Below are 57,099 nucleotides of genomic sequence, written 5' to 3'. Positions count from 1 at the left end.
GACCCCGCACGTATCATCAATATCGGCTCCATCGGTGGCCTCATGCCACAGAGCAATGGCGCCTATGCCTATGGCTGCAGCAAGGCGGCGTTGCACCAACTCACACGCATGCTGGCCTCCGACCTGCGCGGGCGGCATATCAACGTGAATGCGATTGCACCCGGCTATTTTCCCAGCGACATGACGGCCGGTTTCTTTGACGCGGTGCCCAACCTGGAACAGACCATGCTCGGAAAGATTCCGGCTGGGCGTTTCGGCAGCCAAGAGGACATCGGTGGCATGGTGATCTTTCTTGCATCACGAGCCGGGGCCTACCTGACAGGCAGCATCACTGCGCTGGACGGCGGCTTTCTTGGCGCGGCCTAGCGGTATCTTCCCTTGCGGCACCGGCAAGGCCCCGCGCTTGCCGGCCAGGACCTTTCTTCCATGACCCCTGTAACCACCCTCGCCCTGTTAAGCAAAAAGAACGACCTGTCCGCACGCTTGTTTTTCCGCTACTGGCGTGATGTACACGGCGTTCTCGCGGCGCGCATTCCGGGTTTCGAGACCTACACACAGTTTCACCTGGGCGCGGTGGTGCGCAACCTGGCGCTACCGAACCATGTATCGCGCTCCTGGCCGGTGGCTGCGCGCTTCCATGGCTTAGCCGAAGTTGGCTTCCTCAGCCCCGCGGCACGTGAAGGCCTGATCAATAGCAAGGTCGCCGCGCTGATTCAGGCCGACGAACGCAATCTGTTCAAGACGTCGTTGCTCTACAACCTGGAGCCGGGTGCGAGCCGCAGCTATCACAGCCGCCCGGCAAGCGCGGGCAGCGTGGGCTTTGTCATGCTGCTGGGGTTGCGGACGGGGCATAATCCCAGGGAACTGATTGATACGGTGGAGCGCTGGTTGATACCCGCCTTGAGCGCAGACCCGGTGATCCACGGTTTGCACATGCATGTATTGAGCAGCGGCGACCCGAGCCAGTGGCGCACCGCTGGCGTCGACAACCAGCAGTCCACCGCAACAACCTTCGAGGCGGTGTTACGCATCGAAGGCCTCGACAGCCAATTGACCCTCGACAGCATCAAGGGCGCATGCGCCTTGGGCCATCCGCATGATTATGAGGCGCTGGGCAGACTGCACCTTTACCGCATCGACGATCGCCACGTCATGGTGGAAAATGGCCAGCCAACGCACCTGGGCCTGCGCGGTCTGGACGCGTTGCAAACCATCACGCTCGCCGGTGCAGACCTGCAGTTGCAACGTGCAGTGACACGCACCCTTTACGGCACCAGCCCACCCGCCCGCAAACGCAAAAAAATGGGCGTGTGATCACACGCCCCTTGTCGTCCACCGGTTCAGCCGGGCTTAGATGCGCACCAGAATATCGTCACCGTCGATGCGCACCTCGTAGCGCGCCAGATTGATGCACGGATCATCCTCGCAAACACCGGTCTGCAGATCGAACTGCCAACCGTGCCAGGGACAGGTCAGTAAGTGCCCCTCGACTTCACCTTCATGCAAAGGCCCATCGGCATGGGGACAGATGCCCGCCGTGGCGATCACGCCGTCTTCCACTGCAAAAACCGCCACTGCCTGGCCATCGACGACAGCCGCTACCGGCTCGCCACCGCGCAGCGCAGTGACCGAACCGACCCGCTGGAAATTGCCCGAGCTGGCGATCAACCGGGCATTATCTGGTGTACTCATGAAGCTCTCCTGAGGTTTTATTGTTATATCGAGCAGGCGAGCATCGGCCTGCCCGGTGGGGCGCCTAACGCCGGCCTGGAAACCGTCGCAGGTCCAGTTGATCGAACATGCCGCCATACCCCAGGGACATAGGCATGTCCCATTCCAGCATGTTGTAGGGGTGCCCGGCCTCAAAGGCGCTGGCCTGATCCAGCTCCGCCAGTGTCGCACTGTCCAGAACCTGCTCGGCGGCGTTCAGATTCTCCTGCATCTGCAGGGCGCAGGTTGCGCCGACGATGGGAATGACCCCGCGCGACATGATCCACGCCAGCGCCACCTGCGAGGACGAGATCTGCAAGCGATCGGCCACTCGATCCACCGCCAGGGCGATGCCGCGATTACGCGCGTCCAGTACCTGCAGCTGCATGGAATCCATGCGCTTGGGGCCGTCATGCGCGTGCGGGCGGGTGTACTTGCCACTGAGAATCCCGCCGGCCAGCGGCGACCAGGCCGTCACGCCAATGTCATACGCGGCGGCCAGGGGAAGGTGCTCACGTTCGATGGAGCGCTGCACCAGGCTATATTCCAACTGCATGCAGGCAACCGGGGCCAGGCCGCGCAGTTCATGAAACGCCTGGGCCCGGGACACCACCCAGGCCGGTACATCGGACAAGCCGATGTGCAGGATTTTGCCGGCACCAATGGCGTCGTCCAATGCACGATGTACCTCCTCCACCGGCGTGGTGAAATCCCACCAGTGCACCAGGTACAGGTCGATGTAGTCGAGCCCAAGCCGCCTCAGGCTGGCGTCCAGCGACTGCACAAGGCTTTTGCGGTGCATGCCGGCGGCGTTGGGGTCGCCCCTGCCGGGCACCGCGTTGGCATACTTGGTGGACACCACGAAACGTTCGCGATCATGGGCCACCAAATGGCCGACGATCTTTTCGCTTTCACCACCGGTGTACATGTTGGCGGTGTCGATGAAATTGCCGCCGCCTTGCACATAGGCGTCGAACACCGCACGCGCCTGAGCTTCGGAACGCGACCACTCGGCCCCTGGGCCAAACGTCATGGTGCCCAGGCACATTTGCGACACGCGCAGCCCGCTGCGCCCCAGTATCGAGTAGCGCATGCTCAACTCCTTCTCGGTAACGGTGAGCTTAGTTATTGCGCCAGGCTTCGTCCGGTGGCGGGATCAGCCCGAGCTGGATCGCGAATTCACGGAAATTCCAGTGGGTGCGGCAGCGCACGATCTTGCCGTGACGATAGAACTGGGTGGTGGTGCCCCGGGTCACGGTTGTCTTGCCTTTGGCCGGGATGCCGAAAAAGTCCGCGTTATGCCGGGCCTTCCAGATCCACTGCATGTAACCCCACTCGTCATATTCGAAGTCTGCGCCCAGGCGCATGTTGTCAGTCAAACGGTGGTAATCCTGCTCGCTCCAGCCGGCGGGCGTGCCTTCCTGGCGCAACGTCGCGGTAGAAACCGGTACGGTGTGCCCGTCATAGCTGATCATTTCAAACAGATGCTCGCCGAATTCGGAGTCCGGACCGGAGTTGTTGAACACCACGAAGGCTTTATACAACTCTTCCTTGGTGGTGATGGTCTGGCCGAATTCGATGTCCTCCCAGACAAAATCGTCGGCGTAATAACCCAGTACTTCGTCGGCACCTTTTTCAAAAAACGCCGTGACCCAATCCTGGGCCGTGGTGAAACTCTTGCGGCTATGACCGCCGCCCAAGGCATTGGCACCCTCAACCTCGGCGGCCAGCGTCCCGGACCGCAGGCCACGCATGAATTCTCGCTGATACCGGTTCAGGTGGTCATCGTTGATCTGGTTCGCGTAAAGAATGTGCATACAAGCGTCCTTTTATTGTTCTGGGCTGGAGCATCAAACCGTTTTTATGCTCGACACTTATAACCGCAGCCCCTGCGCCAAGCCGTTGCTATTGATGCCAGCCGCAGGCGCTTTGTGACAATCGTTGAAACGCCTTTGTGCCGGCAGGCCCCTTGGCAAGGCGGTACTGCGATTGGCACAGGCAGAGCACCAATGGCGCGTATTGCCATTGAGCAAGGCAGCAGCTAGGGCATAGCGTGTACAGGCGAACCGGATACCGCATCCGGAACATAAGAATAAAAGTCTCAGCGCCGGAGAAACCCATGAATCAGTCACATGCTGTCCAGGGCGGCGATTTTGCCGCAAAGACTTATGACCCCCTGGACCATGACGTCAAGCAGAACCCCTACCCCTTCTACAACCTGTTGCGCCGCGAGGAGCCGGTGAAATGGCTGGAAGGTATGCAGGCGTTCGCCGTGGCCAGTTACGTAGAGGTCGATGCACTGCTTAAAAACGGCAAGCTCTACAGTTCGGCGCAGTTCTGGCCGGCCCTGCTGGGGGAATTTGACCCGGTGCCGGAAGTGCCGCCGATGATCTCGATGGACCCGCCGAGCCATATCCACCTGCGCAAAATCGCCAACAAGGCCTTCACGCCGAGCAAGATCCAGGCCCTGCAACAGCGTGCCATCGACATTGCCAATGACTTGATCGACGACATCATCGCCAAGCATGGCAACGAAGGGGAATGCGATTGGGTCTGGGATTTCACCGCGCTGTTTCCGGTGACTGTGATCTCGGAAGTGCTGGGGGTGCCGACCGAGCGGCGCGCCGAATTCAAGGTGTGGGTCGACGACACCCTCGCCGCCGCCAACCGCGCCGCCTATAACGCGCCACGCCTGGCGCAGATCAAGCAGAACTCCGACCAATTGCGCGCGTTCATGGAAGACATCATTGCCCTGCGTACCGCTAACCCCGGCAACGACATCATCTCGACCCTGATTCAGGCGGATGTCCAGGGAGAGAAACTCAGCCACGTCCAGGTGCTGTCGATGGCGGTCTTACTGCTGATCGGCGGCGTGGAAACCACCACCAATCTGCTGGGCAGTACCCTGACCCTGCTGCACCGTTACCCCGAGGTAGAACGGCGTGTGCGCAATGATCCGAGCCTGATCCCCGCGTTGCTTGAAGAAGTGCTGCGCTTCGAGCCCCCCGTGCAGATGATCTTTCGCCATACCACCGAAGACGCCGAGCTTGCCGGCGTGGCCATCCCCAAGGGCTCGACCATCATGCCGCTGCTGGCCTCGGCCAACCGCGACGAGAGCATGTTCCCTGACGGCGAAGTGTTCGACATCGACCGCAAGGTCAGTGTGCCCATCATGTCCTTCGGCCAGGGCCCACATTTTTGCCTGGGCAGCTACCTGAGCCGGATGGAAGCGGGCAAGGCACTGGAAGTGGTATTCAAACGCCTGGCCGTGCTTGAGCCGCTGTCTGACGACGTGCATTGGATCGACTCCTACTTTGCCCGCGGTCCCCATGACCTGCCCGTGCGCTACAAGGCCCAGTGAGCCTCATCCTTCAATAAGGGGGTGGGCCTGTGAGCCGACTTGAAGAATGCTTCAACGTGCAGGATTTCGTCGCAGCGGCGCGCAGCCGTTTACCGGCGCCGTTGTTCCACTACATGGAAGGGGGCGCCGAGGATGAGCTGACCCTGCGCGCCAATTCAGGTGCCTTCGCGCGCTACGACCTGGTGCCGCACTATTTGCACGACATCCGCAAGGTCGATATGCGCCGCACTGTGTTCGGCTGTCCGCTGGAATGGCCACTGCTGTTATCGCCCACCGGCCTGACGCGAGTGTTTCACCCGGCGGGTGAACTGGCCGTAGCCGAGGAAGCCGCTCGGGCCGGCATCGGCTACTGCCTGTCGACCATGGCCACCACCAGCATCGAAGCGGTGAGCCAGAGGTGCACGGGACCGAAAATCTATCAGCTGTACCTGCTCAACGACGACGGGCTGAACCTGCACATGATCGACCGCTGCAAGGCGGCCGGTTTCGATGCGATCTGCCTGACGGTCGACACCATCGTCGCCGGCAACCGCGAGCGCGACTTGCGTCATGGCCTCACCGTACCACCGCGTTTGAACAGCAAAAACTTCTGGTCTTTCGCCCAGCGCCCGCGCTGGTGCCTGGATTACCTGGCCGGAGGCGGGTTCAGTTTGCCCAATGTTCCCACGCCCGACGGCGGCGACCTGGGCACGCTGGCCGCATTCTTTGCCGCAAAGATGGAACAGAACATCACTTGGGCCAGGATTGAACGGCTGATGAAACATTGGGGCAAGCCGTTCGTGATCAAGGGCCTGCAATCGATAGCCAACGCCCGTGATGCGGTGGCCGCCGGGGTCAGCGGAATCATCGTCTCCAACCACGGCGGGCGCCAGCTCGACGGTACCGCGGCCACCGTGGACCTGATCGCCGACATCGTCGATGCCGTGGGCGATCAGCTGGAAGTGGTGCTCGACGGCGGCGTACGACGCGGCAGTCACATCGTCAAGGCGCTGGCGATGGGCGCGCGTGCCTGCATGGTTGGCCGTCCCTACCTTTACGGGCTGGCGGGCTTCGGCCAGCCGGGTGTGCAACGCGTGCTTAGCCTGCTGCGTCAGGAAACCGCGCGCACGCTCGCCCTGCTCGGCTGCGCCAATCTCGATGAGATCAGCCGTCAACACATCACGGTGGCGGGCAAGCTGCCGCAATTTCTAACCGCCACTGCCCAGCCAGATGCCTCACATACCCTGCTTCGGAGCGTGAAATGACAATGCCTGAATTTACTTTCCAACATTTTCTCGATGGCCGCTTCGTCGCCGACTCCGGCCAGCGCATCGAGGTCTTCAACCCCTCGACCCAAGGCCTGATCGGTTCGATCCCGGACGGCAATGCGGCGCTGGTCGACGAGGCGGTGTCCGCCGCGCGCAAGGCTCAGGATCGCTGGGCCGCCCTGCCCGCCAATGAACGCGGGCAATACCTGCGGCGCATGGCCAAGCTGATCCGGGAAAACCTGCCACGCCTGGCCCAGGTGATTGCCATCGAGCAAGGCAAGGTGCTGCCACTGGCTGAACTGGAAGTGGCGCTGGCCGCCGAATACCTGGATTACAACGCAGAGTGGGCGCGGCGTATCGAGGGCGAGATCGTCGCCAGCGATCGGCCCAAGGAAAACATCCTGTTGTTTCGCCGCCCAATGGGCGTGGTGGCGGGCATTTTGCCGTGGAACTTCCCGCTGTTCATGGTGGTGCGCAAGGTCGCCCCGGCCTTGCTGACCGGCAATACGGTGGTGATCAAACCCAGCGAGGAAACCCCGTACAGCGCCTATGAATTCGCACGGATCGTCGAACAAGCGCAATTGCCGGCCGGCGTGTTTAACCTGATCGGCGGAGTGGGCGCAGGTGTCGGCCAGGCGTTGGTGGCTCATCCGCTGGTGGATATGATCAGTTTCACCGGCAGTTCAGCCGCAGGTGCTGCAATCATGGCCAACGCTGCGCGCAATATCACCAAGGTCAACCTGGAACTGGGGGGCAAGGCACCGGCCATCATTCTGGACGACGCCAATATTGACCTGGCGGTCGCCGCCATGAAAGCCACCAAGAGCCTTAACAGCGGCCAGGCTTGCAACTGCACGGAGCGGGTCTACGTCCAGCACGGTGTTCAGGCCCAGTTCTGCGAACAACTGGCAGCGGCATTTGCAACCATTCAGTTTGGCGACCCCCTCGGCGGCCAGCCAGTAGAAATGGGCCCGGTGATCAACCGTGCCGCCGTCGAACGCCTTGGCGCGTTGGTCGACGATGCCGTGGCCAAGGGCGCGCAGATCCTCACCGACGGCAAACACCTGGACACCGGTAATGGCTGTTTCTTCAAGCCCACCGTGATCACCGGCACGCGTGCGGGGATGGATATTCTGCAACGGGAGATTTTTGGCCCGGTGGTCATGGTCGACGCCATTGAAGACCTCGACGAGGGCATCGCTCGCGCCAATGACAGCGAATACGGCTTGAGCTCGTCGATTTTCACTACCAGCCTGACCAGTTCGATGCACGCCATCGGCGCGCTGAAGTTTGGCGAGACCTACGTCAATCGCGAGAACTTCGAAGCCTTCCAGGGTTTCCATGCTGGCGTACGTCGCTCCGGCATCGGCGGCACCGATGGCAAGCACGGGCTCTACGAATACACCCACACGCAAGTGGCCTACATACAGGGCTGATCGCCCAAGGGCGCCGGGCAGCGCACGCTGCCCGGCGCCTCACCCTTCAAGTTGCCAGCGCCAGCTCAATCCCGCGAATCGACGTGCCCGTGCTCCAGCCGCCGTCCACCGAGAGGATCTGCCCGGTGATATAGCTGGCGTCGTCGCTGGCCAAAAAATGCACCACGGCTGCCAGCTCCTCGGGTTGCCCGATGCGACCGAGCAAGGCAAACACAGCAGCATTCTTACGCACCATGTCCGGTGCCTCGCTCATGGCCATCGGGGTCTCGATGATGCCGGGGGCAATACAGTTCACGCGAATGCCCCGGGCCCCATATTCAACCGCAGCGGTCTGCGTCAACGCGATGATGGCGCCTTTGGTTGCGGCGTACTCGCCCCATTGGGCAAAACCACGCACGGCGGTAATCGATGAAAAGTTGATGATCGAACCGCCCGCCGTCATCCGCGCTGCAGCCTCCTTGATGCCCATCTGCACGCCCATCTGGTTGATCCGCCAGAAGCGCTCGGAACGCTTAAGGTCGGCATCGGCCAGCAGATGGCCGCTGGAGATCGCTGCATTGTTGACGTAGATGTCCAGATGGCCCGCGTCGTTCTTTACCTCGTCGCACACCTTGATGATATCGGCCGCCTCGGACACATCGACCTTGCGGTAGTGGCAGCCTTCTTCGTCAGCCTGACTGACATCGGCGATCCAGACCCGGGCACCCGCCTTGCGCAGGCGGCGCGCCGTGGCGGCGCCGATACCTGAAGCTCCACCTGTGACGATGGCATTCTTGCCGGTGAGATCGAACATGGTGTTCTCCTGTTGTTGTTTTCGAGGTCGTCGTTGTGTTTCAGAAAAGGATGAAGCTGCCGATCAATAACGCGCTGATCACCAGCAGCCATGTCCCGAACACCATTTGCCAGAGGTGCGGCGCGCCAAGCAGCTCCATGAACCACAGCATGACAAAGGCCATCTTCAGCGCCGCCAGCCCCAGAATCGCCGCCGCAGCCCAGTGCTCACCCGCCGGCAGCCCGGCAAACCAGGCCCCGATACCGGTGGCAAGCATCAGCGCCACCCAGACCGCAACGCGACGATTGAATAAGAGATCCATGGTCATTTGGCCAGGTACAGGAGTGGAAAAAGCATGATCCAGAGCAGGTCGACCATGTGCCAATAGGTGGCCCCGGTTTCAAGGCCGCTGGTCCGGCCGACGCCGTAGGCGCCCTGCCACGTGTTGCGAGCCATGACGGCCAGCACCGCGCAGCCCACCAGTACATGCAGGACGTGAAAGAACGTCAGGCTGAAATACAGCATGAAAAAGCCATTGGTCAGGGGCGTGATACCTCGGGAAAACTCCTCGCTGTACTCAAACGCCTTGATCCCGATGAACGCCACCGCACAGGCTATCGCCGCCAGCAGCAGCCACCCGGCCGCGCGACGCTGGCCCCGACGAGCGCCATGCACTGCCTGCGCGACGAGCCACGAACTGGTCAGCAGCACCAGCATGTTGCACAGCCCGAGGGGTACGTTCAGTTGCGCCTGGGATGCGGTGAATAGCGCCACCTGCCCGGACCTTTCCGTGACATAGGCGAGGAACAGCACGCTGAAGAACGTCATATCCAGCAGAATGAAAATCCAGATTCCCGTCACGCCAGGTAAAACGCGGACCGCCTTCATGTGGGCCACCTCGGACTAAACCCGGCATTCCTGCTCGACTTGGCGGATGGCCGGAAAGAGCAAGATGCTGGTCAGCACCATCCAGGCGAAGAAACTGCTGAGCACCACCCAGTAGGTGATCAGGCCGTGCCAAGCGAACGGGCCGTCTTCGACAAACGGCATGATGTAAGCCGCAATGAAGGTCGCGGCGATGGCAAACGACGCCCAGCCTAGCCACTTGGGCAGCAACGGGCGGGCGCGCCGGTCCATGAAGAGGGCAGCGCCAAATGCACACATCTGGATCGCCGTGACCATGATCGTGGTGTCGAAGATGAACCAGCCGATATCGGTCAGCATCTGGATGTCCTCGGGCGAGCGCAGGGCGGTGCGCACGCTGGCGGTCAACCACATGATCGAAAAGCCCAGGGTGACAAACGCCGTGGCGATCCCGCCGACGAACTCCAGTTGCGCGAGCAACCCGTCCGGCCCCTCGATTTTTTTCATCACAGCGGAAATCACCAGGCTCCATACGTAATACAGCGGTGCGACGAACAAGGTGCCAACCATGCCGACACGGATCTTCAGGTTATTGGCCAGGAAAAACCCGGTGATCTGTTCGGCATTGAAGTACTGCCGTGGCGCTGGCAGGAAACCGGCAAGCAGGCCCCAGAAGGCAACCAACCCCACCAGATAGAGCGGGCCGGCCCACGCACACAGGCGCCAGACCTTGAAGACAGCGGCTTGGTGTTCAGCGGTAGGTTGTTCGGTATTGAGCTGCATGGCGTGGCCTTCCCCTTCTCATTATTGTTTTTGTGACTGGCATGGGCATGGCGCTGCCCTCAACTCGCCCGCGCGGTGGGCGGCTTGCTCGTCGCCAATGTTTGCGCCGGCGGCGAGTTTTCAACCTTGGGATTGAGCGCGCGGGTGTCACGCGCTTGCCCGCCCTGCTGGGTCAGCCGCGACTGCGGCAGCAGGAACGCGGCCAGGCTCGGCACCAATATCAGCGCGCCCAGCATGTTCCACAGGAACATGAACGCGAGCAGGATGCCCATGTCGGCCTGGAACTTGATCGGCGACCAGGCCCAGGTGACCACGCCGGCGGACAGCGTCACGCCGATCAAGGCCACGACCTTGCCGGTGGAGGACAGCGCCGCGAGGTAAGCGTCACGCACCGAGGCGCCTTGGCGCTGGTGGTAGAGGTGGATGGTCAGCAGGTACAACGAATAGTCCACGCCTATCCCGACGCCGAGGGCTGTCACGGGCAAGGTCGCCACTTTCACGCCGATGCCCAGCATGACCATCAGCGCCTCACATAAAATGGTGGTGACCAGCAACGGCACCACGGCGACGATCACCGCCCGCCAGCTGCGGAAGGTGATGAAGCACAGCAGCACCACCGCCGCGTACACGTACAGCAGCATGGTCCGGTTGGCGTGCTCCACCGCGATGTTGGTTGCCGCGTCGATCCCCGAGGTGCCTGCCGCCAGCAGGAATTGCCGCTCTTCGGTGTTATGGGTCTTGGCAAACGCCTCGACCGCCGCGACCACGCGGGTCAGGGTTTCGGCCTTGTGGTCGCTGAGAAAGGCAATGATCGGCGCCACCGAGCGCGCATCGTTAAACATTTCCGGGCTAGTGGCGGACACCAGATTCATCGCGTCCTGCAACACGAACGGGTCGCGGTTGATGCTCTCCCATTTCAACGACCCCTCGAAGCCCACCTTGGTATAGGACCGGGCCAGGGTCGCGGCCGACACGGTGGTCTGCACCCCCGGCAAGTCGCGCAGAATCTGCTCCAGGCGGTCCATTTCCAGCAGGGTTTCGTAATTGATCAGGCCTTGTGGCGGCGTCGCTACGATGACCGCGAACTGATCGCTGGACAGCTGGTAATGGCTGCTGATGTAGGCGTTGTCCTTGTTGTAGGTCGAGTCGGCGCGCAGTTCCGGCGCACCGGGATCAAGGTCGCCGATCTGGATGTTCAGCGCGACCATCCAGCCGCCCGCCGTGAGCGCGATAGTCAGCAGGATCACCCACACGGCACGGCGTTTCTCTGCAAAGCCGCTGAGCCACACCAGCAGGGGATGCGTGCCTTGCAGTCGCCGCTGGCTGCGCGCCGCCGAGGCACTGCTCACGCCGGTGAATGACAGCAGCACAGGCAGCAGAATCAGGTTGGTGAAGATCAATACCGCCACACCAATGCTGGCCGCTGCCGCCAGGCCACGAATCACCGGAATGTCGATCACCGCCAGCACCGCGAACCCTACGGCGTCGGCCAGCAAAGCAGTCATGCCAGCCAGGAAGAGCCGGCGGAAAGTGAAGCGTGCGGCGATGTATTTATGGGTCCCGCGCCCGATGTCCTGCATCACGCCGTTCATTTTTTGCGCGCCGTGGGATACGCCGATGGCAAAGATGAGGAACGGCACCAGGATCGAATACGGGTCAAGTACGAACCCAAACGCCTGCATCAAGCCCATTTGCCAGACCACCGCCACAATCGAGCAACCGGTCACCAGCAGGGTGCTGCGCCAACAGCGGGTATAGAACAGGATAAACAGCGTTGCGGTGATGGCGGCGATGAGGAAATACATCAGCACCTGATTCAGGCCGTCAATCAGGTCACCGATCAGTTGCGCAAAGCCGATCACCTGAATGTCCACACCGCGCTGCGCAAACTCTTTGCGCAATGACTCGATCTGATCGCGGAACGCCTTGTAGTCGAAAGCCTCGCCGCTGACAGCATCCCTGTCGATCAAGGGCAGAAAAATCATCGATGACTTCTGATCGTTACCCACCAGCGACCCGGTGATACCCGAGCGCCGCACATTGAAGCGCAATGCCTCGACGCTGGCCGGCGAGCCGTCGAAGCCGATGGGCATCACCGGTCCACCCTGGAAGCCGTCGGCAGTGATTTCGTTCCAGCGCACCACCGGCATCCACAGCGACTTCACAAACGCGCGGTCAACGCCGGGGTACAGGTACACCTTGTCGTTGATCTCGCGCAGGGTCTGTAAATACGCCGGGTCGTAGATATCACCGTCGCGGTGGGTCACGACGATGCGCACCGAGTTACCCAGGCTGCGCAGGGAGCCGGAATGCTCCAGATAGTTTTTAACGAAGGGCTGGGACTGCGGCATCATGTCTTCGAAGCTGGCCTTGACCTGCAGCTTCGTGGACAAAAAGCCCAGGCTCAGGGTCAGCAGAATACAAATTGCGATCAGCAATCGGCGATGGTTGAAGATCAGGCGTTCGGTGCGGTTCCCGGAAGCCGTGTCGAAATCCTTGAGATCCGACGTGACCGGCATGCCATCGCTTGGACGGGTCGAGTGTGCCATCAGCTGTGCATTCCAAATCGATTCACGTGAAATTACCGTTGCGCCGTCGAGTCAGACGGTGTCTCGGTGCGGATGCCGTCCAGGCTGCTCATCAGGAAACGTCCCTGACCCAGCGCGAGAATGCCGGTGTAGCGCGCGGGTCGTGAGGTCTGCTGCAAGACGACTTTCTGGCCGTTGTCATTGCCCATCAGCAGATCGCCCGATGCGTTTGCCAGCACAAAGCGCTTGCTGTCGGGCAACGCGATACCGGCGGTGATGATCGCCTGGGACGGGCTGTCCAGCGGTGCCCAGGTCCGTCCCTGGTCCTGGGTGCGGTACACCGTGCCGACCAGACCGAAGGCCAGCACCGTGTCACCATCACCGGCCAGGCCGAAGAAGCTGCCGTCGTAACCGGTGGCGATGCTGTCGAAGCGTTGCGTGGCGCGATTGAGCCGATAGATCGTGCCGCTCTCGGCGGCGATGTACAGCTGTCCATTGATGCTGGCGATCGCGTTGAAGTTGAGCACGTCCGGGTTATCGATATGCTCCAGCCAGGGCAGCCAGGTGCGGCCACTGTCGACGGTTTTCATCAGCACACCGAACGAGCCCACCGCGTACCCTTGCTGGGCGTCGTCGAACCACAGATCCAGCAAAGGCAAGGCCGGTCCGACCTTGTAATTGCGCTCGATCAACGCCAGCGCGGCCTGGGCATCGGCATCGCCACCATCGGCCAGGGTTTGGTAGTAGTGGGTGAAGCTGTCCTTGGCCGCGCGACCGTCGAATTGCTTCTCCCAGCTTTGCCCGGCATCCCGGCTATGCAGGATCACGCCATCGTGGCCCACGGCCCAACCGTCGGTGGCCGTCGGGAACTGCACGGCGACCAGATCGTCCTGCACCGGCACGGCGCTTTGTCGCCACGTGGCGCCGTCATCATCGGAAGTAATGATTAACCCGCGCAAACCGACGGCCACCAGGCGCGAACCGGCCTTGGCCAACGCCTGCAAGGGGCGCGACGGCAGGTTGTCCATCTGCCTGGCTGGCAGGTCAAGGGGGTCCTGGAACGCCGCGTTGACCGGTAACGCCAGGGTCGCGCACAACAGGCCTGCGCCAAGCCAACCGGCCTGCCACTTCACTGCATTGAATCTGTTCATCATCAATCACCTTAAGGCGCCCGCAGGGCTGACGGCCCCGCGGGTAGCCGGCCGCTAGCGGGCGCTGGAACTCTGCAGCGCCTTGGGGTTGAGCGGGAGGTTGAGCTTCTCGTCGCTGGGGAAACTTCTGACGAAGTTGCCGGGCTCCGTGCGACCGGCATTGATGATGATGTAGTTGCCTTTACGCAGGTCCTGGAACATCCAGGTGTCACTGTTCATGCCGCCGATGTCCCAGGTCGGAAAGTTAAGGATCTGCGACACGCGCCAGATCTTGCCCCCGTCGTCATAGGATTCGGTGCCCACCAGGCACCAGCAGTCTTCTTCGACATAAAACTTACGCTTGCTGTAGGCGTGCCGTTCTTCCTTCTTGCGGTCAGCCTCCACGACCCACACGTTACGTTTCTCCCAACGCATGTATTGCGGCTTGATGAATTGCTTGCCGAGGATCTCGGTCGATGTGCTCTGGTTGGTCACGCCGAACACGTTGTAGGGCACGATCATTTCCTTCTTGCCGACCAGCTTCATGTTGAAGCGGTCCATGCGTCCGACGAATCCGAAAGGTTCGTCCCAGACGATCACCCCGGCGTAGTTACCCATGGGCGTGTCATAGGTAAATTCCGGCGCACGACGCACGCGGCGCTGTCCCGGGGTGTAGAACCAGACCTTGGACGTATCGGTTGCGTCAGGCAGGTAGTAGTTGAGGAACTGGGTGCCAGCCGAGGTGGGCGGCGAGAACAACGTGGTCCAGAACCCGAACATTGAATCGAAGGTCTTCTTGCGCATTTCCCCGGTCTTCTCCGACCAGGGATGCAGGTAGGCGGCGTCGATCCCCGGCAGCGAGTTCTGGCTGCCGTTGCTGTCCACCAGCCAGTTGCTGGAACGCAGGCGTGAGACCGGCGGTGCGTAGCGGAAGAAGTGGTTCCACATCACTTCGTAGCCGGTTTTCGGCACCGGGTACGGAATGCCCTGGTACGGCAAGCCATCGGCGGCGGCACCTGCGACTTTATCGCCCTCAACCGCTCCGCCTACGGTGGCGGTGGTGGCGTTTTTCACGGTGTTTTCCAGAAACCAGTCCGGGTACGCCATGGTGCGGTGAGTGGGGTACACGTCGATCTTGTAGTCGGGAAACCGCTCCAACAGGGCGAGGGTGCCTGTGCCCAGCAGGTCTTTGTACTGGGCCATGTTGGACTGCTGGATCGAGTACAGCGGCTTCTCGCCGGCGAACGGGTCAGGGTAGTTATTGGCCCCGACTTTGGGCGGATTTTTCAGGCCGCCCTCATAGGCAGGTATCGAACCGTCCTTGCTCGCACCAGCACTGGCGCCGAACTTGGTCAGGCTGGTACCGAGGACCTTGGCTTCGTCGGCCGACACCGCACCATAACCGGTCTGTGCCGCGAGCAACGTAATGGCCAGGGTCAGGCTGGACAGGTAGAGTTTCTTCAGCTTTTTCATTGTTATTCTCCCGAGAATACTTAGAAGGACGTCTTGAGCTGCAGCTCGATCCAGCCCTTGTCATTGAGCCCGATGGCACCGTTACCACCGCTATAGGCCAGGCCACCGCCGAAGTCGGTGTCCTTGTGCTTGGCGTTCCAGTGGTAACCGTTGTATTGCAGCGTGGCCGAATGGGTCTGGCGGTAGGTGCCCCGAATGCCCACTGAATAGATCTGCGTGCCCTCGGCATAGAACGCGCCACCGTTGTAGGCAGGGTTGCCGTTGGCACCATAGGTCAGCGACATCGGCGCGCTCAGGTCAACGCTGGGGAAGACCTGCAACCACTGCGGCTCGAAGGACATCGCCACGCCCAGCGCATTGCGGGTGGCGCAGCCATCACTTTTCGAACCGCCACCGCAACCGGCGTAGCCGACCCCGTTGTAGACGTCCTTGTTGTCGGTGACTTTCACCAGACGCGTATAGGACAGTTCGGCGACCAACGAACCGGTGTCCCACAGCGGGGTTTTGCCCAGGGTGTACACGCCGTTGAGGATAAAGTTGGCGATGTCGCCAGTGGCGCCCTTGCTGTACGGGGTACCGACCTGGCCATTGAGCAGGGCGCTGGACAGACCGGTGTCCTGGCGATAGGAGAGCTCCATCCCGGTGCTCACCGGCCCCAGGTTGACCTCATAGCTAAAGCCATACAGCTTGGCGTTTTCCACGAACTCCTGATGCACCCGGCCGCCGCCACCGGAATACAGGTCGACCAGCGCCACGGGCTGCACTTCATCGAACTGGCGGTAGTAGAAACCAAGGTCGCCATGGGCCCACTCCGGCGACCACGACACCTTCACGCCGAAGTTGTTATTGATGTCCTTGGGCTTGTTTTCGTCCCCGGCGTCAAATGGCCCGCCCAGCGACAGCGCCCGGTTCGGTCCGGCGTAGAGGAAATCGAACGGCCCCAGATACGTGCCACCTTCAGGAAATCGATTGGGGCGGAACTCCAGGAAGTACTGGCCGGTGACCGACAGCTCAGGCGTGAGATCGGCCGTCGCCATCAACTGCGAACGGGGCAGGAACAGTTCCTTGACCTCGGTGCCAGGCGAGGTGAACGACTTCTGGTAATCGATAGGGTGCTGCGAATAACCGATGTTGGAAAAGCCGAAGAAGAACGCATTGCCCCAATACTGGGTAAACCGGCCGGCCTTGAGGTACACCGGGGTCTGGCCCACGTCGGTGTTGTAGAACGTGAATGCGTCGAGCAACTCGGCGCCGCGCATGCTGTATTTCTTGGTGGTGCTGGAATAGCGGCTGCCGCTGTAGCTGGTGATATCGGCAAAGGCCGGGTTGGATTCGACGTGATCGTCATAGGCGAAGTCTTTCCAGGCCGACCCCGAGAGGCGATATCCGAGGTTCTGCTGGTAGACGCCCTGCAGTTCCACCAGGGCATTGAGCCGGTTGGTGACCATGTCGCCTTTATTGAACTTGTAATCGCCTTCGTCATAGGACGGGTTATTGGCGACCCCGGCATTGCGCCCCTGGGTTCGCCACCCCATGGTGTACTGCACGGTGGTGTTGAGGCTGGTGTCCCAGTTTTCGCCGGTGTCGAGGTCCATCGCCTGAACCTGGTGCATCACCCCGATATTGGCCAATACCAGGGTCAAGAGCTTCAGGGACGGCAACGCCCCACGCTTGGTTTTAGTATTCATGACACATCCTTTTGGACTTATTATTTGATGTCATTTCCAGTTTCCGAGCCTGTAGGCACACCCTTCACGACTGCCCACGCGACACGACGCAACACCTGCTGATCCGGTTAACCGTGTTCGTTCAACTGCCCCGGCGCCGACAGCTGCCGCACGGGAATGAATTGGGTCGGCTGGCCTATCGACGGGTTGTGGAACTGCGTCAGCAACTGAGCCTCCAGCCCGCTTACCTTCTCGACATTGGCCTCCTTGACGTGGCCAAAGCCGAGGATCTGCCCCGGCAGCGAGGCAATCTGAATCGCGATGGCATGGTTAAGGGGCGTGAGGTGATCGAGCAGCGCGACCATCTGCTGCTCGTAGTGGGTGATCAGACGTCGCTCCATCTTGCGTTCCTGGGTGTAGCCGAACACGTCCAGCGCAGTGCCACGCAGGCCTTTGAACCGTGCCAGCACGCTGAAAACCGCGCCCATCCACTGGCCGAATTCGCGCTTTTGCAAATGCCCGGTTTGGCCGTCACGCCTGGCGAACAGTGGCGGCGCCAGGTTGTAGCGATAGCGCGCGCCGTCCTCGAAGGCCTCCTTAAGGTGCGCCTTGAACGCCGGGGAATCGTGCAGGCGGGCGACTTCGTACTCGTCCTTGTAGCTCATCAATTTGGCGAAATACCGCGCCACCGCCACGGCCAGCGCGTCACAGCCAGGCAGCACCCGCGCTTCGGCGGCGGCAACGGTATCGACCAGGCTGCGATAACGCTTGGCCCAGGCTTCGTTCTGGTAGTCGGTGAGCAAACGGGTGCGGTGCGCGACGATATCGGCCAACGCCGTCAGCGGCGTAAACGCCAGGGCCGGGCGCTGTTGCGCCAGCGCCGCGTCGATACGCGCCGGATCGCTGGCTTGCAAACGGCCCAGGGCAAACGCCTGCTGGTTGAACTCGACCGACACGCCGTTGATTTCCACCGCACGCTCGATGGCCAGCGGCGAAACCGGCAACAGCCCGCTCTGGCAGGCATACCCGAGCATGAACAGGTTTGCGGCGATGGTATCGCCCATCAATGCCAGGCCCAGACCAGTGGCGTCCACGCCATGCAGGGTCTTGGACAATTGCGCCAGGTGGCCGACGATGCGCTGGCTGTCCAGTTGCAGGTCAGGGTTGCGCTGGAAGGCAGGCGTCGGCGTGACCCGCTGATTGACCACCACATGGGTACGCTGGGCGTTGAGAGTCATGATCGGCTCCTTGGCCAGCCCTGCCACCGCATCGAAAGCCAAGGCCAGATCGGCCTCGCCGACCCCCAGCTTTTGCGCGCCGAGTTGCGCTGCCTCGCGGGCAATCCGTACATGGCTGTACACCGCGCCGTTCTTCTGGCTCAGGCCGGTCATGTCGAACACCGAGCAGGCCTTGCCTTCCAGGTGGGCGGCCATGGCCAACAACGCCCCCACGGTCACCACGCCAGTACCGCCAATCCCGGTGACCATGATGTTGAACGCGCCGCTCAACGCCACCTGTTCAGGCGCAGGCAGGTCTTGAATCAGCTCCCCTACCCGACTGGATTTCTTCGGCTTGCGCGGTTCGGCGTCGAGCACGGTGATAAAACTTGGGCAGAAGCCTTTGACGCAGCTGTAGTCCTTGTTGCAGTTGGATTGGTCAATCTCACGCTTGCGCCCGACCTCAGTCTCCTTGGGCCACACGCTGACGCAATTGGACTGCACCGAGCAATCGCCACAGCCTTCGCAGACGTCCGAATTGATGAACATACGCTTGGCAGGGTTGGGAAACTTGCCACGCTTGCGCCGACGACGCTTCTCGGCGGCGCAGGTCTGTTCATAGACGATCACCGTCACGCCCTTGATCTGGCGCAGCTCTTTTTGCACCGCCTCGTAGGTGTCCCGGTGGTGCACGGTCACGTCAGCACCCAGGCCGCTGCGACCGTCGTAATTGCCTGGGCTGTCGGTTACGACCACGCACCGCACCACACCTTCTGCGAGCACCTGGCGCGTGATATCGCCGGGGGTCAGCGGGCCGTCCACCGGCTGGCCACCGGTCATGGCCACTGCATCGTTGAACAGGATGCGAAAAGTCATGTTGACCTTGGCCGCCACGGCGCCGCGCACCGCCAGCAGACCGGAGTGGTAATAGGTGCCGTCCCCCATGTTCTGGAAGATATGCGGGGTGTCGGAAAAGTGCGCCAGGCTGTACCAGTGGCCGCCCTCGCCCCCCATCTGCGTGTTTGGCATCATCGCCGGGCCGCTGTACATGGCCATGGCATGGCAGCCGATACCACCGGCGGCAATGCTGCCTTCCACCGTGCGGGTACCGGTGTTGTGCGGACAGCCCGAGCAGAAGTACGGCGAGCGGGAGGCCTCGGCCGGGTCCATGGTTTCAACGCGGGCCAGCTCGCGGCTCATGTGGGCGGCGATGGCCGCCAGTCTCTCGTCTGATTGACCCAGGCGGCGCAGGCGCTCGGCGATCACCACCGCCAGTTGCATTGGCTCAAGCTGGATGTCCGACGGGATCATGAACACGCCGTCCTCGTCGACCTTGCCAACGATCAGCGGCGCAGCATCCATGCCGTACAGAATCGCCTTGGCCTGGGCTTCCACCAGCCCGTCCTTTTCCTCGATGAACAGCAACTCGCGGTGCCCGGCGGCGAACTCGGCGAGGCCTTCACGCTCCACCGGAAACATGCAGCCTACCTTGTAGAACGAGATGCCCAGGGCGCCAGCGCCGGCCTCATCCAGCCCGAGCATGTCCAGCGCCTGAACCACATCCTGCACCGCCTTGCCCGTTGAAACGATTCCCAGGCAGCGTTGCGGCGCATCGATGCGCACCTGATCGATGCGGTTGGCACGTACGAATCTTTCCACCAGCGGCCAACGGTAGCGCTTGACCACCACCTCCGATTGCTGACGGTCGATATGCGATGAAACGTTATGGATGCCCTTCGCCGGCAGTTCGCCGTACGGCGGCAGTACAGGCGTGACCACCGCCGCCTGGATGTCCAGCGTCATGGTCTGTTCAAGGGTTTCGTTGCACATTTTGAAGCCGGTATAGAGCCCGGTGTAACGCGACATGGCAAAACCCAGCAAACCCAGGCGTATTACATCCTCGACATTGGATGGGGCGAATACCGGGATGTGGCAATGCATCAGCGCCACTTCGCTCTGGTGCGCCAGGGTCGAGGACTTGCCGGAGTGATCGTCGCCAGCCACTACCAGCACCCCGCCGTTGGGGTGAGTGCCAGACACGTTGCCATGCTTGAGCGGGTCGCCGGAGCGGTCAACGCCGGGGCCTTTGCCGTACCAGATGGCAAACACGCCGTCCTTGTTCGGCAGCGGGGTGGAGCCGAGCATCTGGGTGCCCCACACGGCGGTGGCAGCCAGGTCTTCGTTGACGCCTGGCTGGAACAGAATGTCGTGGCTGTCGAGCAGCTTCTTGACGCGCCACAGCTCCAGATCGAAAGAGCCCAGGGGCGAACCGCGATAGCCGGAAATAAAACCTGCGGTGTTCAGGCCCGCCCGGCGGTCCAGTTCGCGCTGGAGCATCGGCACGCGTACCAGCGCCTGGGTCCCGGTCATCAATACCGTGCCCGTGTCGGCGGTGTATTTGTCCTCAAGCTTCACGTCACGCATTTTTTTTGTCCCATTCAATCGTGGGTGTATCAGGCGGGCCGCTGTTCAGTTGCGGGGGAACGAGGTCGGTAACCCACAGGCTGAAAGCGGTAAGTCGCATTTTTTTCTTTCAGATAAGGCCCGAAAGCGTTCTCGAACATCGCCATCACGGTTTGGCTGCTGTCGCGCTGGGCCATCCGGCCGAACCAGCTTTGCAATCCCAGGTCGGCAAGGATCGAGCGGCAGTAGACAAAGCGGCTGACCCGCTCGGCGATGTCCAGGCAGTAGAAGGCGAACAGGTCGGCGTAGCTCAGGCTGGCGCCCATCAGGAACGGCTCGGGGGCGACCAGGCGGCGCAACGCAGCGGTCGCCCGATCCAGCGTGATGCGTGCCGCCGCGACGCTGATCGGGCTATTGATGCCGCCCATGAATACGCCCGGAAACAACGAACGCACCGGCGCCTCGACATACAGTTGCACCACATTGATGAGCTGGCGCTCGCGGGCGCGCTGCAAAGGCTCGGCGCTGTGCAGCGTCGGCCTGGGCAGGCAATCTTCGATGTAGCCCAGGATCGCCACGGTTTCGCCGATCCAGCCCTCGGGCGTTTGCAGCACAGGAATCTTGCCCATGGGGCTGATCGCGAGAAACTCCGGCTGCTGGCTGGCCCGGGTGGTGACGAGCTCAAAATCCGTTGCGGTCTCGATCAATGCCGCGTGGGCAATGTTGAAATAGTTGCTAACGGCATAGCCGTGCAGGCGCAAGGGTTCGGTGCGGGCCATGGTGCTCACTCGCTCGCCGCCGAGCCAGGCTCGGTGTCGAAAATCTTGCCGGGATTAAGAATGCCATTGGGGTCGAGCAGGTTTTTCAAGTCCTGCATCAAGGCCCGTTCGATGGGGCTGCGGCTGATGGGAAACCAGTGCTTCTTCTCCAGGCCGATGCCATGTTCGGCGGACACCGAGCCTTGGTATTCAACCAGCGGCTCATACACACAGGCTTCCACCTGCTCACGCTCATCGTCGCTGCCGGCGCCCGTGGCGATGTGCAGGTTGCCGTCGCCGACGTGCCCAAGAAAGGCGATCAGGCCCTCGGGCCAGCGCTGCCGCAGGCGTGCAGTGACTTGGCTCATGTAGGCTTCCATGTCGCCCACCGGCAGGGAGATATCGAAGGCATAGAAGGGCTGAAAGTCCTTGACCAGGTGTTCAAGGTCCTCGCGAATCTCCCATATCGACAGCTTTTCTCGCTCGGACCGGGCGATCACTGCGTCGTCGATCAAGCCTTTTTCGATGCCTGCTTCCAAGGCTTTCTCAAACAGTTCTGTGTCCCTTGGCTGGTCAGCGCCCAGGGTTTCGATGATCGCGTAATACGGCTTGTCGCGCGGCAACGGCGGTTGGTGCCGGCCGGGACCGGTGTTCACGCGATAAAAGTTATTGTCGATCATCTCGAAGGCGCTGAGTTGCCCTCCGAGCGCGCCGTCCATGTGCCGCAACAGTTGCGCCAGTTGCTCGAAGCGCGAAGCGCAGACCATTGCCGTGTTGCTGCTGGAGGGCAGCTCGCGCAGGCGCAGCACCAAACGGGTGATTACGCCCAAGGTCCCCTCACTGCCGATAAACAGCTGCTTGAGGTCATAGCCGGTGTTGTTTTTGAGCATGCGGTTGAGCGACGAGACGATACGCCCGTCGGCAAGCACGACTTCCAGGCCCAGGATTTGCTCGCGCATCATCCCGTAGCGAATCACTCGCACGCCGCCGGCGTTGGTCGCGGCGTTTCCGCCCAATTGGCAGGAGCCGCGACCGCCCAGATCGAGGGCGAAGCTCAGGCCCGAAGGCTGGACATGATCCTGCAGGTTTTCCAGGATCACGCCGGCCTGAACCGTAGCGGTGCGGTTTTCCAGGTCGATATGTTCGATGCGGTTCAACCGCTCCAGGGACAGCACCACATCACCCGGACGCGTCTGCGTAGCCCGTACCCAACCGGACATACCACCCTGCACCACCACCGGTTGGCGCGCGGCATTGCACAAGGCGAGGATTTGCGCCACCTGCTCTACCGTTGTGGGACGCACGATGGCATCCGCTTCGATGCGCGCCATGAACACACCGGGATGGCGGGAGCTTACGTCGTCGCCCGTGAGCATGCCGCCCTCACCGACCACCGCATGCAACTGTTGAAGTAACCCGGCAGCCACCACGCCGGCAGTCGCCGCCGGTTTGAATTCGGTGCGGTCGGTGGAGAGTACGTCGCGTGTGCTCATAATTCGTCACTTGCCCATTTTTAGATTTATCGCCATTCGTGGCTGGCCGGCGAATGGGAGGCTGTTGACCAATTGTTGGCCGGTCGGTCGGCCGCCAGCGATGGCAACCTTTGAGCGCACGAAGCATTTCGTGCCAAAAACCGCGACGCGCTGGCTCGAATGAATGGCAAGCAAAAAAAGGCCGATTCAGTGAGGACTGAATCGGCCTGAAGACTCCCGGTTTAAAGAGTCAAAACGAGGGGCGACACCTATTAGCTTTGGGTGTAGACCGCCTGGCGCTTGGCAAAAAACGCCGCAACTCCCTCGCGGAAGTCTGCCGTTTCGGCGCAGGCGCGAAAGGCGCGATGCTCAGCGTCCAGTTGCTCTTCCAACGTATGGCTGGCGGCCTGACGTAGCAAGTGTTTGATCTGGCCGTAGGCGAATGTCGGGCCGCTGGCCAACTTGCGTGCCAGGCATAGCGTGTCCTCATGCAGGGAGCCGACGGGCACTACGTGGGCGATCAGGCCCAGAGCCAAAGCTTCGTTGGCGCTCAGCACGCTATTGCACAACGCTAGTCGCAAGGCCCGCTGCCGCCCGAGCTGGCGCAGTAAGTGCCAGGAGCCTCCGCCATCGAGGCTGGTGGCGATGGCGCTGTAGGCCAGGCAAAAACGCGTGTTACTGGCCGCGACCGTCAGGTCGCAGCCCAACGCCAGGCTCATGCCTGCACCGGACACCGGGCCGTGAACGCTGCCGATGACCACTTGCGGCAACTGCGCCAGGAGTCTGAGCGCGGCATGCAGCGGCTCGATGATCGCAGACGCCACGTGCGCCGGGGCGTCGCTGGCGGCAAATGCCGCTAGATCACCGCCGGCCATGAAGGCCCGCCCCGCTCCCGAAAGGACGATCACGCGCACGTCTTCACGACCCTGCACCTGTTCACACAGTGCCAACAACGTCTGGGCCATCTCGACATTGATCGCGTTGAGTGCCTCGGGACGGTCAAACGTCAGGGTGGCGATACCTCGCGTGATATCCAGGCGTACGGGTGCGTGGCTCATGGGGTCGACTCCGGCAATACGGCTGCCGCGCCAGGCACGGCTTTCAAAGCGATGCCGGGGTCAGCCAGTGCGTCCAGGTCCGGGGTGAAACCCGCCTTGACCAGCGCCTTGCCCTGCACGTAGTCACGAACCAGGTTCACACAGTCCAGGGCCACTACCCGGCCTTGCTTGAGATAGACCACGCTGAAACTGCGAGTCGCGGGATCACCGCGCACTACCGTCTGGTTGTACCCCAGCGAAAGGCCGACGGTTTGCAGCTTCAAGTCGTATTGATCCGACCAGAACCACGGCACCGCGTCATAGGCCAGCGCTTGACCTGTGATAAACCGCGCCACCACCTTGGCCTGGTCGTTGGCGTTTTGTACCGATTCCAGGCGTATCGGCATCTGTGCGGCGCAATAGCGATTGAGGTGTGCGGCGCAGTCGCCGATTGCGAACACATCAGGCAACGACGAACGACAGAACTCGTCCACCAGCACGCCATTGCCATCGGTCAGGCCCGCGTCGAGCAACGGCGCAACCGCCGGCACGATACCGATGCCAACGATGACCATATCGGCTTCCAGCACGCTGCCGCTCGCCAAGGCCACGCCGACGACCTTACCGGCATTGCCCACCAGATGATCGACCACCACGTTGAGGCGGATATCTACCCCGTGGGCACGGTGCGCAGCCTCGTAAAAGCGCGACAGGGTTTCTCCCGCCACCCGGGCCAGCACCCGGTCCTGGGCTTCGAGCACGGTCACCGATTTGCCGAGTTTGCTTAGCACCGCCGCCGCTTCCAGGCCGATATAACCACCGCCGATTACCAGCACCCGCCGGATCGCGGGCAGCTCGCTGATCATGCGGTCCACGTCGGCGCGGTTACGCACTGAATGTACGCCCTGAAGGTCGTGTCCTGCGCAACTCAGGCGTCGGGGCGCTCCGCCAGCGGCCCAGATGAGCTGGCCATATTCGAGCTGTGCGCCACTGTCCAGCGTCAGGCGATGGGCTTGCGCATCCACGGTGACGACCTGTTGGGCGAGACGCAGATCAATGTGCTTTTCATTCCAGAAGCTGGCCGGACGCAGCAACAGATGCTCAAAGCTTTTTTCGCCTGACAGGTATTCCTTGGAAAGCGGTGGTCGCTCGTAGGGCAGTTCATGCTCCTCACCCAACAGAGCGATTGACCCTTCGAAACCCTGCTGACGCAGCAGGCTGGCCGCTTGGGCACCGGCGTGGCCGGCACCGACGATCACGACGTCTTTGTGCATGGTGTGGTCCTCTTGTTGTTCTTCTGGGCGTCGGCGTTAATCGTGAGTCGGCCGTCAGTCTTCCGGGGCTATAGTCACGCGCAGACCGTCCATGTCGTCCTGAAAAATCACCTGGCAGGACAGGCGCGAAGTGGCGGTGCGGTGATCGGAGCTGTCGAGCAGGTCGCTTTCGTCGTCGCCCATGGGCGTCAGCCGGTCGATAAACGCCGGATCGACGATCACGTGACAGGTGGCGCAAGAGCAGGTGCCGCCGCACAGCGCCAGGATGTCGTCAACGCCGCCGGTACGCATGATGTCCATCAGGGACTGGGCGGTCTGCGCCTGCAGGGTCATCTGTTCGCCTGAACGGTTTTCAACGATAACAATGGCCATGTGTTGCCTCGATACAGTGAAATTCAGGAATGGAAACCACGCCTATCGGCAGCCCGCTCATGCAGGCTGCGCGGCACATGAAAACGCTGCGGGAAGCGACTGGCCAGGCGCTCGGCCTGGGCAACGAAGGCCTCCAGGCCTTGAACCTCGATATAGGAGACCGGCCCGCCGCTCCACACCGGGAACCCTGCCGCAAGGGCGCCGCTATCGGCCTCGAGCGGGTCGCGAACCACCTGGTTTTCCAGGCAACGCACGGCGGTCAGTGCCTGGGTGTAGAGCAAACGCAGCTCGAGTTCGGCGACGGCGGCAAAATCCACCTCGTCCGCGCACGGCTGCGCAACCGCAGCCGGACGCTCGACTTCTGCACGTATCGCGTTGCGCCGTGACAGATTGGCGATCAATGCGGGCGGTATGCCCTCCTCCACCATGGCCTGCTGCTCTGTTGCCACGGCATGGCGCAGTTGACTGAGGTAATCACTCAAGTCTTCACGGCTTTCGCGCTTGGCCAGGGCCTGACGCGCGGTGAATTGGCTGCGCGCCATGGCCTTGGCCACGGGCGAGCGAACGGTATTGAAGAAGTAGCGCGACTCAACGCGCAGCCCGGCCTCAATCGGTAGCTGAGCACCTTCATAGACGCACTTGAGAATATTGGCCACTGCGGGGTAGCGCCCCCCGCTGCTACCCACGCGCGCCGCCAAAGCCGGGGCGAAGTACCTGTAGCCCGGGGCCGAATGCACGCCTCCCCCGGGCAGCTGGAAATCGGGCAGGTCCCAGGGCGCTTGCGCCTCGGGATGTTCGAGTACCCAGCGCCGAGCGGCGTCGATCAATTGATCGGCGGGCAGCACGGCGTGCAGCACACCGCTGGCCAGCGCATCGGCCGGGGCAATCGGCGTACCCTCCAGCAAATGGGGCAGCACGGCGCTGATGCCCAGCAGACGGGTCAATCGTTGCGTGCCGCCGGCACCGGGCAACAGGCCAACGCCGACTTCAGGAAACGCCAGGCGCAGCGTGGGATCGTCCACCGCGACCCGGTAATGACAGGCCAGCACCAGTTCCAGACCGCCGCCCAGGGCCAGGCCGGCGATGGCCACCGCGACCGGCTTGCCGCAGGTTTCCAGGGCCCGCAAATGCCGCGACCAGCTCGCGCTCTCGGCCAGTGCATTGCGCAGTTGCACCTGGCTTGTGGCCTCACGCCAGTCGTCAAAACGTCCTGCGATTTCCGGCAGGTCGGCTCCGGCGCAAAAGCCGCTGGTTTTGCCTGACACCCATACTGCTCCGCGGATAGCCGGATTGCTGCGTAGCATCTCGACCACTTCGGCAAACTCGCGCTGCACGTCGAAGCTGATTACGTTCATGCCCTTGCCGGGCACGTCGAAGGTGATCAGGGCGACCCCCTCGGCATCGATGGTGACGGAAAAGTTGTTCATATCGCTCCTCAAACCCGCTCGATAACGGTGGCGGTGCCCATGCCGGCACCCACGCACAGGTTGACCAGGGCGGTTTGCTTGCCGGTGCGTTCCAGTTCATCCAATGCAGTTCCCAGGATCATGGCCCCGGTGGCCCCCAGCGGATGGCCCATGGCAATCGCGCCGCCGTTGACGTTGACCTTGGCCGGGTCCAGGTCGAGCACCTGCAGGTAACGCAGCACCACGGCGGCAAAGGCTTCATTAAGTTCGAAAAGGTCGATGTCGGCGATGGTCATGCCCACGCGCTCAAGCACCTTGCGTGTGGCGATGGCCGGGCCGGTGAGCATGATGGTGGGCTCGGAGCCGACCGAGACCATGCCCTTGATTCGCGCGCGAGGCTTGAGGCCCAGGGCCTGGCCAGCGGCCTTGGAGCCGATCAGCACGGCCGCGGCGCCATCGACCACGCCGGAGGAGTTGCCGCCGTGGTGCACGTGGTTGATCTGATCGACCTGCCGATAGCGCGCGAGCGCGGCGCTGTCATAACCGGATTCGCCCTGCTTGACGAATGCCGGCTTGAGCCCGGCCAGCGACTGCACCGTGGTGTTGGGGCGCATGTGCTCGTCACGCTCAAGCAATACGATGCCACTCTGATTGAGCACCGGCACGATGGACCTGGCAAAGCGCCCCTGCTCCCATGCCCGGGCGGCACGACGCTGGCTTTCAACCGCGTAGCGATCCACGTCCTCGCGGCTATAGCCGTGCAGGGTGGCGATCAGGTCGGCACCGATGCCTTGGGGGGCATAGTAGTGATCGAACGCAAACGTGGGGTCGATCATCATGGCTCCGCCATCGGCACCCAGCGCGACCCGCGACATGGATTCGACGCCACCTGCCAGCACCATGCGGGCCTCACCGCTGGCGACCTTGCCGGCGGCGATGTTGCACGCTTCAAGGCCCGATGCGCAGAAGCGGTTGATGCTCACTCCGGGCACACTCTGCGCGAACCCTGCGACCAGCGCCGCGATACGGGCGATGTCGCTGCCCTGCTCACCCACCGGCATCACGCAGCCCAGGATCACGTCGTCGACCCAGGTGGTGTCCAGGCCGTTCCGCTCACGGATGGCTTGCAGCACCTGCACCGCCAGGGCCAGAGAGGTCATTTCATGCAGCGCACCGTCCGGCCGCCCGCGACCGCGCGGGGTGCGCACGGCGTCAAAGATATAAGCACAAGTCATGGAAGCTCCGAAATCAGCGAGGCGCGAGCCGAATGGCACCATCGAGGCGAACCGACTCACCGTTCATGTAACTGTTGGTGATCAGGAACGTCGCCAGATCGGCGTACTCTTCAGGCAGGCCGAGTCGATGGGGAAACGGCACCGAGGCCGCCAGTGACTGCTGCACGTTGTCAGGCAGACCCGACATCATCGGCGTGGCGAACAGACCGGGAAGGATGCAATTGATGCGCACTCCGTCGCCTGCCAAGTCGCGAGCAATCGGCAGGGTCATGCCGACCACGCCGGCTTTGGAGGCCGAATAGGCAGATTGCCCCACCTGGCCATCCTGCGCGGCCACGCTGGCTGTGTTGACGATCACGCCGCGTTCGCCGTGATCGAGCGGTTCCAGGCTGAGCATGCCGGCGGCAGCGCGGGACAGGCATCGGAAACTGCCGACCAGGTTGATCTGGATGACCCGGTCGAAGTCGGCACTGGGGAACGCCTTGATCGCTCCACTGGCGCGGTCGCGACTGACTGTCTTGGCGCCCTTGGAGATGCCGGCGCAATTGACCAGAATCCGCTCCTGAGCATGAACCTGGCGCGCCTTGGCGAACCCCGCGTCCACCGACTCATCGGACTGCACATCGACCTGGCAAAATACTCCGTCTACCTCCCGGGCCACCTGTTGCCCACGTTCGGCATTCATGTCGAAGATCGCGACCTTGACCCCGGCGGCGGCCAACCGGCGCACCACCGCTTCGCCCAAGCCCGAGGCGCCCCCCGTGACCACTGCCGCTATGCTCGCATCGAGTTTCATCTGCCTGCCTCCAAACCGTCGCACGGGTAAACATGCGCCGATGATTGATCTCTTGTTTGCAGGCAATTGTCCGCGCTTCTCCAAACGAGGGTCACAACCGAAGGTGCCAGGCCGTGCCATTTCACGACATTAGTGTTCGCCAACGCCTGACGCCGTCTGGTGGTGCACGTGTCGAGCGCTCACTGTGGGGTTCAACCACTGCACACGTTGACGGGATGAGCGAGGTTTTCAGATGCGCATATTGATTGTGGGAGCGGGTGCCATCGGCGGCTACATTGGCGCACGCCTGCTGGATAGCGGACATGACGTGACCTTCCTGGTCCGCCCCGCCCGCGCCGAACAACTGCAATCCCACGGGCTGACCGTGAAAAGCGCGCTGGGGGATGTGCATATTCCATCGCCGCCCTGGGTGCTCAAGACACACATTACGCGGCCTTACGACCTGATCCTGTTGAGCTGCAAGGCTTACGATCTGGAGGCGGCGATGGATGACTTCGCCGGCGCTGTGGGACTTGCAACGATCATCCTGCCCCTGCTGAACGGCATGCGTCATCTGGAGCAGTTGAGGCGGCGCTTCCACCCGCGCAACGTGCTGGGCGGCCAATGCCGGATATCCGTGGACCGCGACGTCTGCGGCGTCATCCTGCACCACAACCCCGTCAGCCATATCGTGTTCGGCGAATTGGACCGGGCGCAGTCAGCGCGGACCCTGGCAATCGTCGATGCGTTGTATTGCGGGCCAGCATTCCAGGCACAGCCCAGCGACCGGATCGTTCAGCAAATGTGGGAGAAATGGGTACTGATTGCCACCGGCGCCGGCATCACCTGCCTGATGCGCGCGGCGCTTGGCGATATCAACGCAGCAGGCGGTGTTCACCTGATCGTGCACCTGCTCGACGAATGTGCAGCGATTGCCGACGAAGCGGGACATCCACTGTCGCACGCCACCCGCCAGACCTACATGGACGTCCTGACGGAGCCGGGTTCGACCCTAGTGGCCTCGGCCCTGCGCGATGTCGAACGAGGTGCACGCACCGAGGCAGATCACATCCTTGGCGATCTGCTTGAACGTCGTGCTTCGGCGCCCCGTGAGGGTATTTCGCTTCTCGCCCTAGGCTTCATGCACCTTAAAACCTACGACGCCCGCGTGAGGCGCGAGGGCGGATACAAGACTGAATCGACGCCTGCGGGCAAGTGATTCAGGGCGCGTTTTCAGCGCCCTGCTTGCCGACAGACATCGAGGGTCTCAGGACTTGTCTTTGGTCTTCTCGTACTGCTGATAGGCGCCGTCAGCAAGCTTGCGCAGTGCCTTGCCGATCGCGGCGTAGTCATACTCGTTGAGGTTGGCCAGGGAAATGCGTCCGCCTGGCTTCTTGGTGCCGAAGCCACTGGCGGGGAGCATCACGATCCCCGTTTCGTCGGCGATGCGGAACAACAAGGTATTGGGATCGACATTGTCGTGAACCCATTGCGCGAAATCCGCGCCGTAGAGCCCTTGGGCAATCTGCTCGAAGTCGAGCAGCGTGTAGTACTCGACCTCGAACTCGTCCACCGGAATCGCGACACCCAGCTCGCGATACAGCGCGTGGTGGCGCTGGCGAATCAGCTTTTTCAGCACCTGCTTGTAACTGTCGGTGCTGTCGATCAGGGCAAATAACGAGAACAACACCATTTGCACTTGCTGAGGCGTCGACAAACCTGCGGTGTGATTGAGCGCCACGGAACGACTGTCAGCCACCAGCCTGTCGATGAACTTGAGTTTCGACGTGTCTGGCACCAGTGTCTGATAGCGCTGGCTGAGCGCTGCAGTTTTGGCTTCGTCGTATCCGGCAATCTGCTGGTCGAGAATATTGTCCTTGTGCAGGGCGATCACACCCAAGCGCCAGCCCGTGCACCCGAAGTACTTGGAGAACGAATACACCAGTGCGGTGTTGCGCGGGCAGGTGGCGAACAGCGAGGTGAAGTTGTCGGCGAAGGTGCCGTACACGTCATCGGTGATGATGAACAGATCCGGGCGTTTTTGCTCCACCAGCGCTGCGATGTAGGCCAGGCTTTTATCGTCGATGCGCACCGAGGGCGGGTTGCTCGGATTGACGACGAAGAACACCTTGATCGCAGGGTCCAGCAGCTTGTCCAGTTCGGACTGTGGGTATTGCCAGGCCAGCTCCGGCGAGGCATCGATATGCACCACTTCCAGCCCGTAGTCCTCCAGCACCGGGATTTCGAAATAAGGCGTGAACGTAGGCATGCCGATAGCGACCTTGTCGCCGGCGCGGATGATCTTGTTTTCCTTCAGGCTGTTGAAGATGTAGGTCATGGCCGCGGTGCCACCCTCGACGGCAAAGATGTCGAAGTCATCGCGCGAGACGCTGCCGCCGATCATTTCCTTGACCAGGTATTCGCGGACCACTTTTTCGCTGATGCTCAGCATGCGCGGCGGCACCGGGTAATTGCAGCCCAGAATGCCCTCGACCATTTCATGCAGAAAGGCCGGACCGTCGAGCCCCAGTTGGTCACGGACATAGCTGGCGATTTTCATCAACAGGTCCACGCCTGGCTGCGAGGCGTTGTCGGCCAGGAATCGATCCAGGCGCGCTTCGATGCCGCGCACCTTCGGCAGCCCGCCAATTCCGTTGCCCAGAAAGGAAAACGACAGTTCGGCTTCGCGGTTGGCAAACAGGCCCAGTTGGCAAAACGCCTGGCGCGGCAAGGTGGCGAGGAAGTTCGGGTTGCCGCGACCGGCATTGAGCATCAGGCGATTTTCCTGGCTGCTCGCGACCTTGATCAGTTCATCCTTGAGTTCAAAGGGGCTCAGGGTCGCGTATTGGCTGTAATCGGTGCTCATGTGAAGTGGCTCCTGTGACGTGAGGCCATCGGCCTCACGCAGTGGGCGAAGGGAGTATCAGGAAAGAATGACGATCAGCACCATGCCCCAGATGGTCAGCAAGGTGTTGCCGACGGCATAGGTCACGGTGTAACCCAAGGCGGGGACGTTGCTTTTGGCGGTCTCGCAAATCATGCCCAACGCCGCGGTCGTGGTCCGCGCGCCGGCACAGCAGCCCAGAATCAGGGCGGGATGGAAGCGGAAGACGTAACGGGCGATGAACATGCCGAGGATCAGCGGCACAGACGTCGCGAAGATGCCCCACATGAACAGGCTGACGCCCAGCGTCTGCAGGCCGTGGACGAATCCGGGGGCCGCATTGATACCGACCACGGCGATGAACACGTTCAGACCGACCGAGTTCATGAACCATACGGTGGGCTCGGGAATCCTGCCGAAGGTCGGGTGAATCGAGCGCAACCAGCCGAACACCAGACCGGCGATCAACGCCCCGCCTGCCGTGGAAAGCGTGATGGGCACCCCATGCACGGTGAACACCGCTGCACCGATCAGCGCACCGATGAAAATGGCCATGCCGATGAAGGCCACGTCGGCCATGTTGCTTTTGCGGTCCGGCTGCCCCAGCTCCTTGGCCGCAGCGCTGGTGTCCGAGGTCAGGCCCGCCAGGGTGATGATGTCACCGCGATGAATGACGGTCTTGGGCAGCACGGGCAGCTCGGCGGCAATCGCGCCACGCTTGATCTGCCGAATGAACACGCCATGGGCCGCAGGCATCATCGATAACTGCTCCAGCGTCTGGCCGTCATAGCGTTTGTTGGTGACGAAAATATCGACCCCTTCTGCGGGCACTGCCAGCAATTCAGGGTCATCGACTTCGGCCTCCGAATGCCCCAGCAGCGCGAGGATGTCAGCGTTCAGTCCGCCAACCGCCAGGATATCGCCCGCCATCAGCGTGGTGCTGGAGGTCAAGGGTTCGATCTTGCCGTCGCGGCGAAGTCGTTCGATGAACACACGTTTGCCGTGGGAGTGAGATTCCGCCTGCTTGAGAGTGAGCCCCACGAAGACGCTGTGCTCCGGCACTTTGTATGCCCGCAGCACATAGCGATGCCACGCCGTTCCCTCGCTGGCGATGTCCTGGTGCCCGCCCATGCTCGTTTCGTAATCCTTGCACGCCTTCACCAGATCGATGCGCAGCAGCTTGGGCCCCAGCAGAGCCAGAATCAGCGCCGAGCCGACCGTCCCGAAGATGTACGTCACGGCATAAGCCACCGGCATCGCATCGAGTTGCTGGCGCGCCTGTTCGGCATCCAGTCCCAAACGATTGATCGCGTCGGTCGCAAGGCCCATGGACGCCGAGATTGTCTGCGAGCCCGCGAACATCCCGGCGGTCGAGCCCAATCCGTATCCGGCAATCCACGTCGCCAGTATCGGTGCGGCCAGACACAGCACGCACATCACCACAGCGAACAGCGCTTGAGGCAGACCGTCCTTGGCGATACCGCGAACGAACTGCGGGCCTACGCCGTAACCGACCGCGAACAGGAACATCAGGAAAAAGGTGCTTTTGACGTTGGGGGAAATGACGATCCCCGCCTGACCGATGAGCAATGAAGCGATCAGGGTTGAGGTCACGGCGCCGAGGCTGAACCCCCTGAACGTCTTGCCACCGAACCAGAATCCCAACCCCAATGACAGAAATATCGCCATCTCCGGGTAGGCACGCAGAGTACTTTGGAGCCAGTTCACGTTGCTTTCCTTACGCTAGGTGCAATAAACGGTATGGCAGCCGAACGCCACCAAAAGGCGCCCGGCACTGCCATCATCGGCAGGGTTAGAGACTTTCAGCGTCAGCGTCAGCGGACGCCACGGCGCCGTGGTTGAAGGTGGGACCCGCCTCCGAGTGAGGTACCGGGTTTTTCTGCAGGAACGCGACGGCTTTGCGCAGGTCATCGAGCAACAGGCCGATCAGGTCGCGGCTGACGCCGTGGCGCACCAGAACCCGTTGCACCACGACATCCTGTCGATCAGAAGGAAGCGGGTAAGAGGCGATTTGCCAACCGCGCATGCGCACGCGCTCGGACAGGTCATAGAGCGTGAAGCCATGCTCGACGCCGTCTTTAAGTTTGTAGCAGACCGCCGGCAGGCCGCCATGGCCGTCATAGACCAATTCCAGTGGGCCGATCTTGGCGATTTCTGTCGCCAGCCATTGCGCGGTGTCCGAACAGGCTTGTTGGATACGGGTATAGCCTTCACGGCCCAGGCGCAGAAAGTTGTAGTACTGGGCGATGATCTCGCCGCCAGGGCGGCTGAAGTTCAGGGCGAAGGTCGCCATGTTGCCGCCCAGATAATCCACGTAAAAGATCAGTTCTTCAGGAAGGTCGTCCTTCGCGCGCCAGATGATCCAGCCCACGCCCAGCGGCGCCAGGCCGTATTTGTGGCCGGAAGCATTGATGGATTTGACCCGTTCGATGCTGAAGTCCCAACTGAGGTCCTGCTGAATGAAGGGTGCGATGAAGCCGCCGCTCGCAGCGTCGACATGAATCGGGATGTCCAGCCCCAATTCGCGCTGCAGGCTGTCCAGCTCACGCGCCAACGCAGCGACGGGCTCATAGATGCCGGTGAAGGTCACGCCGAGGGTGGCGACCACGCCGATGGTGTTTTCATCGCAGAATTCGCGCAGGTCTTCGGGGCGCAAGCCCAGCGCGCCGTCACGCAGGGGCACTTCACGAATTTCCACATCAAAGTAACGGGCGAATTTCTTCCAGCAAATCTGCACCGGGCCGCAGACGAAGTTCGGCTTATCGGTCGGCAGGCCGGCGGCTTCACGGCGCTTCTTCCAGCTCCATTTCAAGGCCAGGCCGCCCAGCATGGCCGCCTCACTGGAGCCGGTGGTGGAACAGCCGACGGTTTGCCAGGACTTCGGCGCATGCCATAGATCGGCAATGATGTGCACGCAGCGGTTTTCGATTTCGGCCGTCTGCGGGTATTCGTCCTTGTCGATCATGTTCTTGTCGAGGGCATCGGCCATCAACTGTTGAACCTCAGGCTCCACCCACGTGGTGCAGAAGGTCGCCAGGTTCTGCCGCGAGTTGCCATCGAGCAACAACTCATCACGCACCAGATTGTAGGCGGCGGACGATGCTGTGGAATGATCAGGCAAGCGGTATTTGGGCAGGCGGCGCTCGGAGGCACCACTTGAGTAGACGTCTTCGATGGCGGGATCACGGGTTTCTACGGTTTGATGCAAAGCCATGACTTAACTCCATGAACAGAAACGGAGCCGGAACAACAGACAGTCGAGATGCCTGAAATCGGCGGCATCCAATCTGACTGACCCACTGCGGCCGGACAATCTCGTCACGCGCCATAGCCTTGGCGTCCGGTGCCAGCGAATCGCGCAAGTGCGAGCAGCACTTTGACGCGAGGACCTGCACGCCTCGATAATCATTCGTCAGGCCGCGCGGCTGCACAGCGACTTTCAAGGAATCTACATGCCTACGGTGATACCTTCCCTTGCACACTTCATGATCGATGCGTTGAGATCCACCGGGCTGGACATCGACCGATTTTGCCAGGCTGTCGGCCTTCAGGTGCATGAGCTTGACGTCGATGAGGCGTGGATCCCACGGGTGAAGCTTTATCGCCTCTATAAGCTGGCCGCTGACCTGTCTCACGACCCTGACATTGGCCTGCGATCCACCACGCAGACCGGGCCCGGCATCTTCGATGTAGTGGGCTATGTGATGATGTCCAGCGACACGTTGCAGACCGCCCTAGAGCGCTTGGTGCACTTTGTGGCGCTGCTGGACACCTCCATCGCCATCTCTCTGCATGCCGAAGGGGATCAGCACCGACTGGGCTGCCACTTTCTCGATGGCAATAAAGTGCCGCGCCAGTACGGCGACGCCAGCGTGGCCATGATGTTCGGTCTGTGCCGGATGCTGGTGGGCCCGTCACTGCAATTGCGCGGCATCGGCCTCATGCACGCGGCCCCACCCGACATCTCGGTGTATGAGCACACATTCCACTGTTCCGCGCAGTTCGGCGAGCACTGCTATTCGATCCTGCTGGACAACGCCGATCTGGCCAGGCCGCTGGCCTCTGCCAATAAACAACTGGCGCCGCTGCACGAACTGGTCGCCGAAATGCACCTCTCCACCCGCCGCTATTTCTCGGTGCCCGGCGAGGTGCGCAAGATGATTCTGGAGTCATTGAGCGAAGGCATTCCGCCCATCGAAGACCTGGCCAAAAAGATGTGCGTGAGCAAACGCACCCTGCAACGGCTGTTGCAGCAGGCAGGCCATCCTTACAAGGAGCTGGTCAACGACATCCGCCGAAGCCAGGCGGAATTTTATCTGGGCAATACACAGTGCACGTTGCAGGAAGCGGCCTACCGGGTCGGTTTTCGCGAGTTGAGCAGCTTTTACCGCGCCTGCCATCAGTGGTTCGGCATGCCCCCTGCCCGATATCGCTTAAAACTCCAGGGCAGCGCCAGCACGCCGGCTGAAGTCACCTCCTCCGCACGCCTGGCTGAAGATTGCTCAATCACTGCGGGCGAATGACTCCAGGTCAAACATCGTCTGGCCACCCTCGCGGCGATGTGCCACCCGCTTGTAGCCCGATTATCCGGGTTTGCGCTTGCCCCCGTGACAATCGCTGCGCGGTCCAATAGATTACCCTCCCCTCGAAACGCGGCGAGCCTTTCGCGTTTCAACCCGTTAACGAAGTAATGGATGTTCAATGTCTGATTCCCATACCGACACAGCCGTGCCTGCCTTGTCTGCCAAGCAGGCTTATGAAGACGCGATCAATCTTTCACAGCATGTGCCGCAGGCGAAGACCATCAGCGAAATGGTCCTCGATGCCTTCCAGAGCGCCAAGGAAAGCGATCAGATTCGTGAACTGCGCATTGCCATTCGCCAGGCCCATGACCGCTTCGACGATGACCAGGCGTACGAGTTGATGGGGCAGCTCAAGCAGTTAAAAGACGCCGAAGCCGCTGATCTGGCTGCGCTGGAAGACCTGAGCACGAAATTCCCGATCAGCCGTATTCTGTCCAGCTACAAGGACGATCCGAGTTTCCAGGAGCTGGTCTACAGCCTGGCATTGAAGGTGTTGAACCAGACGCATCAGGCCGTCAGCAACCCGGGCGGCGGTAAGAGCAAGGCGGTGCGGGCCAAAAAGGAAGCGGAAATCTTCATCATCAGCAAGGACGGCGCCAGCGTCACCCTGCCGCTGCGCACCCCGCGCTCCAAAGCCAGCCTCGACCGCGAAGCCTTCGAGTTTCTTGGCTTCGCGTTCGTAGGTGAAGGGGATGAGGCGCAGCTGCAAAGCGAAGTGTTCGTCGATAAAGACGGCAATGAACAGCCTGCCACGCGCAAGCATATCGTTGCGGCGATTCAGCAGCAGAGTGCGTTTGACGGGTATGTAGCAGTTCAGCAGTAAGGCCCCTGGCCAGTCGTAAACTGAGAGTTATCCACAATGGCTCTCAGCTTTTTTTTGCAACCTCGCAGGCGTCCCCCCCGCTCGCGCCTTCCAACCGCAATAACCGTGACCACCACGCGCTGATCCTCGACTCGTATACCAGCCGATACGCCGCGCTTCGTCATTTGATTTTGTAGCGATCCGGCATGCCATGCAGAGCATCTGCTGCAACTGTGGGTAACTCTTCGACCAGCGCCTATAGGGGGCAGGCAGTGATCCAATGAGTAATCAACCCCCAGCCCGCTCCAACACCTTGCCATCGACCCCATCGCCAATTACCAGAAAATGCCCGCCCGCGACATGGTGCAGCGTGCGCAGCTCATCAAAGCCCTGGAAGTGCCAGTGGCCGTCGGAGAACACGCGCTCGTCGGCCCAGGCTGCCACCACCTCGCCGATGAACAGGTCATAGTGATTCTGATTGTGCGGCTCGGGCAGCAGGCGGCATTCCAGCCACGCCGCGCAGCCCTCTAGCAAAGGCGCCTTGACCACTTCACCGTCGAAGGTTTGCAGGCCATAGGCCGTGAACTTGTCCACATCCTTTTCCTTGGAAATCTCCAGCCCCGAGGTTGAGCCGACCGTTTCGACGATATCGATCTGGCTGACGGTCGGCACATTGATCACGAAAGTCCCGGAGGCTTCCAGCAATTGACGCGTCCAGACGGATTTGTCGAGCACCACCGTGACCTTCGGCGGTTGGAAATCCATCGGCATTGCCCACGCTGCCGCCATGATGTTGCGCTGACTGTTGTGGGAAGCGCTGACCAGAACGGTAGGACCATGGTTGAGCAGGCGGTAGCATTTGGCGAGAGGCACCGAACGGCGATGTGTGGCGGACATGTCGAAAAACCCTGAACAAGAACAGACGTGGTCAGGGAAACTACAGGGTTTGTCATTGCAGGAAAACGCCGCTGTGATCAGCGTAGGCAAACTGTCGCAATCCTGAGCCGGCAAAAAATAGCCCTTTCCTCATGCCCAAAAAAGGTGATGTAATACTATAACAAAACATTTCAGGCATTAACTCCGTGAAACCCGCTCCCTCACTTCCCCGGAATATCGCAAGCTCCGCGCTCGCCCAGTCTGCAGGCAAGCGGATACTGGTTTCATTGGTTTTGCTCGCGCTGTTGTGGGTTGGCATCGCGTGGGCGGTGGCGATTCCATGAGCGCGGCGATCGATCTGCATGACCTGACAATGACCTATGAACGGCGTCCCGCCGTGCATCACGTCAGCGGGCGCTTTGCCGCGGGCAGTCTGACGGCCATCGTCGGGCCCAATGGCGCGGGCAAGTCGACGCTGATCAAAGCCATCGCTGGCACCTTGAAGCCTGCGGCCGGACGTGTAGATCGCGGCAGTCTTGCGACGCGACACATTGGCTATCTGCCCCAGGCGGCAGAGATCGACCGCAGCTTTCCGCTGAGCGTGGCCGACACGGTGATAATGGGCGCCTGGCGCAGCATCGGAGCGTTTCGCGGAGTTACGCGCAAGCATGCCGAAAAGGCGCAAGAAGCCTTGCTGGCGGTCGGGCTGGAAGGCTTCGAGCAACGCAGCATCAACTCGCTGTCCTCCGGGCAGTTTCAACGGGTGCTGTTCGCCCGCCTGTTGCTGCAGGACGCGTCGGTGATTCTGCTGGACGAGCCTTTCACCGCCATCGATGCCCGCACCACCCGCGACCTCCTTAAGCTGATCAGCAACTGGCACGGTCAGGGCCGCACCGTGATCGCCGTTTTGCATGACATCGAACAGGTGCGCCAGCATTTCCCCAGCACCTTGTTGCTGGCCCGGGAAACCATTGCCTGGGGCAACACCGCCGACATCCTTCACGCTGACAACCTGCGCCGCGCCAAGAACATGGCCGAGCACTGGAGCCCGGATGCGCAACCGTGCGATGAGGAGTCCACGCTGTGACGCTATACACCTTATTGATCCAGCCCTTCGTTGACTTCGGCTTCATGCGCCGCGCACTGGTGGCCTGCCTCGCGTTGGGCATCGGCTCAGGCCCCGTCGGCGTGCTGTTGATGTTGCGCCGCATGAGTCTGGTGGGTGACGCCATGAGCCATGCCGTTTTGCCGGGCGCGGCGGTGGGATTCCTGTTTGCCGGTTTGTCACTGCCGGCGATGGGCTTCGGCGGCTTGATTGCTGGCCTGGCCGTGGCGCTTTTGTCGGGGCTGGTGAGCCGGTTTACTACGTTGCGGGAGGACGCCAGCTTCGCCAGTTTTTACCTGACGTCACTGGCGGCAGGCGTGCTGATCGTCTCGCTGCACGGCTCCAACGTCGATCTGCTGCACGTGCTGTTCGGCACGATCCTGGCCATCGACGATCAGGCGATTTTCATGGTGGGCGCTATCGCGTCCTTCACCGTGGTGCTGCTGGCGCTGATCTATCGCCCGCTGATTCTGGAATGCTTCGACCCTGGATTCCTGCGCGCGGTTGGCGGGCGCGGCTCGCTGTATCACGTGCTGTTTCTGCTGCTGGTAGTGCTGAACCTGGTGGCCGGGTTTCAGGCGCTGGGCACACTGATGGCGGTGGGCATGATGATGTTGCCCGCCACCGTCGCACGATTCTGGTCGAGTTCTCTGACCGGGATGATCGTGACTTCTACAGCAGTGGCAACGCTGTCGGGTTTCATTGGGCTGATCGTTTCCTACCACGCCAGCGTCGCTTCGGGCCCGGCCATCGTCCTGACCGCGAGCGCGTTCTACCTGTTTTCACTCTGCTTCGGACGCAGCGGTTTCCTGCGCCGTTTGTATCCGATGGCACACCTGTCCGGCTGATCGTTCTCTCACCTCAAGGAAAACACCATGAAACGTCTGACGCTTCTGACCGCCGCACTGGCGTTGTCGGGCCTGGCCAACCTCGCCCAGGCAAAAACCCTGGAAACCGTGGGATCGTTTACCGTCATCGCCGACATGGTGCATAACGTCGGCGGCGATCACGTGCATGTCACTTCGCTGATCGGCCCCAATGGCGATCCCCATGTGTACGAGCCGACGCCCAACGACGCGCAGGCCCTGAAAAAAGCGGATGTGGTGTTCGTCAGCGGTCTGCACCTTGAGGGCTGGCTCGACCGGCTGATCAGCGCATCGGGTTACAAGGGCGAGCCGGTGGTGTTGTCCAACGGCATCATGACCCGCAGCATGGAAGAGGACGGCCAGAAGATTACCGACCCACATGCCTGGAACAGCGCGGTAAACGGCATTGTGTATGTCACAAACATCATCAAGGCGTTGCAGAAAGCCGATCCGACCAACGCTGCCGACTACAAGGCCAATGGTGAGAAATACATCGCCCAACTACAGGACATGGACGCCTACGCTCGCGAGCAGATCAACGCCATTGCGGTCGCACAACGCAAGGTGCTGACATCCCACGATGCCTTCGGCTATTTCGGCGATGCGTATGGCGTAACCTTCCTGTCGCCGCTGGGCTTTTCCACCGAGACAGAAGCGTCAGCTGCCGATGTTGGCAAGCTGATCACCCAGATCAAGCAGGAACACGTCAGCGCCTATTTCTTCGAGAACTCCAGCGACCCGCGCCTGGTACAGCAAATCGCCGAGGCGAGCGGCGCACATCCGGGTGGCGAGTTGTATGTGGAATCGCTGTCGCCTGCCAACGGTCCAGCGGCGACCTACGTGAAGATGTTTCGCTACAACGTGGACAAGATGGCCGCAGCGATGAAGGGCAAATAAACGCTCCGGCATCGAGCGCACGCGGGCCTGCGGCGGACTTCGTTGCGGCCTTTAGCCTTAGCGTCGAGCTCATTCAGGACGAGTAAACAGCCGCTCACTCATGAAGTCGACAAACACCCGAACCTTCGGCGAAAGGTGCCGGCTGGACGGCCACACCAGGCTCAACTTGCTCGGCGGATCGACACAGTCCGGCAGCACCTCCACCAAGCGCCCTTCGGCCAGCGCGTCACCCAGCAGAAAATCAGGTACGCCACCAATGCCAAGCCCTTGCAAGGTCATGGCTTTGACCGCATCCATGCTGTTGCACACGAACAGGTTCTTGATTCGCAGCTCAGGGTGGTCGGGTTGCTGGACCATGTGCCAGTCGCGCATCTTGCCGGTGCCGGAAAAGCGAAAGCGGATGGCCAGATGGTTACCCAGGTCGCGCAGGCATTCTGGCGTACCGTGCTGTTGCAAGTACGCTGGCGAAGCGCACAGCACGATTCTGGCCGAGGGCAACGGGCGCGACATCAACCGCGAGTCCGGCAAGTCCCCGCCCCGAATGGCAATATCAACACCCTCCTCGATCAGGTCGACCATGCGATCGCTGAAATCGACATCCAGCTCGATTTCGGGATAACGCTCGATAAATGCCGGCACGAAGGGCAGCAGCGCGTGATACATCACCGTCGGTGCCGTGACTTTCAAGCGTCCACGCGGACATTCGGTACTACGAGCCAGGGTCGCCTGGGCGTCATCCAGGTCATCGAGAATTCGACGGCAACGCTCCTGAAACAGCCGGCCCTCGTCGGTGAGCCGAATGCTGCGGGTCGAACGCTGAAAGAGCCGCACGCCCACCTGCGTTTCCAGCCGCGCCACGCCTTTGCCCACTGCCGAAGCCGACAGCCCGAGGGCACGGCCTGCAGCCGCGAAGCTGCCCAACTCGGCAGTGCGTACGAAGGGCATCAGGCCGCTCAGTCGATCCATGATTACAATCCCCGAAATGTCTCTGAGTCGATCGTTTTATTCCGCTATATACGGAATATTTGCCGTTTTTAGCATGATTATGGCTGTCTTATCATCCTCGCCAGCCATGCGAACCTTAAACCCGCTAACAGACGACTCGAGGTAACTCCCCATGCCCCTGCCCCCCGTGGCCGATGCAGCACAGAAAACCTGGATCCTACTGGCGGTTTGCATTGCGGCCATCACCATGCCCTTGAACTTCACCGCTGCTGCCGTGGCCTTGCCCGCGATTGGACGAACCTTCGGCGCAGATCCTCTGGCTCTGAACTGGGTCACCAACGCGTTCATGCTGACTTTTGGCAGTTGCCTGATGCTGGGCGGTGCACTGGCCGACAGTTACGGTCGCAAGCGGCTGTTTCTGGCAGGCGTCAGTGCCTTCGCTGCGCTGTCGGCGGGCCTGACCGTAGCGCCGTCATTGCTGTGGTTCGATCTGTTGCGGGCCGCTCAGGGCATTGCGGCGGCGGCGGCACTTTCGGGCGGGATGTCGGCGCTGGCGCAAGAGTTCGAAGGCCATGAGCGCATGCGCGCATTCAGCTTCGTCGGCAGCGGTTTTGGCATCGGACTGGCGTTTGGCCCAATCGCTTCGGGCCTGATGATCAAGGCTTTTGGCTGGCCGACGATCTTTCTGATGATCACGGCGCTGGCGAGCGTTTCTACCGTCGCCGGCTTGCGCTTCATGCATGAATCACGCAATCGGCAAGCGGCCGGGATCGACTGGCCCGGGGCGCTGAGTTTTACCTGGGCACTGACAGTATTCACCGACGCGATGCTGCAAGCCCAGCAAAGCGGCTGGAGCGATCCCTGGGTCGTCGCGCTGCTGATCTGCGCGTTGCTGTCGTTTATGGCATTCGTGTTTATCGAACGCCGCGTGGCCCGGCCGATGCTCGACCTGACACTGTTCCGCTACCCTCGCTTTGTCGGCGTGCAACTACTGGCCGCTGCCCCCGCCTATGCATTCGTAGTCTTGCTGGTGCTGTTGCCGATTCGCTTCATCGGCATCGACGGCATGAGCGAGATCGACGCCGGTCGCTTGATGATCGCCCTTTCTGCGCCGCTGCTGGTGTTGCCCATCGTTGCCGGGAGGCTGGTTCGCTGGCTGTCGCCGTCGATGCTCTGCGGCATCGGATTGCTGGTGTCGGCAGCCGGGTTGCTCTGGTTGAGCCACGTACCTGCCGCAAGCCCGACAATGGCGTTTGCCTGGCCGATGCTGCTCATCGGGGTGGGCATCAGCTTGCCATGGGGATTGATGGACGGGCTGGCGGTCAGCGTTGTGCCCAAGGAGCGCGCCGGAATGGCCACCGGGATTTTCAGTACCATGCGGGTGGCCGGTGAGGGGGTCGCGGTCGCCGTCGTCACGGCGATTCTGTCCGCCCTGACCTCGCAGCACTTATCCGATGCCGTGCCTCAGCCGACCGCCCTCACCAGTAATGCCGCGCAACACCTGGTCACCGGCGACTTGAGCGGTGCAGCTTCGCTGCTGCCCGACGTCGGGCGAGCACTGCTGGTGACAGGCTACAGCGACGCGTTCAGCACGTTGCTGCTGATCCTGACCACCATCACACTGGTGGCGGCAGCGGTGGTATTTCTGATTCTCGATCGAGGGACGCCGGGAGACGATGACGCGTCGCCAGGGCAACACCCCGTTCGAGCGTGATCGCAGCCAGGCTGGCCGACGGCGCTCTGGCCATCGTCAGCGCGCCTGGTGCAGAGCCTTAGAGGCAAAGGTCGGCTGTGTTCATCAGCTTCACGAACGGGCCACCCAGGGTTGCATTGTGGTGCTCGATGATGGACCGCGCCGAAAGGGACGCCGTGTCCATACAGGTATGAGCATCTGCCACCAGTACGGCGCTAAAGCCAAGGTCCCACGCGGCCCGACAGGTAGCGTCCACGCAGTATTGAGTTTTCATCCCGGTAACGATTAGCTCATCGACGCCCAACTCCTCCAGCCGTGATTGCAACGGCGTCCCGAAAAAGCAGTTTGGCCGGGCCTTGTCGAGAATCACGTCGCTGACAAAATCAACTTTCACCTCTGGCGCCAGCTGCCACAGCGGGCTGCCCACCGCGAGCGGTGAGCCTTGGGGGCCTGTATGCCGCATGGCGATGACGGGCATCGAGTCTGCCCGGGCTTTATCGATCAGGGCGTTGATATTCTCAACGATCCTCGCCCTCTCGAATACCTGCTCCGGGCCGTGAAGCAGGCCGACCTGCATATCGATAATCAACAGCGCGCTAAGTCTGGCTGGTGCTAAGTCCATGGTATTGCTCCTTGCTGGAAGCCAGTCTGGAGGAGCAAAGAAAGGCCCCGTCCATCGCTGGCGGGGCCTTGGGTGTGCTGCTACCGATTGCTCAATCGCTCACCTCACGACTCGCCATGGGCGGTCGTGGTGGTAGTGGTGAGGTCGAGCTGGAAACCGTTCATGCCCGGATCATGCTGGCGGTCCTCAACACTCGTCAAATGAAAATTCTCACGCGTGGCATTGCCGCATCGTCCAGGCTCATGAAACCGGGCGCGCGTCCGATTCAATCTTGTATGCTGCAACAACCGCCAGCCTGTACCCAGAGATGATTGGATGACCACACTTTGCTTTGCGCCGTTCCAGAATCTGGCGGACATGCTGATCCCTCACACCGTCGCAGAACGGGCTGATGGCTCTCACGACATTTCTCACCTGCATCGGGTCTGGAAAAACGTCTGCGCAATCCGCAACAAGGAAGGCGGCGATCACCAGATCCTGCTGGCGGCGACCCTGTTGCACGACTGTGTGGCGGTAGAAAAGAATTCGCCGTTCCGCGCCAGCGCGTCTCGCCTGGCCGCCGCGAAAGCCACGGAGTTATTGGCAGAAATGGGCTGGGATGAAGAACGCATCCAGGCGGTCGCCCACGCCGTGGAGTCCCACAGTTATTCGGCGAGCATCACACCCACCACGCTCGAAGCAAAGATACTCCAGGACGCCGACCGCCTTGACGCTATTGGCATGGTCGGCGTCGCCCGTTTGTTCTACGTTTCAGGACGCATGGGCAGCCACCTCTATCACCCGAACGACCCACACGCACAACACCGCGCGCTGGACGACAAACGCTATGCCGTCGATCACTTCAAGACCAAGATTTTCAGCTTGGCCGAGGGGTTTCAGACGCATACCGGCAGGCAAATGGCGCAAGCAAGGCATGAACGGACCGAGCGGTTCTTGCGGGAGTTCATGGACGAGATTGCTGGCTGAGGGTCGACTTTAACGTCAATGGCGTATCGTCGCGCTACACCGAAATTTCGGATGGCGTACGGGTCTTGAGCCAATCGACCAATGCGCCGTCCCTTCGGCTCTTCCAGCCCGGTCCCGACGCCTGAAGCGACCACGCCTCACTAACAGTTTGCCTGCGTGTCGTCAGCCTGCTCGAAAAACGCATCCGACACTTCTGGCGCATCTTGCGGGTCAATCCAGTCGGTGCCGGTTAGAGTTCGCGCTCACTGGCTCTCCTGCTTGGCAATGTCGAAGATCATCTGCATCGAACTCAGCAACGGCATGCCCGGATAATGCTCCTGCGCCACTGTCTGTACAGAAAGCAACCCAACAAGCTGCCAGCCATGAAAGAGACCAATCCGAGTGCAACCGTAGAAGCTGAATGAAGCCTGATGACTCGCGCGCAAATCGCAGCCAATCAGACAACCGTCAAACCACAACGCATCTGCAACATTGCCAGCCGATGTCATAAAGACATCATCAAACCTCTCTATAACAAGGTCTCCGCCGTATTCGTCAAGAGATCGCCGTAGTGAAAAGGTTATTACGTAGGGTGTTGCGTCCTTCGGACGGTCCGGCGTTCTTGCGACGCTTTCGAATCGCTCCGCGTATGGTGCTGTGTTTCGGCATAACGGCGTTGTTGCTGGGCGCGCTAGGGCTGTTTTGCCTGTTGCAGATGCAGAGCATCCGCGATCAGGGCGAGGCGGTGCAAAGCGGCGCGTTGCCGAGCATCGCCACGGCTGACGCCATTGCCATCGACTTGGTCAAGCTGCGCGGCGAAAGCGCCCGACTGATCGCCAACGCGGACGATCCAGGCGCGGTGGTCACCAGCAGGATCAACGTGGAGCAGTTGAAGAACGAGGTGGAAAATGGCTTCAGCGATTACCTCGCCCATGCCACCGACAGTACCGAGCGCGACGCGATCAAAGCCCTGCAAGACGCCTATACCGCCTTCATGCCGGGGCTGCATGACGAAATCGACCTGATCGAACAACGCCGGCTGGACGACGCACGGAGGTCGCTCAACACCACGCTGAGCCTGCAGGGCGATTTGATGGACATGCAGGTGCAACTGCTGCGCGAGCTGAACAAGCAAAGCGCCGCAGCAGCGGTGGATGGCGCGGGTAGCCAGTTTCAGCAGACGCGCACCATCGCCATCAGTGCCATTGTCGTCGCTCTGCTCCTGACGCTGCTTCTGGCGTGGCGCTTGAGCGCGAGCATCATTCGCCCGCTGCACCAGGCACTGCAGATTGCCAGCACCATCGCTGAGGGCGATTTAAGTCCCCAACCGATTCCCGAAGGCAATGACGAGACCGCCCAGCTATTAAAGATGCTTGGCCAGATGCGCAGCAATCTGCACGGCACCCTTGACCAGATGTATGCCGCCGCCAGTCAACTGAGCCAGTCGGTACAGGAAATGGGCGCAATTGCCGAAGCCAGTGCGAAGAATCTGCACCTGCAGAACGACGAAATCGAACAAGCCGCTGTCGCCGTTAATCAGATGAGTCAAGCGGCGGTGGAAGTGGCTGACAACGCCAGCAACACGTCTATCGAATCCAAGGCGTCGAACGAAGCTGCCGCCGAAGGGCGTATGCGCCTTGTGGGAACTATCGACTCGATCAGGGAGTTGACCGACAACGTTCTTGATTCTTCGCATCAGGCCGATGGTCTGGCCGAACGTACGTTAAGCATCAGCAAGATCCTGGAAGTGATTCGCACCATCGCCAACCAGACCAACTTGCTCGCCTTGAACGCTGCCATCGAAGCCGCGCGCGCTGGCGAGGCAGGGCGCGGCTTCGCAGTGGTCGCCGATGAGGTTCGCTCGCTAGCACAGCGCACCAGCGCTTCGACCACCGAGATTGAAAGCCTGATCAGCGATGTGCAGAACAGCACCCAGGACACCGCCCAAAGCCTGCGCTTGACGGCGGCAAAGGCCAGTCAGACCTTGGAACAGGCGGCGGCGACCAGCCAGGCATTGACCGTGATTATTAGCTCGACCTCTACCATCAGCGACCGTAATACGTTGATCGCCAGTGCCGCCGAGCAACAGGCTCAGGTGGCCAGCGAGGTGGAGCGCAACCTGAGCAGCATTCGCGATCTGTCCACGCAATCGGCGTCCGGTGCCCGGCAGACGACCGTGGCGAGCAACGCGCTGGCGATGCTCGCCACGGACTTGAATTCAATGGTGCAGAGGTTTGTGCTTTGACATCGCCAGGATGACTGCACAGGAAAGTTGGCGTGCGCGCAAAATAAATCGCTACCAGCCATAAGAAGCATTTCCTGCCACGCTCATGTGTTTCATGATTGAAACATGCCCGCTCAGACGGGTTCCTACGCCAACAAGGACATGAGCATGAAAAAAACCTCCGTACCGGGCCTGGCCCTCACCGCCCTGACTATCAGCTTGAGTTGCGTGGCTCATGCCGATGTCGACGTTGCCCTGGGCAGCAAAGACCGCGTCACCCGCCTCTTCGCTTACCCCAACAATTGCAATGTCATCTGCTTCCGCAATTGGACGCTGGAGCAGACCGTAGAGCATTACCTGACACAGAGTGTTCAGCGTGACGGATACGCCAGTGCCACGGTGAGTGTGGTCAATGATAACGATCAGCTTCACGCAAAGATCAGCGGCGTGCCGGCTGGCTACGATAAGCCGCTGACCGCGCTGCTGGATGCGGGCGACCTGGCGTACACGGGCGCGACAAAGCTCAACAGCGACGGGAAGTTCGCCTACAACTGGTACCTGTTCCTGCCGCTGGGCATGGCCCTTGAGAACCGCAAGAGTGTCGAGCTTCTGCACTTTCCGCCGGATTACTCGCTGACCCAGGCTCAAGACTACCTGCGCTCGGCCACCACCGACCGCTGGGCCGAACTGCTGACCGACAACGGGATCCCGGCCGATCAGACACCTGCCTACCAAGCCATCATCGATATTGCGCCTATCGCCGCCCCGTCTACCGCAGGCAAGGACCTGGAAGGCGTCTACGATTACTTCAACGATTACCAGACCACCATGGTCCGGCAGTTCAGCCAGAGCGGAGCGGGTGCCTCATTGCCCATGGTGGCGTTCGGTGCCCCGGTACGCAATTGGCTCAAAGAGCAGTACAAGGTCACCGTGCCGGTGCTAGGCCTTGCAACCATCAGCCCTGTCGCCGGGCAAACCGTCTCGGTTCTCGGTTCCAATCACCCGAGTTACATCTGGTACGCAGCGGACAAGAGCAATTACGGCGGCGACGAAACCAAGGCTGACGATGCAGGTTTGAAGGTCATGGGACAGGATCTGAGTGCGGCCTGCTGGCAGGCGGGCATGGGTCAGAAGCCGAGCACGGATGCGGCGAGCTTGCTTAACCAGTGCACTACCCAATGGCAAGTCAGCAACAAAGTCGAGACCTGCAAACTGTTTTACACCTCGGTGCGCAACTTGACGGCTGATCAAGCGGCCGCAAAATGCCGGACGGGCACCGTGTCGCGGCAGATCAAGCAGCTGCAGAAACCCTTGCCCGAGCTGAAACAGACAGAGCTGTAACACACCCCACCCTGCCGGGGTGGATCTGTCGTGTCAGGCGACGCAATACTGCCTGACACGAACAAACTCGCCGCCGAATTGGACCGGGTTCGCGCCTCGATCACATCTGCGCTCGAACCATCACTCTCCCAGCGGACGCAATCGATATTGCGGCGGCAATTGCTCGAAGCCGCTGATCGTGGTGTTCAGGCTTTTCCAGCGACCGTCCTTGATGCCGTAGATGCAGCCGTGAATCGACAGCTTCTGCCCGCGATGCCAGGCGTTCTGCACGATGCTGGTGTGACCGACGTTGGCCACCTGCTGAATCACGTTGAGTTCGCACAGCCGGTCGACCTGCTCTTCCTCGGTCGGCAGCTTGCTGAGCAGCTCGCGGTTCTCGTAGTACAGGTCACGAATGGTGCGTAGCCAGCCGTCGATCAGGCCAAACTGGCGATCCTGCATCGATGCTCGCACGCCACCGCAGCCATAGTGGCCGGTGACCAGGATGTGTTTGACCTTGAGCACATCGACTGCGTACTGAATCACCGAAAGGCAGTTGAGGTCGGTGTGCAGCACGACGTTCGCCACGTTACGGTGAACGAACAGGTCGCCCGGCAGCATGCCGACGATTTCATTGGCCGGGACACGAGCGTCCGAACAACCGATCCAGAGGTATTCCGGCGTTTGCTGGCGAGCCAGTTTGGCGAAGAATTCGGGATCTTCTTCTTTGATGGCTGCAGCCCAGCGTTCGTTGTTATCGATTAGATCTTGTAATTCGTTCATGCGTTGATGCCTCGGAAATGATGCCCAGCTATGACTTGCACAGAATGCTTCGGGTCACGCCATTTTGCCGCGACCGCACGAGAACCTGAGTGAATCTTCGTCGCCGCCTCCGGTCCACCCATTTAAGACCGCTCACAATGAGGATTTGCCATGAACGATTCACGCCGCCCTTTCGGCGCCACTCAACCCGAACCGATCGACGACAACGAAGACCGTATGGGTTCGATGGAAGAACTCAATTTCAATGACAATAACGAACCCAGCGGGCGAATCGGTGACACCATCCCCGCAGACGAGCTGGAAACCCGCATTCCCGACGAACGTGTGCGCGAAGCCGGGATGACCGGTGCCTCAACCGAAGACCACAACCCGACCGACGATGACCTGAGCCCGGAAACCCTGATTCACGAAGACGGCGCGCGTTCGCCCCGTGAACAAGGCGAAGACGGCCCGGCTGATTTCGATCTAAGCGTGGTTGATGAGGACGACATCGGCGGCGGCGGAGGGCTGGATGAAGAGGAAATGGCCATTCTCGATCCGCTGGACGGCAAGCCTGGGGTCTGACTTCAGCCTGAAGGGCTTGTATGGCCTTTTGGGAGTATGGCTGCTCACGAATTTGGCGCAGACCGCTTTGGTCTGAAAGTCAGTCTTTGTGAGCAAGCCTACTCCCGCACAAGACTTCAACTGTCAGACCAAGAGCATCCTTGATCAGTCAGTCAACGTGCATGCCATCACCAGCGCATCCTCGCGCCCACCCACCGCCGGGTAATAGTCACGACGCCGGCCAACTTCATTGAAGCCATAGCGCTCGTACAGACGATAGGCCGACTGGTTGCTGGCCCGCAACTCGAGAAAGCATTCGCGCCCGTTCAACTCATAAGCGCGCTTCATTAACTGGTCCAGCAGCAAAAGCCCCAGCCCACGCCCCTGGCTTTCCGGCTTGACCGTGATGTTGAGCAAGTGTGCTTCGTCGATGATCACGTTGACCACGCCGTGGCCGACCTGTTGATTGCCTTCGAACATCAGCCAGATTTCGTAAGACTTGAGGCCGTCGATAAAAATACCGCGGGTCCAGGGATGGCTGAAGGCTGCATATTCGATCTTCAGCACCGCATCCAGATCAGCTTCGGTCATGCGGCGAAACGTTACGGCATCACTACTCATTTACGCTCTTCCAACGTCCCATCAATTGACGCATGGCGTGCCAGACATCGGCCTTGCGCTGAGGCTCGTCCATCAGTACTTCCAGACCCGGCAGCGCCCAGGCCGAACCCAGGCCTTCCACCTGGACTTCAAGATTGTAGGATTCGTCGTCAACTTCACCGGCAAAACGCAACGCGGGCAGTCCGATCAGCCACAAGCAGGTGCAGGGCGTCTCCTCGGTACGGGCGTAGAGAAACCCCTGAACGAAATCCCGCGCTGCTTCCGGCCCCTGGTCCATCTGCCCGCGCACCAGCAACGGCCAGCGCACCGGCTCGCCGATGATCTGCGGGCTGTCGGGAAGACCTGCCGCGCGCAACATGTCCTTGAGCAACAGATAGGAAGGATCTCGACTCTGGAAAGGCTCGCCTGTGGCCAATTCAACCAATAGCAGGCAGCTGCCGGCACGCAGCAATTGCAAGGCGAAACGGGGCGGCGGGACGACGGGCGCCTTCACCACTTCCGGAGCGGCGCCGTCTTCCACAGGCTTGGCGGCCGGTTTGGCTGCGGAAGAAGGACGCGGCATTTCAATCTTTGGCCGCTCGACTGTCCGGGTAACGGGCGCCGGCTTGGCAACCGTAGCCTCGTTGCGCGTTTGCGCAGGCGTGGCCGACGGCGAAGTCTGCACGACCTCTTCCTCAAACACCGGCACAGGCGCGAGCAGCAGCGGACGTGAAGGCGCAGCAAAGGGCAGTTCGGTACGCGGCAGCCAGCTGACCACCTGCATGGCGGTCAGATAAGCGCGGCGGCGAGGCTCATTGAGCAAGGGACAGCCACCTGTGGATAAAGTCAGGACGGGGATTCTACAGCCCTTCGACGTTTCACGCCGCAGTTGATCGACTGGGGGTGAAAACCAGACGCTTCGATGCAGTACAATCGCCGCTTTTATTTGCCAACCAGCGGCCATCCAATGATCGAACCTAAGCGCGTCCTGCGCGCCCTTGCCGAACACTGGGCGCTTCTTGAGCCACTGTGCGAGCACTTCGACCAAGGCACCCTGAGCCTGAGTGAACTGCGCCTGCAACTGGCCGCCCAGCAACTGGAAAGTACGCCTCAGGACATCACCCACCTGCTGGATGTATGGATTCGGCTCGACATTCTGGTTCCCGTGGCGAAAAGCCCGAACCGTTTCGAGCTCAACGCGCAGATCCACGATTTCCTGTCGTACCTGCGACGCGAGCACCGCCTGGGGCTGTGCCTTGAAATCGAAGCCTACCTGCGCCATCTGGAACGGCTGGCCGGCTATATCCAGGAAGCCTTCGAAGCACGCGATGCCAACGACCTCGCCCGTCAATTGCGCCTGCTCGACATGCGTGTGCGCGATGTGTTGAAAAAACTCGCCAACGATGAGCAGGCGCTGGTCTCAGTGGCCGAACGCGCCAAAACCAGCGACCGGCAGATTCCGCTGCGTCAGCGTTACGCCGAGGTGCTGGCGACCTGGGACGAATACGTCGAGCCGATGATCCAATTGGTGAATGCCGACGGCGCCTTCGAGCAAGGTGTGCGAAAGGTCGAGAACGTGCTGCTGCGCATGCTCAGCGACCAGCAACGTCTCGGCCATCTGGTCGACGACGACATGTTGCTACGCACCCACGCGCGCATCCTGGAGATGCAGACCAGCGCACAACTGACCCTGCGTCATGCCCGCGAACTGCTGCTGCCGCTGCGCGAAGAAGCCCGCCGTCACAATGCCGTGACCCGTGGCGCCGCGCTGGCGCTGTCGGCCATTCGTCGCCGAGGCCTGGACGCCGTGCCGCAGGCCGCGATGCCGATGTTTACCCGTCCACAGAGCACGTTTCTCGGCAGTGCCAACCAGGTTGAGGCTTACGTCTACGCCTTGGCACGCTTCGAGCCCAAACCTGCGCGCTTCCCCAAAGCCAATGTCACGCGCAAGGGCGAGCCACCTCGGGCGCCGCGTACCGTCAGGGAGATGGTCGAGCGTTGTGAAGAAGCCCTGCCGATGCCGGATTTGATGGTCTGGCTGCTGGAGCAGGAGCCGACCGGCGCAACCGACGAACTGCTGTACTGGTTCTCGCGCCTGTCGCGGGAAAAACGTTTCAAGCGCGAGCGTCTTGAACGTCGCGAATACCTGACCCAGGAGCATCGCGTCAGCCTTCGCTCCTTCGCCCTGCTCTCGAGCAAAGACGCCACCCCTGAGAATTCCGAGGGCAACGCCCATGCATCTTGATCTATCCGAACTGTCCCAGCTCGCGCCGATCTTTCGCGAGTTGTTCAAGGGGTACCACGTCAGCCGTCGTGATCCCGAGCTGTACGCCCAACTGTCCAACTTTCAGGATCAGTACCGCACCCTGTTCAAGGCGCTGGGTTTCGAGCTGATCTGCGACACCCGCGGCTTCTATTACTTCGTACCGGACATGGCCGCCGCGCAGGTCAACAAGACGGCGCAGCGCCTGGCTCTGTTTACGTTCATTCTTGTCGAGCACCTGGCCGATCAGGGCCGCGACCCGGTCGCCGTGCTCGATGGCGGCAGCCTGGGGCGCGACGAGCTGCCTTCGTTGCTGGAGAAGTACCGCGACCTGTTCCTGCAAGCCGAGGTACAGACCCAGGAGGAGCTTGAAGAAAAGATCATGCGCCGCATGACCCAGCTCGGGTTCGCCTCCGAAGAGGTGGGGATCTACCGTTTCCTGCCACCGATGCACCGCTTCCTCGATGTCTGCCTCTCGGTTCAGCAGGATCGCGACCTGGCTGCCAGTTTGCACAGTGACCTGCCGTTGCCGACTCCGGTGCTGATTGATGACGACAGCGATGAAAAGCTGCTGCAGACCGACGACCCGCTCGACCTCGCCGAGTTTGACGAAACAGAAGAAACCGAAGAGCAGGCCCTGGCCCGCGCAATCGCCGACGAACAGGAGCTTGACGCATGAGCCAGGAACGCTACGGCATTCGCCGCTTCGCCCTGCTGAACACCGCCGGTTACAGCCTCGGGCTGTTTCCGCTGGAATACCCGCTGTCGGTCTACGGCGCAAACAACCTGGGCAAGAGCGCGTCGATCAATGCGCTGCAATTCCCGATTCTGGCGCGCATGTCGGACATGAGTTTCGGCAAATACAGCCTCGATCAGTCGCGCCGCTTCTACTTCGCCTCCGACACCAGCTACATCCTCGTCGAAGTGGCATTGCCCCACGGTCCGCACGTCATCGGCGTGGTCGGCCGCGGCCCCGGTGGCGGCTTCGGACATCAATTCTTTGCTTACGCGGGCAAGCTGGATCTGGCGCACTATCAGAAGAACGACACCTGCCTGCGCCAGAAAGAGCTGTTCACCAATCTGGAAAGCCAGGGCCTGAAAGCCTACGAACTCAAGCCGGACGAATTGCGCCGCCTGCTGGTCGGCGGCCACACCTCGATTCCGCTGGACCTGACCCTGATTCCGCTGCGCTCAACCAGCGAGCAGAGCCTGAAGACCTTCCGCGCACTGTTCATCAATCTGCTGCACATGCGCGAAATCACTGCAGCCAAGCTCAAGCAGCTTTTCCTCGACGCTTTCGAACACAGCCTGCGTTCGGGTAGCGTCGATTACATTGCCGCGTGCGAAGAAGCCTTCCGTGACGTGCGCCGCATGGAGCAGGACTACAACGCACTGGTCCTTGCCGGCCCACTGGTCGAAGCCCTGGCCAACGGCGTCAAACAGCGCGACATCCTGCGCGGCAAGCTGCATCGTCTGTCACCACTGCTCGATTCGTTGCTGGGCACCTGGCAGGACTATTCCAACGCACGCAAGGAAGAACTGGTCATTCAGGCCGAGCACTACCGTGGCGAACAGGATGCGCTGCAGAACGATCAACGCGGCGGCACTCAGGAACTGATGCGTCTGGAGCGTGAGATCAGCAACGTCCAGCGCTGGATTGGCGAACTGGCCGTGTTGAAGAACCGCTTTGCGCTGGTTGACGACGTACGAATGCTTGAGCAGCAACTGCTGGCGGCCAAGGACGCTCACGACGAGCTTGCTGGTGCTTTGGCTCAGTCCCGTCAGTTCAGCGCCGAGGATCTGGATGAGCGTCTGCGTGATCTGGAAAAACGCCTGAAGTCGGTCAAGCAGCAGCTTGATCACGCCGACAACAACAGCTACGCCCGCCTGCGCGAGGAGTTTTCGCAGCCGGATGTCGAGCGTCTGATGCGGTTGCTCAACAGTGCACTGTTCAGCCTGCCATTGGGCGAGCAAGGCATTGCACTGGACGACGGCGACGCATGGGTCAAATCCCTGGAAGCCATCCTTGACGGCTTCAAGGGCGAACGTTTCGAGGTGCCGGGGCTGTCGATCAATCTGTCGCATATCGAGCCACCTGCGTTGCAGGCCTTGGCCGACCGTGCGGCGCTGCGTGATCAGAAAGAGCGTTTGGAAAAAGAACTCAAGCAGCTTAAAACCCAGCAGGCCGTCGCCGCGGATCGCGCGGCGAGCAAGACCCAGACCGAAGCGCTGTACCAGCACGTGCTGGACGCCCAGAAGGCCCTGGAAGATTTCCGTAGAACCCAGACGCTGAGCGCCGAAGAAGGCGAAAAGCTTGAACAACTGGCGCAGATGGAAGCGGCGCAGGACGAACTCAAGCGCTCCAGCGATGCGTTCACCGAGCGCGTTCAGCAACTGTCGGCGAAGCTGCAGTTGGTTGGCCGCCAGATCGGTGATCTGGAGTCCAAGCAACGCACGCTGGATGACGCGCTGCGTCGCCGTCAGTTGCTACCTGCAGACCTGCCCTTCGGCACGCCGTTCATGGAGCCGGTAGACGACTCACTGGACAATCTGCTGCCGCTGCTCAATGACTACCAGGACAGCTGGCAAGGTCTGCTTCGTTGCGACGGCCAGATCGAAGCGCTGTATGCGCAAGTGCGTCTGAAGGGTGTGGCCAAGTTCGACAGCGAAGACGACATGGAGCGCCGGCTGCAACTACTGATCAATGCTTACGCGCACCGCACGGATGAGGCGCTGACGCTAGGCAAGGCTCGCCGTGCGGCCGTGACCGACATCGCGCGTACGTTGCGCAACATCCGCAGCGACTACGACAGCCTGGAGCACCAGTTGGCCTTGTTCAACCGTGAGATCAACCGTCGCCAGGTCTCCAACCTGGAAAGCTTCCGCATCGTGCTGGCACCGAACAAGGAAGCGCTCAAACATATCGATCAGATCATCCACAGCGCGGGTCAGTACGAAGAAGGCGAGACGCTGTCAGTGTTCGACCTGAGCCAGAGCGCAGAGCAGGACAACAAGAACGAGGAGGCCAAGGAGTATCTGGCGCGTCTGGTGGCCGCGAATCACAACCAACTGGGCCTCAAGGACCTGTTTGAGTTGGCGTTCGAGATCACTAAGGTCAACAGCCAGCCGGTTATCCACACTGATATCGATGGCGCCGCGTCCAACGGTACGACCATGACCATCAAGGCGCTGACCAACATGTACCTGTTGCTGCACTTGATGGACCGCGACCAGGCCGGCCGAGTGCGTCTGCCTTATTACCTGGATGAAGCAGCGGACATCGACGAACGCAACCAGGCCGCACTTTTGGAAACGAGCCTGCAGCTGGGCTTCGTTCCGATTCTGGCGAGCGTCAAGCCACAGGTATCGGCGCACGTCGCAATCGACCTTGAAGGCGGCAGCGGGCCGGCGGGTATCTACATTGATGAGGCTGACTGGAAGTACATTCGTCGCCGTGACGAGGCCAGTTGCGCTGGCGCAAGCGTCTTCTGAGTAAGCAGGACTAAACGGTGAGAAAAGCAAAAGCCCTGCAGCGATGCGGGGCTTTTTTTTGTTTATTGAATACCAGGGACTGTCAGTCGAGCATCTTCTCTAGAAAAAAACTATTTGGATCATCCTCGTACTCTCCAAACGACCCTCTGCGCCGATAGCCGTTGCACTCGTAGAATGAAATAGCTTCGCGTTGCAGGTAACCGGTTTCAAGCATCAGATGAAGGCAGCGTCTTTGTCGCGCTTCTTTTTCCAATATCGCAAGCAGCCCACCCGCAAGGCCGTTCCCTCGAAACGCTGGTTTGGTGAACATTCGCTTCAGCTCGCCATGCGTTGGGTGCACTACCAAGGCGCCGCATGCAACAGCGGACCCCTCACTGGAGCGCCCAACAGCGAAAAGTACATTCGCTTCCGAAAGAGCACAGATATCTACCCCGTAATAACTTTCAGTCGGGTAGAGCGGCGTTTGGTAAGCATCCAATTCTTCGATCAGCGCAATAATCTCCGGCTGGTCGGGCGACTCAAAAGTAAAAAGATGACCTTTTTTCACCGCACTGTCGCTCCTGTACCCCGTTCGAACTCCCGAGTCCATCAATGAAGACTAACAGAGGGGGCGATGCCGAAGCACCTGAGAGAGCTCAGGACTTTTCTACGCGCAAAAACAAAACCCCATATGCTTTCGCACATGGGGTTCTGCAATTCAATCTTGACGATGACC

The 57,099-nt window shown here is 61.1% G+C and carries 52 protein-coding genes and 1 pseudogene (1 of these 53 only partly in view); 21 read left to right on the top strand and 32 right to left on the bottom strand.

What is annotated here, in order from left to right; translation table 11 throughout:
- Both B3I26_RS11675 and B3I26_RS11670 read left to right on the top strand, forming a co-directional pair.
- Window positions 1-366, top strand: the 3' portion of a protein-coding gene (locus B3I26_RS11675) for an SDR family oxidoreductase (RefSeq protein WP_296257837.1). It extends 429 nt beyond the left edge of the window; the window shows 366 of its 795 coding nt (coding positions 430-795); its start codon lies beyond the left edge, outside the window; it ends in the stop codon at window positions 364-366.
- 60 nt (window positions 367-426) lie between these two features.
- A complete protein-coding gene (locus tag B3I26_RS11670) occupies window positions 427-1,314 on the top strand; it encodes an EthD domain-containing protein (protein ID WP_296257836.1) in 888 nt (295 codons plus the stop codon).
- A gap of 36 nt (window positions 1,315-1,350) precedes the next feature.
- On the opposite strand, the gene B3I26_RS11665 is transcribed toward B3I26_RS11670, so the two are convergent.
- The 3 genes from B3I26_RS11665 to B3I26_RS11655 all read right to left on the bottom strand — a co-directional run bounded on the left by B3I26_RS11665 (window position 1,351) and on the right by B3I26_RS11655 (window position 3,527).
- Window positions 1,351-1,692 (bottom strand): Rieske (2Fe-2S) protein, encoded by a 342-nt coding sequence (locus tag B3I26_RS11665; RefSeq protein ID WP_296257835.1) that lies wholly within the window; start codon window positions 1,690-1,692, stop codon window positions 1,351-1,353.
- A 64-nt stretch (window positions 1,693-1,756) separates the two neighbouring features.
- Window positions 1,757-2,803, bottom strand: coding sequence for an aldo/keto reductase (locus B3I26_RS11660; RefSeq protein WP_296257834.1), 1,047 nt, complete (start codon window positions 2,801-2,803; stop codon window positions 1,757-1,759).
- A gap of 28 nt (window positions 2,804-2,831) precedes the next feature.
- On the bottom strand, window positions 2,832-3,527 hold the full coding sequence (locus B3I26_RS11655) for a hypothetical protein (RefSeq protein ID WP_296257833.1): 696 nt from the start codon (window positions 3,525-3,527) through the stop codon (window positions 2,832-2,834).
- A 302-nt stretch (window positions 3,528-3,829) separates the two neighbouring features.
- Between B3I26_RS11655 and B3I26_RS11650 the strand changes: the two genes are divergently transcribed.
- Genes B3I26_RS11650 through aldA form a run of 3 tightly spaced genes read left to right on the top strand, consistent with a single transcriptional unit; the run spans window position 3,830 to window position 7,754 of the window.
- The gene (locus B3I26_RS11650; RefSeq protein WP_296257832.1) at window positions 3,830-5,071 is read left to right on the top strand and encodes a cytochrome P450; all 1,242 of its coding nucleotides are present in this window, start codon (window positions 3,830-3,832) and stop codon (window positions 5,069-5,071) included.
- A 29-nt stretch (window positions 5,072-5,100) separates the two neighbouring features.
- Window positions 5,101-6,315, top strand: a complete 1,215-nt coding sequence (locus B3I26_RS11645) for an alpha-hydroxy acid oxidase (RefSeq protein WP_296257831.1) — start codon at window positions 5,101-5,103, stop codon at window positions 6,313-6,315.
- Window positions 6,316-6,317: 2 nt separating this feature from the next.
- Window positions 6,318-7,754: an aldehyde dehydrogenase gene (aldA, locus tag B3I26_RS11640; protein WP_296257915.1), complete on the top strand. Its 1,437-nt coding sequence runs from the start codon at window positions 6,318-6,320 to the stop codon at window positions 7,752-7,754.
- 46 nt (window positions 7,755-7,800) lie between these two features.
- On the opposite strand, the gene B3I26_RS11635 is transcribed toward aldA, so the two are convergent.
- The 17 genes from B3I26_RS11635 to B3I26_RS11555 form a co-directional block, all read right to left on the bottom strand.
- The gene (locus B3I26_RS11635; protein WP_296257830.1) at window positions 7,801-8,547 is read right to left on the bottom strand and encodes an SDR family NAD(P)-dependent oxidoreductase; all 747 of its coding nucleotides are present in this window, start codon (window positions 8,545-8,547) and stop codon (window positions 7,801-7,803) included.
- Between the two features lie 40 nt (window positions 8,548-8,587).
- Entirely contained in the window at window positions 8,588-8,848 is a 261-nt protein-coding gene (locus B3I26_RS11630; RefSeq protein ID WP_296257829.1) for a cytochrome C oxidase subunit IV family protein, read from the bottom strand.
- Window positions 8,849-8,850: 2 nt separating this feature from the next.
- Window positions 8,851-9,414 carry a cytochrome c oxidase subunit 3 family protein gene (locus B3I26_RS11625; RefSeq protein ID WP_296257828.1) on the bottom strand — a complete coding sequence of 188 codons (564 nt, stop codon included), beginning with the start codon at window positions 9,412-9,414 and terminating at the stop codon, window positions 8,851-8,853.
- 15 nt (window positions 9,415-9,429) lie between these two features.
- Window positions 9,430-10,173 carry a hypothetical protein gene (locus tag B3I26_RS11620; RefSeq protein WP_296257827.1) on the bottom strand — a complete coding sequence of 248 codons (744 nt, stop codon included), beginning with the start codon at window positions 10,171-10,173 and terminating at the stop codon, window positions 9,430-9,432.
- 59 nt (window positions 10,174-10,232) lie between these two features.
- Complete coding sequence (locus B3I26_RS11615; RefSeq protein ID WP_296257826.1) at window positions 10,233-12,722, bottom strand: efflux RND transporter permease subunit; 2,490 nt, start codon at window positions 12,720-12,722, stop codon at window positions 10,233-10,235.
- A gap of 32 nt (window positions 12,723-12,754) precedes the next feature.
- Window positions 12,755-13,852 (bottom strand): WD40/YVTN/BNR-like repeat-containing protein, encoded by a 1,098-nt coding sequence (locus B3I26_RS11610; RefSeq protein WP_296257825.1) that lies wholly within the window; start codon window positions 13,850-13,852, stop codon window positions 12,755-12,757.
- A 54-nt stretch (window positions 13,853-13,906) separates the two neighbouring features.
- Window positions 13,907-15,304 carry a DUF1329 domain-containing protein gene (locus B3I26_RS11605; protein WP_296257824.1) on the bottom strand — a complete coding sequence of 466 codons (1,398 nt, stop codon included), beginning with the start codon at window positions 15,302-15,304 and terminating at the stop codon, window positions 13,907-13,909.
- A gap of 20 nt (window positions 15,305-15,324) precedes the next feature.
- Entirely contained in the window at window positions 15,325-16,992 is a 1,668-nt protein-coding gene (locus tag B3I26_RS11600; RefSeq protein WP_296257823.1) for a DUF1302 domain-containing protein, read from the bottom strand.
- 107 nt (window positions 16,993-17,099) lie between these two features.
- A complete protein-coding gene (locus B3I26_RS11595) occupies window positions 17,100-20,630 on the bottom strand; it encodes an indolepyruvate ferredoxin oxidoreductase family protein (protein ID WP_296257822.1) in 3,531 nt (1,176 codons plus the stop codon).
- Between the two features lie 11 nt (window positions 20,631-20,641).
- Entirely contained in the window at window positions 20,642-21,370 is a 729-nt protein-coding gene (locus B3I26_RS11590) for a glutathione S-transferase family protein (RefSeq protein WP_296257821.1), read from the bottom strand.
- 5 nt (window positions 21,371-21,375) lie between these two features.
- Complete coding sequence (locus B3I26_RS11585; protein WP_296257820.1) at window positions 21,376-22,842, bottom strand: FAD-binding oxidoreductase; 1,467 nt, start codon at window positions 22,840-22,842, stop codon at window positions 21,376-21,378.
- 251 nt (window positions 22,843-23,093) lie between these two features.
- Window positions 23,094-23,879 carry an enoyl-CoA hydratase/isomerase family protein gene (locus tag B3I26_RS11580; protein WP_296257819.1) on the bottom strand — a complete coding sequence of 262 codons (786 nt, stop codon included), beginning with the start codon at window positions 23,877-23,879 and terminating at the stop codon, window positions 23,094-23,096.
- On the bottom strand, window positions 23,876-25,132 hold the full coding sequence (locus tag B3I26_RS11575) for an NAD(P)/FAD-dependent oxidoreductase (RefSeq protein WP_296257818.1): 1,257 nt from the start codon (window positions 25,130-25,132) through the stop codon (window positions 23,876-23,878). The genes B3I26_RS11580 and B3I26_RS11575 overlap by 4 nt, the downstream gene beginning before the upstream one ends.
- Window positions 25,133-25,186: 54 nt before the next feature.
- Window positions 25,187-25,504 carry a 2Fe-2S iron-sulfur cluster-binding protein gene (locus B3I26_RS11570; protein ID WP_296257817.1) on the bottom strand — a complete coding sequence of 106 codons (318 nt, stop codon included), beginning with the start codon at window positions 25,502-25,504 and terminating at the stop codon, window positions 25,187-25,189.
- A 23-nt stretch (window positions 25,505-25,527) separates the two neighbouring features.
- Window positions 25,528-26,931 carry an enoyl-CoA hydratase-related protein gene (locus B3I26_RS11565; protein WP_296257816.1) on the bottom strand — a complete coding sequence of 468 codons (1,404 nt, stop codon included), beginning with the start codon at window positions 26,929-26,931 and terminating at the stop codon, window positions 25,528-25,530.
- Between the two features lie 8 nt (window positions 26,932-26,939).
- Entirely contained in the window at window positions 26,940-28,145 is a 1,206-nt protein-coding gene (locus B3I26_RS11560) for an acetyl-CoA C-acetyltransferase (RefSeq protein WP_296257815.1), read from the bottom strand.
- A gap of 13 nt (window positions 28,146-28,158) precedes the next feature.
- Window positions 28,159-28,941, bottom strand: coding sequence for an SDR family NAD(P)-dependent oxidoreductase (locus B3I26_RS11555; RefSeq protein ID WP_296257814.1), 783 nt, complete (start codon window positions 28,939-28,941; stop codon window positions 28,159-28,161).
- Between the two features lie 232 nt (window positions 28,942-29,173).
- Here B3I26_RS11555 and B3I26_RS11550 point away from each other — a divergent pair, with 232 nt between their 5' ends.
- Window positions 29,174-30,139, top strand: a complete 966-nt coding sequence (locus tag B3I26_RS11550) for a 2-dehydropantoate 2-reductase (RefSeq protein ID WP_296257813.1) — start codon at window positions 29,174-29,176, stop codon at window positions 30,137-30,139.
- A 48-nt stretch (window positions 30,140-30,187) separates the two neighbouring features.
- On the opposite strand, the gene B3I26_RS11545 is transcribed toward B3I26_RS11550, so the two are convergent.
- From B3I26_RS11545 to B3I26_RS11535, 3 genes are all read right to left on the bottom strand, one after another.
- On the bottom strand, window positions 30,188-31,786 hold the full coding sequence (locus tag B3I26_RS11545) for a bifunctional aspartate transaminase/aspartate 4-decarboxylase (protein ID WP_296257812.1): 1,599 nt from the start codon (window positions 31,784-31,786) through the stop codon (window positions 30,188-30,190).
- 57 nt (window positions 31,787-31,843) lie between these two features.
- Entirely contained in the window at window positions 31,844-33,532 is a 1,689-nt protein-coding gene (aspT, locus tag B3I26_RS11540; RefSeq protein ID WP_133753018.1) for an aspartate-alanine antiporter, read from the bottom strand.
- An 85-nt stretch (window positions 33,533-33,617) separates the two neighbouring features.
- On the bottom strand, window positions 33,618-35,039 hold the full coding sequence (locus B3I26_RS11535) for a glutamate decarboxylase (RefSeq protein WP_296257811.1): 1,422 nt from the start codon (window positions 35,037-35,039) through the stop codon (window positions 33,618-33,620).
- Between the two features lie 238 nt (window positions 35,040-35,277).
- Between B3I26_RS11535 and B3I26_RS11530 the strand changes: the two genes are divergently transcribed.
- Together B3I26_RS11530 and B3I26_RS11525 are read left to right on the top strand one after the other, a co-directional pair.
- Window positions 35,278-36,348 carry an AraC family transcriptional regulator gene (locus B3I26_RS11530; RefSeq protein ID WP_296257810.1) on the top strand — a complete coding sequence of 357 codons (1,071 nt, stop codon included), beginning with the start codon at window positions 35,278-35,280 and terminating at the stop codon, window positions 36,346-36,348.
- Window positions 36,349-36,526: 178 nt separating this feature from the next.
- On the top strand, window positions 36,527-37,231 hold the full coding sequence (locus tag B3I26_RS11525) for a hypothetical protein (RefSeq protein ID WP_296257809.1): 705 nt from the start codon (window positions 36,527-36,529) through the stop codon (window positions 37,229-37,231).
- Between the two features lie 267 nt (window positions 37,232-37,498).
- Here B3I26_RS11525 and B3I26_RS11515 read toward each other — a convergent pair whose 3' ends face one another.
- Window positions 37,499-38,107 carry a flavin reductase family protein gene (locus B3I26_RS11515; RefSeq protein WP_296257808.1) on the bottom strand — a complete coding sequence of 203 codons (609 nt, stop codon included), beginning with the start codon at window positions 38,105-38,107 and terminating at the stop codon, window positions 37,499-37,501.
- A 52-nt stretch (window positions 38,108-38,159) separates the two neighbouring features.
- Window positions 38,160-38,450, bottom strand: a complete 291-nt coding sequence (locus tag B3I26_RS11510) for a hypothetical protein (protein WP_296257807.1) — start codon at window positions 38,448-38,450, stop codon at window positions 38,160-38,162.
- On the opposite strand from B3I26_RS11510, the gene aztA reads away from it, so the two are divergent.
- From aztA to B3I26_RS11495, 3 genes are read left to right on the top strand one after another with little or no spacing between them, the layout of a single operon-like run.
- Entirely contained in the window at window positions 38,427-39,173 is a 747-nt protein-coding gene (aztA, locus tag B3I26_RS11505) for a zinc ABC transporter ATP-binding protein AztA (protein ID WP_296257806.1), read from the top strand. The genes B3I26_RS11510 and aztA overlap by 24 nt on opposite strands.
- Window positions 39,170-40,039, top strand: a complete 870-nt coding sequence (locus B3I26_RS11500; RefSeq protein WP_296257805.1) for a metal ABC transporter permease — start codon at window positions 39,170-39,172, stop codon at window positions 40,037-40,039. The genes aztA and B3I26_RS11500 overlap by 4 nt, the downstream gene beginning before the upstream one ends.
- Before the next feature lie 27 nt (window positions 40,040-40,066).
- Entirely contained in the window at window positions 40,067-40,954 is an 888-nt protein-coding gene (locus B3I26_RS11495) for a metal ABC transporter substrate-binding protein (protein ID WP_296257804.1), read from the top strand.
- Between the two features lie 69 nt (window positions 40,955-41,023).
- Here B3I26_RS11495 and B3I26_RS11490 read toward each other — a convergent pair whose 3' ends face one another.
- Window positions 41,024-41,920, bottom strand: coding sequence for a LysR family transcriptional regulator (locus tag B3I26_RS11490; RefSeq protein ID WP_296257803.1), 897 nt, complete (start codon window positions 41,918-41,920; stop codon window positions 41,024-41,026).
- 151 nt (window positions 41,921-42,071) lie between these two features.
- Here B3I26_RS11490 and B3I26_RS11485 point away from each other — a divergent pair, with 151 nt between their 5' ends.
- Window positions 42,072-43,613, top strand: a complete 1,542-nt coding sequence (locus B3I26_RS11485; protein WP_296257802.1) for an MFS transporter — start codon at window positions 42,072-42,074, stop codon at window positions 43,611-43,613.
- 58 nt (window positions 43,614-43,671) lie between these two features.
- Here the strand turns inward: B3I26_RS11485 and B3I26_RS11480 are convergent, their stop codons facing one another.
- Window positions 43,672-44,214 carry a cysteine hydrolase family protein gene (locus tag B3I26_RS11480; protein ID WP_296257801.1) on the bottom strand — a complete coding sequence of 181 codons (543 nt, stop codon included), beginning with the start codon at window positions 44,212-44,214 and terminating at the stop codon, window positions 43,672-43,674.
- Window positions 44,215-44,225: 11 nt separating this feature from the next.
- Between B3I26_RS11480 and B3I26_RS11475 the strand changes: the two genes are divergently transcribed.
- Entirely contained in the window at window positions 44,226-44,525 is a 300-nt protein-coding gene (locus tag B3I26_RS11475; RefSeq protein ID WP_296257800.1) for a hypothetical protein, read from the top strand.
- Window positions 44,526-44,529: 4 nt separating this feature from the next.
- Window positions 44,530-45,180, top strand: coding sequence for an HD domain-containing protein (locus tag B3I26_RS11470; RefSeq protein ID WP_296257799.1), 651 nt, complete (start codon window positions 44,530-44,532; stop codon window positions 45,178-45,180).
- Window positions 45,181-45,422: 242 nt separating this feature from the next.
- Here the strand turns inward: B3I26_RS11470 and B3I26_RS11465 are convergent, their stop codons facing one another.
- Window positions 45,423-45,668, bottom strand: a complete 246-nt coding sequence (locus B3I26_RS11465) for a hypothetical protein (RefSeq protein ID WP_296257798.1) — start codon at window positions 45,666-45,668, stop codon at window positions 45,423-45,425.
- 62 nt (window positions 45,669-45,730) lie between these two features.
- Here B3I26_RS11465 and B3I26_RS28875 point away from each other — a divergent pair.
- The 3 genes and pseudogenes from B3I26_RS28875 to B3I26_RS11455 form a co-directional block, all read left to right on the top strand.
- Window positions 45,731-46,546 (top strand): annotated as a pseudogene (locus B3I26_RS28875) (MCP four helix bundle domain-containing protein); the annotation flags it as partial.
- Window positions 46,529-47,404 (top strand): methyl-accepting chemotaxis protein, encoded by an 876-nt coding sequence (locus tag B3I26_RS28870; protein ID WP_409522054.1) that lies wholly within the window; start codon window positions 46,529-46,531, stop codon window positions 47,402-47,404. The pseudogene B3I26_RS28875 and the gene B3I26_RS28870, both read left to right, overlap by 18 nt.
- Window positions 47,405-47,551: 147 nt before the next feature.
- On the top strand, window positions 47,552-48,724 hold the full coding sequence (locus B3I26_RS11455; protein ID WP_409522053.1) for a hypothetical protein: 1,173 nt from the start codon (window positions 47,552-47,554) through the stop codon (window positions 48,722-48,724).
- 120 nt (window positions 48,725-48,844) lie between these two features.
- Here the strand turns inward: B3I26_RS11455 and can are convergent, their stop codons facing one another.
- Window positions 48,845-49,486: a carbonate dehydratase gene (gene can / locus B3I26_RS11450; protein ID WP_110949859.1), complete on the bottom strand. Its 642-nt coding sequence runs from the start codon at window positions 49,484-49,486 to the stop codon at window positions 48,845-48,847.
- Between the two features lie 150 nt (window positions 49,487-49,636).
- On the opposite strand from can, the gene B3I26_RS11445 reads away from it, so the two are divergent.
- Complete coding sequence (locus B3I26_RS11445) at window positions 49,637-50,050, top strand: serine kinase/phosphatase (protein WP_296257797.1); 414 nt, start codon at window positions 49,637-49,639, stop codon at window positions 50,048-50,050.
- A gap of 144 nt (window positions 50,051-50,194) precedes the next feature.
- On the opposite strand, the gene rimI is transcribed toward B3I26_RS11445, so the two are convergent.
- Both rimI and B3I26_RS11435 read right to left on the bottom strand, forming a co-directional pair.
- Window positions 50,195-50,650: a ribosomal protein S18-alanine N-acetyltransferase gene (gene rimI / locus B3I26_RS11440; protein ID WP_296257796.1), complete on the bottom strand. Its 456-nt coding sequence runs from the start codon at window positions 50,648-50,650 to the stop codon at window positions 50,195-50,197.
- Window positions 50,643-51,413, bottom strand: coding sequence for an energy transducer TonB (locus B3I26_RS11435; protein WP_409522052.1), 771 nt, complete (start codon window positions 51,411-51,413; stop codon window positions 50,643-50,645). Before B3I26_RS11435 ends, rimI begins: the two co-directional genes overlap by 8 nt.
- A gap of 183 nt (window positions 51,414-51,596) precedes the next feature.
- On the opposite strand from B3I26_RS11435, the gene mksB reads away from it, so the two are divergent.
- Genes mksB through mksF form a run of 3 tightly spaced genes read left to right on the top strand, consistent with a single transcriptional unit; the run spans window position 51,597 to window position 56,384 of the window.
- Entirely contained in the window at window positions 51,597-52,874 is a 1,278-nt protein-coding gene (gene mksB / locus B3I26_RS11430; protein WP_296257912.1) for an Mks condensin complex protein MksB, read from the top strand.
- Window positions 52,864-53,571 carry an Mks condensin complex protein MksE gene (gene mksE, locus B3I26_RS11425; protein ID WP_296257794.1) on the top strand — a complete coding sequence of 236 codons (708 nt, stop codon included), beginning with the start codon at window positions 52,864-52,866 and terminating at the stop codon, window positions 53,569-53,571. The genes mksB and mksE overlap by 11 nt, the downstream gene beginning before the upstream one ends.
- A complete protein-coding gene (gene mksF / locus B3I26_RS11420; RefSeq protein ID WP_296257793.1) occupies window positions 53,568-56,384 on the top strand; it encodes an Mks condensin complex protein MksF in 2,817 nt (938 codons plus the stop codon). Before mksE ends, mksF begins: the two co-directional genes overlap by 4 nt.
- An 82-nt stretch (window positions 56,385-56,466) precedes the next feature.
- On the opposite strand, the gene B3I26_RS11415 is transcribed toward mksF, so the two are convergent.
- Window positions 56,467-56,931: a GNAT family N-acetyltransferase gene (locus tag B3I26_RS11415; protein ID WP_296257792.1), complete on the bottom strand. Its 465-nt coding sequence runs from the start codon at window positions 56,929-56,931 to the stop codon at window positions 56,467-56,469.
- Window positions 56,932-57,099 lie beyond the last annotated feature (168 nt).

It is taken from the genome of Pseudomonas sp. UBA5706 (assembly GCF_002419965.1).
Classification (GTDB): Bacteria; Pseudomonadota; Gammaproteobacteria; order Pseudomonadales; family Pseudomonadaceae; genus Aquipseudomonas.
The sequence above is the reverse complement of the archived record's forward strand: the minus strand, read 5'-3'. Positions and strand labels throughout refer to the sequence as shown.

Excerpts from the sequence above, each read along its gene's own strand:
- B3I26_RS11565 (WP_296257816.1), bottom strand. The coding sequence starts at position 26,931 with ATGAACAACTTTTCCGTCACCATCGATGCCGAGGGGGTCGCCCTGATC.
- can (WP_110949859.1), bottom strand. The coding sequence starts at position 49,486 with ATGAACGAATTACAAGATCTAATCGATAACAACGAACGCTGGGCTGCA.
- B3I26_RS11530 (WP_296257810.1), top strand. The coding sequence starts at position 35,278 with ATGCCTACGGTGATACCTTCCCTTGCACACTTCATGATCGATGCGTTG.
- B3I26_RS11560 (WP_296257815.1), bottom strand. The coding sequence starts at position 28,145 with ATGACTTGTGCTTATATCTTTGACGCCGTGCGCACCCCGCGCGGTCGC.
- B3I26_RS11480 (WP_296257801.1), bottom strand. The coding sequence starts at position 44,214 with ATGGACTTAGCACCAGCCAGACTTAGCGCGCTGTTGATTATCGATATG.
- B3I26_RS11650 (WP_296257832.1), top strand. The coding sequence starts at position 3,830 with ATGAATCAGTCACATGCTGTCCAGGGCGGCGATTTTGCCGCAAAGACT.
- B3I26_RS11545 (WP_296257812.1), bottom strand. The coding sequence starts at position 31,786 with ATGAGCACCGATTACAGCCAATACGCGACCCTGAGCCCCTTTGAACTC.
- B3I26_RS11600 (WP_296257823.1), bottom strand. The coding sequence starts at position 16,992 with ATGAATACTAAAACCAAGCGTGGGGCGTTGCCGTCCCTGAAGCTCTTG.
- B3I26_RS11660 (WP_296257834.1), bottom strand. The coding sequence starts at position 2,803 with ATGCGCTACTCGATACTGGGGCGCAGCGGGCTGCGCGTGTCGCAAATG.
- B3I26_RS11620 (WP_296257827.1), bottom strand. The coding sequence starts at position 10,173 with ATGCAGCTCAATACCGAACAACCTACCGCTGAACACCAAGCCGCTGTC.
- B3I26_RS11490 (WP_296257803.1), bottom strand. The coding sequence starts at position 41,920 with ATGGATCGACTGAGCGGCCTGATGCCCTTCGTACGCACTGCCGAGTTG.
- B3I26_RS11630 (WP_296257829.1), bottom strand. The coding sequence starts at position 8,848 with ATGGATCTCTTATTCAATCGTCGCGTTGCGGTCTGGGTGGCGCTGATG.
- B3I26_RS11510 (WP_296257807.1), bottom strand. The coding sequence starts at position 38,450 with ATGCAGATCGATCGCCGCGCTCATGGAATCGCCACCGCCCACGCGATG.
- B3I26_RS11495 (WP_296257804.1), top strand. The coding sequence starts at position 40,067 with ATGAAACGTCTGACGCTTCTGACCGCCGCACTGGCGTTGTCGGGCCTG.
- mksB (WP_296257912.1), top strand. The coding sequence starts at position 51,597 with ATGATCGAACCTAAGCGCGTCCTGCGCGCCCTTGCCGAACACTGGGCG.
- B3I26_RS11575 (WP_296257818.1), bottom strand. The coding sequence starts at position 25,132 with ATGCACAAAGACGTCGTGATCGTCGGTGCCGGCCACGCCGGTGCCCAA.
- B3I26_RS11585 (WP_296257820.1), bottom strand. The coding sequence starts at position 22,842 with ATGAGCACACGCGACGTACTCTCCACCGACCGCACCGAATTCAAACCG.
- B3I26_RS28870 (WP_409522054.1), top strand. The coding sequence starts at position 46,529 with ATGCTTGGCCAGATGCGCAGCAATCTGCACGGCACCCTTGACCAGATG.
- B3I26_RS11445 (WP_296257797.1), top strand. The coding sequence starts at position 49,637 with ATGAACGATTCACGCCGCCCTTTCGGCGCCACTCAACCCGAACCGATC.
- B3I26_RS11435 (WP_409522052.1), bottom strand. The coding sequence starts at position 51,413 with ATGCAGGTGGTCAGCTGGCTGCCGCGTACCGAACTGCCCTTTGCTGCG.
- B3I26_RS11550 (WP_296257813.1), top strand. The coding sequence starts at position 29,174 with ATGCGCATATTGATTGTGGGAGCGGGTGCCATCGGCGGCTACATTGGC.
- B3I26_RS11625 (WP_296257828.1), bottom strand. The coding sequence starts at position 9,414 with ATGAAGGCGGTCCGCGTTTTACCTGGCGTGACGGGAATCTGGATTTTC.
- aztA (WP_296257806.1), top strand. The coding sequence starts at position 38,427 with ATGAGCGCGGCGATCGATCTGCATGACCTGACAATGACCTATGAACGG.
- aldA (WP_296257915.1), top strand. The coding sequence starts at position 6,318 with ATGCCTGAATTTACTTTCCAACATTTTCTCGATGGCCGCTTCGTCGCC.
- B3I26_RS11655 (WP_296257833.1), bottom strand. The coding sequence starts at position 3,527 with ATGCACATTCTTTACGCGAACCAGATCAACGATGACCACCTGAACCGG.
- B3I26_RS11635 (WP_296257830.1), bottom strand. The coding sequence starts at position 8,547 with ATGTTCGATCTCACCGGCAAGAATGCCATCGTCACAGGTGGAGCTTCA.
- B3I26_RS11615 (WP_296257826.1), bottom strand. The coding sequence starts at position 12,722 with ATGGCACACTCGACCCGTCCAAGCGATGGCATGCCGGTCACGTCGGAT.
- B3I26_RS11515 (WP_296257808.1), bottom strand. The coding sequence starts at position 38,107 with ATGTCCGCCACACATCGCCGTTCGGTGCCTCTCGCCAAATGCTACCGC.
- B3I26_RS11485 (WP_296257802.1), top strand. The coding sequence starts at position 42,072 with ATGCCCCTGCCCCCCGTGGCCGATGCAGCACAGAAAACCTGGATCCTA.
- B3I26_RS11665 (WP_296257835.1), bottom strand. The coding sequence starts at position 1,692 with ATGAGTACACCAGATAATGCCCGGTTGATCGCCAGCTCGGGCAATTTC.
- B3I26_RS11590 (WP_296257821.1), bottom strand. The coding sequence starts at position 21,370 with ATGGCCCGCACCGAACCCTTGCGCCTGCACGGCTATGCCGTTAGCAAC.
- mksF (WP_296257793.1), top strand. The coding sequence starts at position 53,568 with ATGAGCCAGGAACGCTACGGCATTCGCCGCTTCGCCCTGCTGAACACC.
- rimI (WP_296257796.1), bottom strand. The coding sequence starts at position 50,650 with ATGAGTAGTGATGCCGTAACGTTTCGCCGCATGACCGAAGCTGATCTG.
- B3I26_RS11570 (WP_296257817.1), bottom strand. The coding sequence starts at position 25,504 with ATGGCCATTGTTATCGTTGAAAACCGTTCAGGCGAACAGATGACCCTG.
- B3I26_RS11610 (WP_296257825.1), bottom strand. The coding sequence starts at position 13,852 with ATGAACAGATTCAATGCAGTGAAGTGGCAGGCCGGTTGGCTTGGCGCA.
- B3I26_RS11455 (WP_409522053.1), top strand. The coding sequence starts at position 47,552 with ATGAAAAAAACCTCCGTACCGGGCCTGGCCCTCACCGCCCTGACTATC.
- B3I26_RS11670 (WP_296257836.1), top strand. The coding sequence starts at position 427 with ATGACCCCTGTAACCACCCTCGCCCTGTTAAGCAAAAAGAACGACCTG.
- B3I26_RS11465 (WP_296257798.1), bottom strand. The coding sequence starts at position 45,668 with ATGACATCGGCTGGCAATGTTGCAGATGCGTTGTGGTTTGACGGTTGT.
- B3I26_RS11535 (WP_296257811.1), bottom strand. The coding sequence starts at position 35,039 with ATGGCTTTGCATCAAACCGTAGAAACCCGTGATCCCGCCATCGAAGAC.
- B3I26_RS11580 (WP_296257819.1), bottom strand. The coding sequence starts at position 23,879 with ATGAGCCACGCACCCGTACGCCTGGATATCACGCGAGGTATCGCCACC.
- B3I26_RS11605 (WP_296257824.1), bottom strand. The coding sequence starts at position 15,304 with ATGAAAAAGCTGAAGAAACTCTACCTGTCCAGCCTGACCCTGGCCATT.
- B3I26_RS11555 (WP_296257814.1), bottom strand. The coding sequence starts at position 28,941 with ATGAAACTCGATGCGAGCATAGCGGCAGTGGTCACGGGGGGCGCCTCG.
- B3I26_RS11525 (WP_296257809.1), top strand. The coding sequence starts at position 36,527 with ATGTCTGATTCCCATACCGACACAGCCGTGCCTGCCTTGTCTGCCAAG.
- mksE (WP_296257794.1), top strand. The coding sequence starts at position 52,864 with ATGCATCTTGATCTATCCGAACTGTCCCAGCTCGCGCCGATCTTTCGC.
- B3I26_RS11470 (WP_296257799.1), top strand. The coding sequence starts at position 44,530 with ATGACCACACTTTGCTTTGCGCCGTTCCAGAATCTGGCGGACATGCTG.